This window comes from Paenibacillus lacisediminis (assembly GCF_046567315.2).
This window is the reverse complement of sequence record NZ_JBKIAX020000028.1, coordinates 1-57671: the sequence shown is the minus strand read 5'-3', so window position 1 is coordinate 57671 and position 57671 is coordinate 1. Positions and strand designations below refer to the sequence as shown.

The following is a 57671-nucleotide window of genomic DNA, read 5'->3' as shown; positions in this document are numbered from 1 at the left end:
TGGCCAGATCGTGCCGCCTCAATAGGTTAACTATTGATAATATTTTGGTTATGTTTTATATTAAATGTATTCAAATTCACAGGAGGAAAACAACATGCCGTTATTACGATTTGACGTTATTGAAGGCCGCAGCCCGGAGGAATTGAAAAAACTGCTGAACGCAGCTCACGGTGCGATGGTCGAGGCCTTTCAAGTCCCTGTTACCGACCGGTATCAGATTGTGCATCAGCACCCTGCTCATGAGATGATGATTGAAGATACAGGTTTAGGCTTTAAACGTACCGATCAGGTTGTCGTCATCAGCATCGTAAGCAAAGAGCGGACACAGGAACAGAAAAAACGATTGTACAAGCTGCTGGTTGAACGTCTCAAGCAGGAATGCGGTATTGAGCCAACCGACGTGATCATCTCGCTTGTACAGAATGGACCGGCGGATTGGAGCTTCGGCATGGGGGAAGCCCAGTTTCTAACGGGAAAACTGTAAGTATAAGTTAAAAAGTTATAGTTCCATGGGAGTATACGTAAATAAAAACGGCACGCGTTGTCTAAGGGCGACGCGTGCCGTTTTCGTTTGCTAATATTTTATTGAATATTTAGTCACAAGGAAGAAACCTGTTCCCAGGCGGGAATTTCCGCCGGAAACTGCTTTTTGGGAAGAAAGTGCACACTGCGTATATAGCGGATCGTGCGGCTCTGCGCGCGCATGATGACGGAATGCGTCTCCGCATGATCGGAACCGATAAAGCGGACACCGTTCAGAAATTCTCCGGTAGTCACGCCGGTGGCGGCGAACAAAACATCACCGGAGCCGACCATATCCTGCATGTAAAGCACCCGGGTGGGATCGGCAATGCCCATTTGCAGGCAGCGCTGAACCTCCTGCGGGCTGCTCGGAAGCAGAATGCCCTGCATCTCGCCGCCGAGGCATTTCAAGGCAGCCGCGGCCAGCACGCCTTCCGGGGCGCCGCCGGAGCCAAGGTAAAGGTCTACGTCGTTGTCCGGCAGCGCGGCCGCAATGGCGCCGGCGACATCGCCATGAAGAAGCAGTTTGATTCGCACCCCGGCTTTTCGCAACGCGGAGATCAGGCCCGCATGGCGTTCCCGGTCAAGAACCATAACGGTCAGTTCGGAAAGCGATTTGCCCGTAATTTGGGAGGCTTTGTTTAAGGTGATGTCGACCGGATCCGTAATGCTCAATTGGCCGGCCAGTTCCGGGCCGCAGGCCAGCTTCTCCATGTAAATGTCAGGGGCGTGCAGCAGGCTGCCCTTGTCGGCGACGGCGATGACGGCTTGTGCGTTGCTAAGACCCGCGGCCACCACTTCTGTGCCTTCGAGCGGATCAACGGCAACGTCTGCGGACGGTCCCAGGCCATTGCCTACTTTTTCCCCAATATACAGCATCGGCGCTTCATCCATTTCCCCTTCGCCAATGACCACGGTTCCGTCGATCGAAACGGAATCGAACATGGAACGAATCGCGGCAGTGGCCGCCTCGTCGGCGGCGTTTTTATCGCCTCTGCCGACCCAGCGGGCGGCGGCCAAGGCGCCCAGTTCTGTCACCCTTACAATTTCCAATGTCAGTTCTCGTTCCATATAAAATCCCCCCAGTAGCGTTATAATCGGAAATTTTTAAATATATCCCATGATGATGCCGGCTGTCTCTTCGATCGCTTTATCGGTAATGTCGATAACCGGACATTTCAGCCGGGAATACAGCGCCAAGGCATAATCCGTTTCTTCCTGAATGCGGGCCAGACTGGTGTATTGCGTGTCCAGCGGCAGGCCCAGCATTTTCAGCCGCTCCGAGCGGATTTTGAGCATATGCTCCGGCTCCATCGTCAGGCCGATGAGGCGGCTCGAAGGCAGGCTTAGCAGATGCGGCGGCGGCCCTACCTCGGGAACAAGCGGATAGTTCACGACTTTTTTGCCCCGGTGAGCAAGGAAGATGCTTAAGGGCGTCTTGGAGGTGCGCGATATGCCCATCACCACAATATCTGCTTCGAACATGGCTTCGAGATTCCGCCCGCCGTCGCTGGCCACCGTAAAATCGATGGCTTCTACACGCCGGAAATAATTTTCATTAAGCTGATGCAGCAGGCCGGGGCGTGCTTGCGGCGCATCGTCGAACGTGTCGATGAACGCCTGCATCATAGGGCCCATAATATCGACAATGCGCAAGTCGAGCCTGACGGCTTCCTCGCGGATCGCTTCGCGGAGCTCCGGCTGCACAAGCGTGTAGGCCACAAAGCCTTGGTGACGTGCGGCTTCTTCCAGCAGCTTCCGCAGTTCATCTTCATGGCGAATGTTGCCGTAACGCTTGATTTTGACTCGTTGATTCTCAAATTGGTGGATGACCGCCTGCACAACCGCCTCGGCCGTATCTCCCAATGAATCCGAGCAGATCGTGATCAAATGTGATGTTTCCATGCTCTCTCGATTCCTCCTGTTTTCCTATCAATGGGTCTCTTTGTCAAGAAGCAGCTTTAAGATCGAAGTTTTCGTCAAACGGCCAACCACCGTAAGCCTTGCGCCGCTCTCTTCTTCGTTAGCCGGAACGACAACCGGCAGGCTGTCTACCTCGTGCAAAATCATTTTTTGCGCTGCGTCGAGCACCGTATCTTCAGGAAATACCGTAACCACTTTGGGTTGGCGTGTCATGACCATACTGACCGGCATGGACGTTGCGCCAGGGTTGCCGAGCGTAACCTTAAGGAAATCTTTGCGCGAAGCAACCCCGGCAAGCTTGCCGTCATCATCGCAAACGAATAGCGTGCCCACATCCTGCAGGAAAAGCGTAACGACGGCATCTTGTATGGTGGTGATTTCCCTGATAATGATCGGCATGCCCTGAATATCTTTGACTTTGCTATTTTGCAGCAGGTAACCGTTGCGCAGATCGGAAGAAGCCTTGCCTCCCGGGAAATAACCGACCTTGGGCTTGGCGTTGATATAATCGAGCATAACAAGCAGCGACAGGTCCGAGCGGATCGTCGGTTTGCTTAAATGCAAGCTTTCAGCAATCTGTTCTCCGCTAATCGGTGCGTTTTTTTGGACGATATCGATAATTTGCAGTTGACGAGCTGTCAGTTCGATCACGGTTTACCTCCACTTCATAGGTGAACTTGCACACTTATTCAAGCGCAAATTGGATATATAATCCGCATTTATGTTTGAATAATACACAATATTTCAGATGAAATCAATATATAGAACGTCCTATATTTTATTTTTTTTAAATAAAAAGACCTCCCGGCCGACTTGGCCAACAGGTCCCCATGGGTACAATTTATTGTTTATTCAAAATTTGTATAGCGCTTTCATATGCGCGCGGTGTTGCAAATACTCCCTTAATTGATTCCAGCCACCCCGGTGAATCGCCTTCTATTGTAGAACAACGAATTCCCACGGTTTCGCATAAAATCCTCCCGGCTGCGTAATCCCAGGGCGCCAGCTTGGAAACGTAAACCGACTGTTTTCCCAATAGCAGGTGAATAAATTCCGTACCCGCACAGCTCTGTATCCGGACCCCGCAGCTTCCCCAGGCCAGGGCTTTGACATTGGAAACATTGTCGGCAAACATTTGCCAGTTGATCGCCACTAGGCTGTCCTTTAATTCGTGATCCTGCCATGACGGCAGCGGATGACCGTTATAATATACGCCGATTTCCGGCCCGCCCCAAATGAGCCGGCTACGCATGACATCATAAATGAAACCGCATTTGCCCACTCCATTTTCCACAACAGCGATCATGACGGCAAAGTTCTCTTTTTGTTTGATGAAGTTCATCGTTCCGTCAATGGGGTCCAGTATCCATACACGGCCGCCCAGATCCTCCACCCGGTCCCCCGTGCCTTCTTCACCTAAGATGCGGTCGCCGGGGTAGAACTCCCTGATATTTCGAACCAGAAACTGTTCAATCCGCCGGTCCATATCGGTCACCAAATCAAGGGCCCCGGTCTTCTGGGATATTTCTCTTTCTTCCTGAAGCGAGTCGCGCAGCATTTGCGCCGCCTCCTCGAGCCAGCCCAACACCCGTTCAACATCCAGGCTGTTCATCTTTTGCTCCTCCTTACCTTTACAAAATCGCGCCCAAGGCCAACACGCAGAGCAGTCCCGTCACCGAAAGCACAGTTGTCAGCGTAGTCCACGTACCAAATGTCTCCTTCAGCGTCAATCCAAAATACTCCTTGATCATCCAGAAGCCGGCATCGTTCACATGGCAGGCTATTACGCTGCCCGCTCCCGTAACCAGCACCATCAGCGCCGGATTTACATCTCCGCCTGCGATCATCGGTGCCACCAGACCGGCTGTCGTCAGCGCGGCCACTGTGGCGGAGCCAAGGCACAACCGCAAAATGGCGGCGATCATCCAGGCGACAAGCAGCGGCGACAGATTCGTTGCCGAGAACAATTGGGAAACGTAATCGCCGATCCCGCCGTCGACCAGCACCTGCTTAAAGGCTCCGCCGCCGCCGATCACGAGCAGCATCATGGAAATTTGCGAGATAGCGCTTACCAAAGTGTTGCTGATTTGCTTCATCGCGATTCCTCTGGCTATACCCATAGTATACATGGCCACCAGCAAAGAGATAAGCATCGCGGTGCCGGGCGTTCCGATAAAATTCAGCACTTTGAGCACGCCCGAATTTTCGGGCATCACCATTTTGGCGGCCGCGGCAACGCCCATAAAAATCACGGGAAGCATGGAAGTCAGCACGCTGATGCCGAAACCAGGGGTTTCGCTCAGCACAAAGCTTTTTTGATCGCCGACGACAACGGAAGCGTTCGTTTCCCGCTCGTACACCCGGGGATACACTTTCATCAGCACTTTGTTGAACAAGGGTCCGGCCACAATTGTCGTCGGTATGGCGATGATCATGCCGTACAATAGAACCTGTCCCAAATCCGCTCCATAAGCTGCCGAGATGGCGGTCGGCGCCGGATGCGGCGGCAGAAAGCCGTGGGTTACGTTCAGCGCGGCGGCCATCGGAATACCAAGATACAGGAAGGGGATCTTCAATTCCTTCGCGATGACGAAAACAATTGGGATCAAGAGCACCAAACCCACTTCGAAGAACAAGGCAATTCCGACGATAAAAGAAGCCACCACGACCGCCAACTGAATCCGTTTACGGCCAAACTTGTCGATTAGCGTGATGGCGATTCGGTAACCGCCCCCAGCGTCGGATACCAGACGGCCGAGCATGGCGCCGAAACCGAACACCAGCGCCAAATGCCCCAATTGGCCGCCGATACCACTTTCAATGGTGGTAACAATGGTCGCCGGATCCATGCCGAGCAGCAGGGCTACGACAAAAGCGGTAATCGTAAGCGATACAAACGTATTTAGCTTTGCTTTCATAATCAGAACAAGCAGCAGTGCAACCCCAAAGCAAACAATCAATATCGGCATAAACTAACTTCCCCCGCTTCAATTATAAAGTAATCACCAGATGTTAATAGTAATCAAATTTATTGGCTTTGCGCGGCAATGAGCTGCTCGATTTCGGCCACCGTCGGCATCGCTTCCGAAGAACTGTGCTTGCTGACGACGATCGCAGCTGAAGCGCTGGCATATTTCAGGGCTTCATCAAGCTCTTTTCCTCTCATTAAGGCGTACAGGAAAGCAGCCGCATAGGAATCGCCGGCACCGAACGTTTTAAGTACTTTGGATTTAAAGGCATGCCCCCTATGCACCTTGCCATCCCGGGTATAAGCGTAAGAACCTTGCACGCCATGCTTGATGACCACGAGCTCCGGACGATAACGGAACAATCGCCCAACGGTCGCCTCATTATTTCCGCCTTCTTTTCCTTCAAGCACGTCAAACTCGTCCCGGGTTCCGATCACGACATCCGCCTGTTCGGCAATGGCCGAATAATAAATCGACGTTTCCTCCGGAGACTTCCAGGTGTAACCCCGATAATCCAATTCAAAGATGACTTTGGTATCGTTGTCCCGGGCATATGAAATCGCTTTAAAAACGGCTTCCCGTGAAGGGCTGGCGGCCAGCGCCGTACCGGAGATCAGCAAGGCCGAAGCGGCGGCAATATATTCTTCCTCAATCTCATCCGGCCGTAAAAACAGGTCGGCGACATTATCACGGTACATCAGGATGCTGCACTCCTCCGGACTTTTAATCTCCGTAAAAGCCAGGCCCGCCTTGCGCCCTTCCGTGTCATCAATCATATATGAGACATCGACGCCGCTCTTCTTCATGGAATGCCGAATAAAGCGGCCGTGTTGGTCGGCGGGAACTTTTCCGATAAATCCGACCTTCAAGCCGAGTTTGGCGGCACCGATCGCAATGTTGGCGGGCGATCCGCCCACATATTTAGAGAATGTCAACGTTTCTTCCATGGGCCGGTTGTACTCCACCGCGTTTAAATCAATACAAGCTCTCCCCAACGTGATAAGGTCAAATTTTCGTTGCTTTTCGTTTTGCAGCATGCCAATCTCTCCTAACATGATCAGTTTGCCTGTGTGCCTGGCCCCACGGCGCAAAGGCCGTAGGCCAGGCGCACAGGAATAAATAATTTGTTAATCCGCTAGCCCGATGTTTACCGCTACGCTTTTCCTACAGAACCAAACTCCCGGATTTTGCTTTTGACAATTTCCTTGATCGCCTCGGTTCCCGGGGACAAAATCGCGCGCGGATCGTACACACCGGCGTCGGCGTCAAGCGTCCGGCGGAGTGCCGACGCCCAGGCCTGGATACATTCCGTGTTGACATTGATTTTGGCATGGCCCAAAGAGATCGCCCGCCGAATCTGATGTTCGGGAATGCCCGAAGCGCCGTGCAGCACCAGCGGAATCCCGACAAGTCCGGAGATTTGCTCCATTTCCGCAAAGCCCAGTACCGGCTCTCCCCGGTAAGGACCATGGACGGAACCAAGCGCCGCAGCGAGCGCATCGATCCCCGTTTCCTTGACCAGCGCGGCGCATTCTCCAGGGTCCGCATACCGAATGCCGCCGATCAAACCGTCCTCCATACCGCCGACCGTGCCGACCTCCGCTTCAACCGAAACTCCGCGGGGGTGTGCGTAGTTCACGACCTCGGCGGTCATCGCTATATTCTGCCCGATCGGATCATGGGAACCGTCGATCATCACGGAGCTAAAGCCGGCGTCTACGGCCTTTTTACAATTCTCCGGTGTTTTCCCGTGATCCAGATGGAGCGCCACCGGAACGGTGACCTTCATCTCTTTGACAAGCTCCTCCACCATCACCGCGATCACATTATAGCCGCCCAAAAAGGGCACCAGCCGGTCCGAAGCCGCCAGAATGACGGGAGAACGCTCTTCTTCAGCGGCCAGCAAGATGGCCTGCGCCCATTGCAAGCCGTTCAAATTGAACTGTCCGACCGCATATTGCTCCGCTTTGGCCTTTTGCAGCATTTCTTTGAATGATACCAGCGTCAATAGTCCCTTACCTCCCAACTGTCCTGAACATGATGATTAATCAAAGGCCGGCGTTGCATAGCGAGCAGTCACGACCTTCTTATGCGTATAGAAGTCCACACTGTCTTTGCCGTTGGCGTGCAACGTACCGAAGAAGGAGGATTTCCAGCCCGAGAATGGGAAGAAGGCCATCGGCGCAGGCACACCCAGGTTTACGCCCAGCATCCCGGCATCGATGTTTTCCCGGAAATACCGGATGGCGGATGCATTGGAGGTAAAAATGCAGGCCCCATTGGCGAATTCCGACCGGTTGGCGATCTCCACCGCCTCCTTGAGGTTTTTCACGCGGATCACGGACAGCACCGGCGCAAAAATTTCCTCCTTCCAAATCGTCATATCCGTCGTTACATGTTCAAAAATCGTTGGCCCGACAAAATAACCTTGATCCGGCACGTTATCCCGTCCGTCACAGATGAGCGCCGCTCCCTCTTCCAGGCCCTTTTCGATATATCGAAGAGTCCGCTGTTTATTCTCTTCCCGGATGACCGGGCCAAGAAACACCCCGTCGTCCAAACCGTTGCCGATTTTAGCGCTCTGTGCCTTTTCCTTGAGGAGGGCAATGAATTCATCCGCGATCCCCTCTTCCACGGTAACCACAGCGCAGGCCATGCATCGTTCTCCGGCCGATCCGAAAGCGGCGCTAATCACATTGGTCACCGTGTCCTCCAGATTAGCGTCATTCAACACAATGGTATGGTTTTTGGCTCCGGTCAGCGCCTGCACCCGTTTCAGGTTTTGGCTGCCGCGCTTGAACACATATTCGCCGACCGGCTTCGAACCGACGAAGGAGACCGCCTTGACTTCCGGATGATCAAGAATACCGTTTACGACATCGTGAGCCCCGTATACAACGTTAAACACGCCTTTAGGCAATCCGGCTTCCTCGAACAGCTCCGCCAGCCGTCTGGTCAGCAGCGGTGTACGCTCTGACGGCTTCAGTATAAACGTGTTGCCGAGCGCGATCGCCATCGGAAACATCCAGCAGGGTACCATCATCGGAAAGTTGAAAGGTGCGATTCCTCCCACTACGCCAAGCGGATAGCGGTAATTAACAGCTTCTACATCCGTGGCGATGCTGGCCAGCGAATCCCCCATCATCAACGTCGGGGCACCGGCGGCAAATTCTACGTTTTCGATACCGCGCCCCACTTCGCCCAAAGCCTCGGTGAGGTTTTTGCCGTTTTCAATCGTGATCAGCTTAGCCAATTCCTCTTTGTGCCGGGTCAACAGTTGCTGATAGTTAAACAAAATCCGGGCCCGGCGGGGGACGGCCACTTTTTGCCAACTTTTAAAAGCCTCGGCCGCGACTTCAACCGCATGATCAATTTCTTCTTTCGTTGATAAAGGAACGCGAGCGATAACCTCGTTTGTCGCCGGGTTGTACACGTCTTCATAACGGTCGGTGGCACTCTCCACCCATTCACCATTAATGTAATTTTTTAAGATCTCCACTTCTGTTACTTGCGTCATCATAGTATCCTCCTTGTTTCAAAAATCCCAACCTTCAATCAAGTTTTTGATAACAGTTGATCAACTTATGGTCATATATTATTATTTAAACCGTTTTCAGTCAATGGTAAATACAAAAATTTTGCTATTAATTAAAAATAATTAACACTATCCATGCCTTTATTACTTTATATTTCAAATTACTGGGTATGTGTTGGTTATGTTTAATTCGAATAGCCTAATCGTAAATAAGAGGTTTTATAGTATGCAGCTAGTTGCGGTATTCATAATAATCGGGTATACTTTAACCATAATTTTACTGGTGTGAAGCACATGCCGCTGTAATACGAGCCTTTATCTGGCTGCCGTATTGGAGCGGCTTTTTGTTTGCCTAAATTGTGATACAATAAAAGAAATGGAGTTGAATGTCAAATTGACGACTGAACCTTGACTGAAAAAATTCGTTACAATCAATATCTTGAATTTCACGGCCATTACCAACGACCGGTATCATAATGTCTATCATTTGCGGGAGGATCACACGGGTCTTGAGCTATGCGAAGACATTGAAGTACATGTTATGGAATTATCCAAACTGGATGATCAGTCGATTTCGATGGAGGGCGGTTTGGTGAACTGGCTGCTTTTCCTAAAGAGTGCCGACAAATCGAACTGGGAGGTGCTGAAGTTGAATGAGCCAAACTTGAAGAAAGCGATGGATACGCTGGAGTTTTTGAGACTGGATCGGGAAGCCCGCCGCAAATACGAGGAGCGCCAGAAATACTTACATGACGAAGCGTCCATGATTGAGTGGGCAACGGATAGAGGTATGGCGAAGGGGGAACAAAAGAAAGCCATGGAAATTGCCAAGAACATGCTGGCCATGGGCATTGAGGTTTCCATCATCGTGAAAGCGAGCGGATTAACGAAGGATGAAGTCGAATCTTTAAAGTCCACTCAATAATTCGCAAAATCAACGTCTTGCCTTTTTGAATAAAGGCAAGACGTTGATTTTTTAAATATCCAAAAGTATGAACCTCGGAGCGTCGGCTTCTTGATATTAAAACTCGCTGCTAAACTAAGCCCATTCATTACGCGTGGCGATGGACGCATAATCTTTCAATAAATTTTCAGGAACGGTTTTAATCAATTCCTCCACCGTCCAAGGACCATCGTTTTTCTTGATCTCGCCAGCCGGTTCAGGATCCGAGTAAAAGAACTCTGCGAGTATCTCTAACACCCTCGTATGTCTGCCTACTCTTAAAAACGGATGTTCCCGAGATTTTATTCTCCGCAGCTACACCAAGGTACTTTTTAAGCTCTAAATATGTTGAGAAACGTTCAATATCACCAATAGCGCCGATAAATGTACAGGCCATAGATTCACTCATGATAGGGAAGGACATAAGTGACTAATGCTGTTACCGATCAGGAAACATTCCAATACATCTTAGCAGCAAGATATCATTTGCGCACGCTATCGTATACCGAATCGAGATATGCTATCGCAGCTTGCTCAGCTTCTACCTTGCGTATCAGTCCTTCGGTATCTTGACGCAATCTTCTATAGATCGCTATAGAGACCTTCAGTGCATGGTAACAGCTTGAGGCGTTGTGGAGCGGAAGCGTCTCTTTAAGCTCTTCCATTTCGTGAGCGGCATATTGCTCAAGCCTACGTACTCCAGACGGAATATGCCCGATACTCATAAGAATTAGGGGCCCAAGCACGACACTTCGTATATAAGAGAGCAAATCAATGAACTCGAATAATTCGCCTCTGCCTAACTTCGTTGCTCCATAATGCACCCATACCCAGAATCGATCCTCCATCCATTGAGTAGTAGGAGTAGGGTACGAAGGTGATGTCTCGTTGATGATTGAACGTAGCGAATTGTCGCGATCCCAAAGCACGAGCGGATTCTCGACTCGTACTGCCAGCTCCGAGGAGGAGATGAACTTTAAGTCGACATGGAGCGGCTGAGGCCCATACAGACAGATTACCAATCGAGGTTCACCGACATGCTCGCCGGTGAAGGCTGAAAGCAGGCTGCCAAACGAATTGGCGATTCGAATGCGTTGCTCCATTATCTCTTCCTTGAATGTAGTATCATATACAACGATCAAATCTAGATCGCTGTAAGCATCCACGGTCCCGCGAATGACGGAACCACCGACAAGTAGCCCCGTGAGGCGACTATCCTGACGGATTCTTTCCATAGCTTGATTAATGAATTGCTGGTGAATAGGTAACATATGGCTTACCACCTCTCGAAAATAGACCCATGCTAATGGGCATTACGCCAATATAACACCTTTAAAAATACGGTGTCAAAAATTTCTTAATAAAATCACCCTTCAATGCAACTCCTCTCATGAGAAAGTAACATTTAAGACGCATTATTGAGACTAATAGTTGAGTTAAACTGCCCGTTAGTTCAATAAAAAGAACGCTCCCGCACCTTCGCTTGGGCTACGTCCTCCTCATTATATTCCATTTCCAATCACCTATTAAAGAACGTACGTGGGTAGCATGTAGTGCTTAAACCGGGGACTTATCTTAACTTAAGCACTAAGAAAATACTTTATTTTTCAGACCAACACTTTATTTTCTTTGGACAGTTGGTTTCTAGGGGTACAAACATTTTACCGAGTTGACGACTCTTTTGCTACCATTTAGTGGTTAATCAACAGGCCTGTATTCATAAATAAAATTTGTATTTTCAAATTTGCCCGTAGGTAGATTATATACAGTTACTTCTTCATCCAGACGGACAAATCCATTATGGTCATAAAATCCATAGTTACACATTGTGTCTGTATACACATAAATTTTATTTGCTTTTGTATCTCTTAAGTAAGAGATAAGCTCATTAAATAATTTTTTCCCTATCTTTTTTCCTCTAGCTTCTTCAGAAACAGCAAAGAATTCTAAGCAGCCCTGAAACTCATGTTCTTTTCCTCTAATTAACTTGCTGTATGCCTCATTAGTCATGGACGTGAGTTCAACAAATAGTTTTCGTTCCATGTCATTTAGATTTAAGAGTTGTAGTAATTCACTTGTATAATCCTCTTGCAATAATCTATAGGATGCTGTTTCACCTACTCTTGAACCAAAAATGACACCAATAACTTCCCCATCTAATGTAGCCACTCTTCCAAAAGTGCTTTTGTTCAATACGAGGCCAACGAACATCATTGTAACGGCTGCATTTATGACGTCTTCATCCTCGATAAACCTCTTCGCGTTCCACGTATTGGAAATGATCGATTTAATAGGTTCGATATCCTCGCTTCTAACGTCCCTGATATCCAAGTTCATTTTGACTTCCTCCTTTTAATTGATTAGCTTACAAAATTGAGTTTAATGTCTCCCCTTTAGGGGAGAGTCAAGTATTTGGGTCTAATCGCTTCCCATTCTCTAGAAGATCGTCGCCTTGTGCCCATAATCACCTTCACAATTGTTTAGTTCATGTTTACATATTATTTAATGTTATTCCGCTAGAAAATTCATTTTTTTAGCTAAAAAAGCTATAAACAACGCTTTTTTCTTGTTCTAGGACAGCATATAACAACATATTCATGGTTTCAGGAGGAGGAGAACAACACTATAAATTAGGTTTGTTAAGTTTATCTAACTAAACTATCTTCAAAATGAAAGGCGACGAGAGGTGAACATGGTTGCATATCAGAATGAAAGACATTCATAAATCATTCGGAGCGAGTCGCGTACTGGCTGGCGTGGATTTTGAGTTGCTCGAAGGTGAAGTTCATGCGTTGATGGGGGAAAACGGGGCGGGCAAATCCACGCTGATGAACATCTTAACCGGCATCCACACGCGGGACGATGGGATTATCCTCATTGACGGAAAAGAAGCCTCCTTCACCCATCCGCGTGAAGCGGAGGATAACGGAATCGTGTTTATTCACCAGGAACTGAATATCTGGCCGGAAATGACCGTGCTGGAAAACCTGTTTGTCGGCAAGGAGGAAACTAACGGTTGGGGGTTTTTAAATCAAAAGAAAATGAAAGCGCTAGCAGAAGAGCAAATGAGCAAACTCTCCCTCTCACTCCCTCTGGATCAGGCTGCCGGGAATTGTTCGGTTGGACAGCAGCAAATGATCGAAATTTGCAAAGCGCTGATGACGAAAGCCCAAGTGATGATTATGGACGAACCGACGGCCGCGCTCACGGAAAAAGAAACCCGGAAATTATTCGAGATCATCGGAGCGCTCAAAAGAGAAGGCGTGTCTATCGTATACATTTCGCACCGGATGGAGGAAATTTTTGAAATTGGCGACCGGGTTACGGTAATGCGTGACGGCATCACCGTCGACACGAAGCCGGTTTCCGAAACCGGCTTTGAAGAAGTCGTGCGAAAAATGGTTGGACGCGAATTGACCGATCGTTTCCCCAAACGCCGCGCTGCGCCTGGTCCGGTCGTCCTGGAAGTCAAAAACGCCTCCAGGAACGGGGTTTTTCATGGAGTCCATTTTGCAGTGCGATCCGGTGAAATCCTCGGCATCTCGGGTTTGTTGGGCGCCGGGCGAACGGAAATCATGCGGGCTCTATACGGTCTTGACAGGCTCGACACCGGCGAAATCCTTCTGAATCATCAGGCTGTACATATTAAAAATCCGCCTGACGCGGTCAAACTGGGCATCGGATTTATTACCGAAAACCGTAAAGATGAAGGCCTTGTTCTGGATTTTTCCGTAAGGGAAAACATGGTTCTTCCCAGCCTGTTCAGCCTTAACCGCAAAGGATTGATCGACAAGAGCAAAGAGAGGTCTTTTGTCGAGCTGCTAACAGCCCGGCTGCATATCAAAACGGAATCGCTCGAAACCCCGGTAAGAAATCTTTCCGGAGGAAACCAGCAGAAAGTAGTTATTGCCAAATGGATCGGCATCGGCCCTGGGGTGCTGATCCTCGACGAGCCGACAAGAGGCGTGGACGTCGGGGCCAAACGCGAGATTTACCAGCTTATGAACGAGCTGACGGAGAGAGGCGTAGCCATTATTATGGTCTCTTCGGAACTCCCGGAAATCCTCGGGATGAGCGACAGAATCCTCGTGATCCATGAAGGGCGAATCGCCGGAGAATTGGCAGGTTCGGAGGCCACGCAGGAGAAAATTATGACTTTCGCCGCAGGGGGGAATGGAATATGAAGAAGCTTGGTCCGATGCTGGGGCTGATCATTCTCGTTATCGTTGTTACCGTCTTGAACCCGGCTTTTTTAGAACCGCTTAACATTTTAAATTTGCTGCGCCAGGTGGCCATCAATGCCTTGATCGCTTTCGGTATGACCTTCGTCATCCTGACGGGCGGCATCGATCTTTCGGTCGGCTCGACGCTGGCGCTTTCCAGCGCGATCATGGCCGGTATGATCGTCGGCGGCGTAAATCCCCTAATCGCCATCGGAACCTCCTGTTTGCTCGGAGCCGGGCTCGGAGCTGTGAACGGCGTGTTCATTACGAAAGGCAAAATGGCGCCGTTTATCGTCACCTTGGCCACCATGACGATTTACCGCGGGCTTACCATGGTCTTTACGGAAGGAAATCCGATCACGGGCCTCGGCGACAGTTTGACGTTCCAAATGTTCGGGCGCGGCTATTTTCTGGGGATCCCCGTTCCGGCCATCACTATGGCGATCATGTTCGCTTTGCTCTGGGTGCTGCTGAACAAAACGTCGTTCGGACGCAAAACCTATGCCATCGGCGGAAACGAAAAAGCGTCCATTATCTCCGGCATTAAGGTCCAGCGCATCAAAATCATGGTCTACTCGTTAACGGGCTTTTTGGCGGCGTTATCCGGAGCCATCCTTGCCTCCAGGCTCGATTCGGCCCAGCCGACCGCCGGCAGCTCCTACGAGCTTGATGCCATCGCCGCGGTTGTTCTCGGAGGCACCAGTTTGTCCGGCGGACGCGGCCGCATTGTCGGAACCCTGGTTGGCGCCCTGATTATCGGCACCCTGAATAACGGGTTAAATTTGCTTGGCGTCTCCTCGTTTTATCAAGCGGTCGTCAAAGGCATCGTCATTCTGGTCGCGGTTCTGATGGACCGAAAGAAAGCAATATAGGGGGATGCGAAATTGAGAAAAATTCCTTATCTTCTGATAGCCGCCTTGATCATGCTGCTGCTCTCCGGCTGCTCGCTGGAGCCGCCCTCCTGGGCCAAAACGGGCGGCAAAAAGGACTTGAATCATGTCAAGCTTGGACTCTCCATGTCCACCTTGAACAACCCCTTCTTCGTCTACTTAAAGGATATGGTCGTGCAAGAGGCCGACAAACAAGGATTTGAGGTTATTGTAGTGGACGCCCAAAACGACTCGGCCAAACAGAATAATGACGTCGAGGATCTGCTCCAAAAAGGTGTCGATGCTTTGCTTATCAACCCCACCGATTCCTCCGCCATTTCGGCGGCGGTCCAAAACGCCAACGCCATCGGCATTCCGGTGATCACCATCGACCGCTCAGCGGACAAGGGCGATGTCGCCTCACTCATCGCTTCCGACAACGTAGGTGGAGGCAAAATGGCGGCACAGTACATCATCGATACACTGGGTGAGGGGGCGATCGTCGCCGAGCTGGAAGGCATACCGGGAACCTCCGCCGCCCGGGAACGCGGTGAAGGCTTTCATTCCCTCGCGGACAGCAAGCTTAATGTCGTTGTCAAACAGGCAGCCGATTTTGACCGCACCAAAGGCCTGAACGTCATGGAAAATCTGCTCCAGGGTAACCCCAATATCCAGGCGGTATTCGCGCAAAACGATGAAATGGCGCTGGGAGCGGTCGAAGCAGTTGCCAGCTCGGGCAAAAACATCGTAGTCATTGGCTTCGACGGAAGCGCGGACGCGCTTAAAGCGATCAAGGAGGGCAAACTTTCCGCTACGATCGCGCAGCAATTCGACCTGATCGGCCAGAAAGCGGTACAAACCGCAGCCGATATACTCAGCGGCAAGTCCGTGGAAAAATATGTACCGGTCGCGATCAAACTGATTCAGTAAGAAGGAACTCTGATAGAAATAGCCAACAGTAATTATTTTATAAAAAACGTAAAGGTCAACCATGCACCGGTTGACCTTTACTAATAAGAAGCGGCAATGACTAGAACGTAAAGCTATAACTTCCGGACCCAGCTAGTAGCGTATGGCCATGAGTGGTTTGCTCCACTGCAAGCAGACCTTCGGTTTGGTCTAACGACTTCCCGCTTTCCAAAACACGCCCGCGCTCACTCGTTGCAATGATGACTTCCGCCGTCGTATTCGCAGGAATAACTACATCCATCTTCACCGTACCCTGATTCTGTTTGCTCCAAGCTACCTTTATGGTTCCATATACGGAATCGAGAGAAGCTTCAGCCCATGAGAACTGTTCGCCGATCTGCGGCTGGATTCGTATTTTCTTGTACCCCGGCTCAAGCAAATCGATGCCGCCAACAACGCGATAGAGCCAATCCCCGATGGCGCCATAAGCGTAATGGTTGTAAGAGTTCATATCGTCGCTCCAGAACGAGCCGTCCTGTTTGATGCCGTCCCAGTGTTCCCAGATCGTGGTCGCCCCTTGGATCACGGAATACAGCCAGGACGGATATTCCTTTTGCAGCACCAGCCGGTACGCCAGATCCGTATAACCGAACCGCGAAAGTACCAAGCACAGATAAGGCGTGCCAACAAATCCGGTCGTCAGGTGTGTCCCGTTTTCTTCGATATGCTCAGCTAACATCTTGGCCGCGCGAGGACGATCCTGTTCCTCCAATAAATCGAACATGAGGGCCAATACGTAGGCGGTTTGCGTTGGAGAAGCTACCCGTCCTTTCGGCGTGACGAACTCCTTACGGAATGCCAGAACTATATTTTCGTACAGCCCTTCATACGCTTTCGCATCTTCATTTTTGCCTAGCACAGCCGCGGTTTTGGCCAGCAACTCTGTCGAGTAGGCATAGAACGCGGTAGCGATCAAATCCTTTGGCGTCGCCCCGATGTAGCTGTTCTCTTTGGCATCCAAGCCAAGCCAATCTCCGAAGTGAAATCCGGTATTCCACAGAAACTCGTCATCGCCTTGGGCCCGAATATACTCAACCCAAGCTTTCATGCTTGGATATTGCGTTTCCAGGACGCGAATATCCCCATAACATTGATATAACGTCCAAGGACAAATGACGGCAGCGTCCCCCCAAGCGGCAGATCCATACCCGGCAATCGGCACGTCGGGAATAACATGCGGAACCCTTCCGTCAGCCTCTTGATCTGCGGCCAGATCCTTTAGCCATTTCTCAAAAAACGGAACGACGTTCATATTAAAAGCGGCGGTGCGAATAAAGACTTGCGCGTCCCCCGTCCAGCCCAATCTTTCATCGCGCTGCGGGCAGTCTGTCGGGATATCCAGGAAATTGCCCTTCTGTCCCCATAAGATGTTGTGCTGAAGCTGATTCACCAGGTCGTCCGAGCAGCGGAAGCTGCCGGTTGGCTCCAAGTCGGTATGAATGACGCAGCCGATGAATTGCTCCAGCAATTGATCTTGCGGTACACCGGTCACTTTCACATAACGAAATCCTTGGAAGGATAAGTGCGGTTCAAATGTTTCCGCTTCGCCGCCCCGGCATGTATAAGTAATCGTCTGCTTGGCCGAGCGCAGATTTCCGGTATAAAAATTTCCATCGCGGTCCAAAACCTCCGCATGCTGCAAGGTAACGACCGTTCCGGAATCGGCGCGCACCGTGAACCTTATCCACCCAACCATGTTCTGTCCCATATCGAGCACGGTCTCTCCTTTAGGTGTGGTTAGGACCACGGCAGGCTTGATGGTTTCGATAATCCTGGCCGGTTCGTTTTCTTGGGCAACTAATGCGGATTCTGGAGGATTCGTAATCATCACCTTTGCCCAATCCTGATCCGCAAATCCGGGAGAAGACCACCCGTCCATCTCCAGTCTGGCGTCATAGGTTTCACCATGATACAATTCCGACATCCGAAGCGGTCCTGATGAAACACGCCAGTTCCCGTCCGAAACGATGATCCGTTCGGAGCCGTCGGACAATGTCACATGCAACTGGATCAGCGCGGCGCGAGTTTTGCCGAAGAACTCTTTTTTACCTCCCCAGGCCAAATCCCCTTTATACCACCCGTTTCCCAGAAGGCAGCCAAGCACGTTTTCGCCTGCGGAGAGGAGCGACGTCACGTCATAGGTTTGATACTGCAGCCGTTTGTTATAGCTGGTCCATCCGGGACTAAACAGCGTGTCATCCGCCGGAACGCCGTTGACATATAGCCGATACAAGCCGAGAGAAGTCGCGTATACCCGCGCTGAAACCACGTTGCCCGGCAGGGTAAAGCCTGTGCGCATATAATCGCAAGGTTCGTCACTCGACTCGGCGCGGCGCGGCGGCGCCGTGATCCAGCTTGCCTGCCATTCCCGGGCCGACAAAAATGCGGTTTCCCAGTAAGCGGGGGCGCTCCATGCCGATACGTTCCCTTGGCGGTCCCACACGCGCACTCTGAAATAATAGCGGGTACGAGACTTTAACGCAGGGCCCTGATATTCAATATGAACACTACGATTCGACTTCACTTTTGCGGAGTCCCAGACGATTTCCGTGCCAAAATCGGGATCGTAAGCCACTTGGACCTGATAGGCGTTTTGCACAAAACCTCTGGTTTCCGCACTGATCCGCCAACTGAGCCGGGGCCTCAAATCGTCGATTCCCACGGGATTATTTCGATAATTGACGCTAAGGTCGGAAACTGTAAAATGGGTCATTGGTATCGCTCCTCTTTATTTATTGATCCCTTACCTTGACAGGTGGCATCATTACGTCTATTGTACGGGGCGGAGCTATCTCAATCAGGGGATGTTTCCGACATTTTTATAGGCGGATCTGGACATTTTGCAACCGGTTTCGTATGATGGAGCCAGACCGAACAAACCATGCGAGAGGGGCAGCAAAAAGCATGAGTGTCAGACGCAGCTCTTATGTGATGTCGGGAGAAAGCTTTTTCGAACCGGGGGTCCCGATCTATGTGAATCGGGCTTCCGAAACGTTCGAATTGACCGAGCATTCCCATGAATTTGTTGAGGTTACTTACGTCAGCGAAGGAGCGGGCGTCCACTACATCGATGGGGAGGCCGTTCCTGTCGAGCATGGGACCCTGTTCTTCATTCCGGTTGGACGCAGCCATGTGTTTCGGCCGAAGACGCTGAAGAGAGACCGTCCTCTTATCGTATACAACTGTTTATTTCCGGTCTTGTACCTAACGGAGTTACGGGCTGGATTTCCCCAAGCCGCAGACATTTGTGAATTATTTACCGACGAACGCTTGCCCTGGTTATCCATGAAAGATGCCACCGGAGAATATCAGGCTATGTTCCGCGAGATGTATCGTGAATTCTCGGCAAAACCGCCGGGATATTTGGCTGTGCTCGCCTCCCTCGTGGTGCGGATATTGGCAGGCTTGTACCGGCACCGGCTGCAGCTCGGCACGCCTGCCGGGGACCGCCCGCAATGGCTGACCGTCGACGAAGCCATCACCTATATTAACCATAATTATGCCACCGATCTTAAGCTTGGCGAACTCGCCGCCAAAGTGAATCTTAGCGAGCGGCAATTCAGCCGCCTGTTCCAGCGTCAAACCGGCATGAACTTTACCAACTACGTGCAGAGCATCCGTATGGACGCCGCGTGCCGTTTGCTGACCGGAGGCCGCAGCAGCGTAGGGGAGGTTGCCGCCGCGGTCGGTTATGCCGACTTGAAATTTTTTCACCGGCTGTTTAAGAAAAAAATCGGCACCACCCCGAAACAATATCGTAAGGTTGTTTTCGCAGGTTCAAACCATCAGGCTGTAATCGATTAGAATCGAATGAACATGCTTTCATTTTTTCGAACACTTTGTGACTGTAAAAAAACCAAAGAGTTAGGCGAAAACAGGTCGCTTAGCTCCTTGGTTTTAACGGATACCATCCTATTTTGTTGTACTCCCCACGTTCATTAATTTGTCTTTTTCCATTTGGGCTTTGATGGCTGCGCCAAGCAGGTTGGATGAATTATTATACTTGCACCGAGTAATTCTCGTGGTCAAAAATTCTTCCTCACTATTAAAAAATGGCACCGAGATTTCCGTATATCGTTTCCTTAACAATTCATTGAGGAAATAGGGCGGGTATCTTGAAAAACTACAATTACTTTAGCTTTTCTTTAATATCGGCCAGAAAGCGGTACAAACCGCAGCCGATATACTCAGCGGCAAGTCCGTGGAAAAATATGTGCCAGTCGAGATTAAGCTGGTGACGAAAGATAGTCAGTAATCGAAAACCGCCAGAGAATATTAGCTCTGGCGGTCCTTTGAGATGAAGGGAGTGACCTCCTGGGGTTCCAGACTTCGACTGGCTGTAAATAACGGTAATTTATGGCGCTATATTGGCGGCTTTCCCCCTTGCCCGCCAAATAGCGGAACTTTTGGATCCTATTTTGTTAGCAAGGTGGGAAAACGCCCCTTTTCGCCCCAGCTCACCAATAATAGCGGTAAAAAATTCCTCTATTGGGGCTAAACTCACTTCTTTGACGACAATAGGGCCCTTTTTTACCACTATTTCGTAACCTCCACAGCATCCGCACGAAGAACTCATTCCAGCAGCGCTCAGCTCTGTTGTAAGAAAGAACGTTCAGCCGCGCACTCCCCTTTTTTCCGTGAAAAAGTACAGCAAAGCCAAGACCGGAAACAGAACGCCAACCCACATCGCCGCCTTCCAGCCGCCCACGGCGTAAGCCCATCCCCCGACCGCAGAACCGATGGCACCGCCGGCAAAAAAGATCGCCATATAGAGACCGTTCAGCCGGCTGCGGACCTCCGCTCCCAAAGCGAAGATGGCGCGCTGTCCGAGTACCATGTTGGCGGACACGCCCATGTCCAGCAAAATGGCGGCAGCCACCAGGATAACAATAGAGAGAATCGAACCGCCGGCGAACAGCATCGGCAACAGTCCGGAAAGAATCACCAGCACGATGGACAATCCGGTGGCCGCACGGATCAGGCCCTTATCCGCCAGACGCCCCGCGATAGGCGCCGCCGCCGCGCCGGATACCCCCGCCAAAGCGAACAGGGCAACCCCTGTTGAAGAAAAATGAAACACCGGACTCGTTAAAACGAGCGGAACCGTGGTCCAAAACAGGCTGAACATGCCGAACAAAAACGCGTGATAAAGCGCCCGGCGCCGCAGAATTGGCGTCGTCTTCAGCAGCTGCAGCATCGATGAGAGGATCGCCGGATAGTTGACGGTGGTTTGCGGGCGTCTTGCCGGAAGTACCTTGGCCAGAACAAGAGCCAGCACCAAAAGCATGCCGGAGGATAAAATAAAGATCGCGTGCCAGCCGAAGTAATTTTCCACCAAACTCGAAACCGGACGGGCCAGCATGATTCCCAATAACAGACCGCTCATAACGTTGCCTACATTGCGTCCCCGTGTCTCCTCTGGAGATAAGTGAGCCGCATAGGGAACCAGAACCTGGGCCGCCACGGACCCGACGCCGATCAACAGGGAAGCGGCCAGAAACAGCGCCGCGCTTCGGACTTCAGCGGCGATGATCAATACGATGGCCGTCAAAATCAGCAGCGTAACCACCAGCTTGCGGTTCTCCAGCAGATCCCCCAAGGGAACGATAAATAACAAACCGATCCCGTAGCCGATTTGGGTCAGCGTGACGATCAAACCCGCGGCTCCCGAAGATAACCCTACGGCCGAACTGATCGATTCTACCAAAGGCTGTGTATAATATAGATTGGCCGCGATCAAACCGCAGGCCACAGCAAGAATCAGCGTGATCCATGGCGAAGCGGTATTCTCCTCCAACCTGCTCTTTGCGATGACATTCATGAAAAGCACTCCTTTTTATAAGTTATAATGCAGAAATACTGGAATATTCGTTCCAATATGAGAACAGGTTGCCCATTCCCCTATGTACTCGTAAATGGGCTTCATTTTCAGGAACAATCGTTCCGATATACCGAAAAAAAATAGCTTTACAGCATCTCCAAAACCGCGTTCATCATATCGCGGACTTTAGCGCTGTCGCTTTGGACCTTGGCCATCACGTTGATGCTATGGTTGAGATTCAGCAGCAGGTACGCGAACATTTTAATATCTTTGTCGGGAGCGATTTCTCCCGCCTCTTGCCCTTTCTTTAACGTCTCATAAAACAGCCGCTCCAATTCCGTAAATCTGTGGCGAATCGTATTCTGCAATGGCTCATCCACGGCTTCAAGGCCAACCGATGCGTTCGTAAACAGACATCCGTTCGGATAAGCATCGCCGTGTTCGGCAAATGCGTTCGTGATATGCAGCTCAAAATACTGGCGGATTCCGTCAATCGCAGAAGGGGCATGGATCATCAGATCGCGTTTTTTTTGCGACATTTTTTTGTAACATTGGATGGCCTCGTAATAAAGCGTTTGTTTATCCTGAAACGTTTCGTACAAGCTGGATCGGCTTAGCCCCATGGATTCCAGCAAATCCGGGATGCTTGTTCCCTCATATCCCTTTTCCCAAAAAACGATCATTGCTTTGCGCAGCACTTGCTCCCGGTCAAATTCTTTAATCCGTCCCAAAGGTACCGCCTCCTTTCCAACACAAGTATAAATTAATCGGAACGAATAGTCCAGTATTTTTTTCAAAAAGCCAATTCCCTCCGCAGGAATCGGCTTTTTGCGTTTCTTACTTATTCAATATTTCATGCGCGCTTTTTCTCACAAAAGCTAACTCGGCCTCGCTCATTTCGCAGTATTCGCTGTTTTCATTCGTGGTGTTGGCGTCTTGAACATACGTCATTACCGTATCCTTTTGCATGATCGTGTAAAACCAGGTGTCCTGAGGAATATTGTAGACCTTCCCCGGTTCCATCTCGATCAGTTCGATATCGAACTTGTCATCCTTCCGGTCCGCTGCCAGCAGGATCGCTTTGCCTTTCACCAAAATGAATTGTTCATCGGTTTCGCGATGGACTTCCAGGCGATAAATGCCGGCGATATCGTTATCCGGTTTCCAGTTTTTGATGCATACCAGCCATTTCTCATTTTTGTACACGCATTGGATGCCTTCGCCTTCATGTGTATAAATATCCGCCTTCATCGGTTTACCATTCCTTTCGCATTTTCAAACCACGCGAGCGAATCCCGCATCGCTTTTTCCGGGTCCAAAATATACCTTCTATCCAGCAATTCCAGGCCCAGGTATCCCTTATAATCGATATCGTTCAGCGCTTTCAACGCCTCTACCATATCGAGCCGGCCTTCACCGGGAACCAGATGCCCTCCGGGATTTCCGTCTACAAAATGAACATGGTTCAAATTATCCCCGAGTTCCCTGATAAAGTCATGGATCGTATCCTTGCCTGTCGTTGCCATCACATCCGTGTCCGCCAACCCTTTCAAATACGGGCTCCCGACCTCTTTGATCATCCTGGAAATATGCTCGGCCCGGTTAAACACGTGCGTGGAAAAGCTGGTAAACGCCTCCACGGGAAGGTAAACTCCTTCTTTCTCCGCCGTTTTGCAAATTTCGCTCAAAGATTCCCGGCACCATTTCCACGTTTCCGTCTCATCGGCGTCCAAATAGGCAATCCCCGTGGTCACCAGCACTCGGTCGCATTCCAGAAGCGAAGCGGCTTCAATATGGCGGCGAAAAAACTCCACGCTGTGCTTGCGGTACTCCGGATCGGGATGGCTGATGCTGACCGGATAGACATACTGCTCGGGGGTCAAACAGATCACCTTTAACCCGCGTGCTTTTATTTTTTGCTGCAAATTTTTGACGTCTTGAAGTGAAAAATAGTCCAAATGGAAATGCGGACCCGATGCCCACAATTCAATATTGCGGAATCCCAACCGTGCGGCGGAACTCAAGAAATACTCCAGGGAATACCTTTTATAATGATAGTTTGCGGCAGCCACTTGCGAGAGTTGTATCATATAACCAGATTCCTCCTTTGTTTGTGACAGTTACTCTCCGATAACCTGAATGTAAACTTTCCTGCTCTTCGGACCGTCGAATTCGGCCAAATACACATCCTGGGCGTCGCCCGACACCAGCTTCCCATCCTGCACAACGAACATGCAGCTGTTGCCGGAAATCATCGACTTGAGATGCGAGGGAGAATTGCTGCCCGTTGCGCCGTACGACGGCAGGAAATGCGCATGAGCGTATGGCCAATCCTTGGGAGCCAAACGTTCCAGCAATTCCTCGATATCCGTCTCCACGCATTCCAGTCCTTCGTTGACCATAATGCCGGTAGTCGTATGTGCCGAGATAACAGCCGCCAGACCGTTGACTATGCCGCATTGTTCCACAAAACTTTGAATCTCCCTCGTAATTTTGATCATCTGAAATTCGGCTGTTGACCTGAGCACAAGCGTTTTTAATTTAACCACGGCCGCTCATTCCTCCTTTCTCCCAGGAAAACCTCAGCGTTGCCGCTCAGAATCTTCTGCAATGTCTTCGGCCGGAACGCCATCGCCTCAAGCGCCGGCAAAAGCCGCTTCGCCTTGAATCGGGGCGTGTTGGTGCCGAACATGACCTTGTCTCTCAGATTGCGTTCTATCCAGAGCGGACCCATGTTCACTTTGAAAATCTGCGTATAGAAGTCAAGCGCATTATCCATATGGAGCAATGACGTGTCCGTGAACACATTCGGATATTTCAGCAGCAGCATCACCGTCTCTTGAATCCATGGCCAGCCGAAATGCGCCAGGCATATGCGAAGCTCGGGATACGCGATCGCCACTTCCTCGAAACGCAGCGGGTGCGAATATACGGCCGGAGCGTCAGGCTCCCAGCTCATACCCGCGTGGAACATGATCGGTTTGTCGTATTTCACGCAAATCTCGTAGAGCGGCTTCAGCCTGTCATCATCGGGGTAAAATTTCTGCTTTGAAGGATGAAGCTTCAGGCCGCTCAGCTTCAGATGGACGAACGCGTACTCCAGCGCCTCTGCCGCATCCTCCCGATACGGATCCACGCTGGCAAAACCGATAAACCGGTCCGGCGCAAGATCGACCAGCGTACGCACCTCTTCATTCGCGACAATCCAGCCGCCGCTTCTGGTCGTCAAATCTAACGGGAGCAGCACGGAGCGCGTTACGCCATTGTAGTCCATCTCCTGAAGCACCGACTCGACCGGAGTTGGCGACTGTTTGAATATGCCGAACTCCCGTTTTCGATATTCCAACGTCTCTTTGTCCCCGCAAATTGCCTTGTGGAAAATTGGATGTGTGTGCACATCAATAATCAAAGAAAACACCTCTTCTCTGGTCTGTACTGTTTCAGTAGGGTTCGAATTTGGTGACAACCCCGGCTGCCGTTCGAGCGCCATGATTCAGCGATTCCGCAATGGACCAGCCTTGCAGTTCGCCATACATGAAGCCGGCACAGAAGGAATCTCCCGCCCCTACCGTGTTGACAACCTCCACAGGCACGATCTGACCGCGATACAACGTCTTGCCGTCATAAGCCAGACTGCCGCGCTCCCCTAACGTCGCGATGACGATACGCGGCCCCAACGCCTGCGCCCATGCGATGAACTCCGTAATATACGCGTCCTCCTCCGTATAGGAGAAGAATGCGTAATCCACATCCGGCAAAATCGGACCGGCAATATCCTTCTTCGTTCGCGTGGAGAAATCAAACACAATGGAGACGCCCCGCTCCCGGAAATAAGGCAGTTCCCGCTCGATCCTGCCGGACAGGTTGGTGTGGAGTGCATCATGCTCCGCAATAAACCGCCGGTCATCCTCATTCAAGGCGAAATGCGTCATAACGCCTTCGATTTTTTCCTTGTGCACGCGATCGTTCCCATTCAGCTCCATCTTGAAAACCGCCGTACTGCCCTGCTGCACGCTAAGATGGGATACATCGATCTTCTCTGTTTTCAGCATGTCGATCATCATGTCGCCGTATGCATCCGTCCCGACCACACTAACCAAGGAAGCCTGAACTCCCATTCTGCGCATATGAATAACAAAATCGACACTATTCCCGGTTGGATACATCCTGTTCAATTGGTCATAAACATCCACGCAGCTGAATCCAACTCCCGCTATTCGCACGCCCTCGATTCCCCTTCCTTTGTTCAAGGTTACAATAAAGCGCTTCCAATCAAGGTAGCTATGATGACGGAGATCACGGTATTAATTAATCCCGGTATCATGAAACTATGATTTAATACAAATTTACCGATTTTGGTCGTTCCCGCGGTATCAAACGAGATGGCGGCAAGACACTGCGACGCGACCGGCAAAAAGTAGTTGGCATTAACGGCCATCCACGCTCCGATGATGATATAAGGAGGCAGATGCAGGGCGATGGCGATCGGGATCATAATCAATGTCGTAGCCCCTTGGCTTGTCGTCAAAGCGGCGACGACAAACATGATCACGGCAAGCGTCCAGGGATGACTATTTACGATGGTGGCGACATGATCCTGAATGAAAGCGGTTTGTCCGTTGATGAAGGTGCTGCTCATCCAAGCCAGCCCAAAAGCGCAAACCATCGCCAGCGCACCCGCCCTAAATATCGGGCCGTTAAGAATCGTTTCAATCGCCGGACGGCCAAAGATAATGATGAGCGTAGCGCAAACCAGCATAATGATTTCAATCGTATTCGGCAAGGATAAAAGCGTAGTTTCGCCATTTAGCACCCAGGATGGACGCAGGTTGGTAAACAGGCCCATGATGACAATCGCCAGAACGCCCAGCAAAAAGAGCACAACCGAGGCTTTCGCGCCCTTTGTAACTGCTTGTTTCTCAGCATTTTGCTCCGGTTTGGCGATTAATCCTTCCGCCAGCCTCCGCAAATATTCCGGATCCTCCTCCAGCTCTTTGCCCTTACGCATCGTTATTACAGCGCTTGCAACAACCCCCAAAAGAGTAGCCGGTATGGCAATGGTCAAGATGGTTCCCAACCCGATTCCAAGCGGGGCCATAAATCCGATCATCGCGGCGGTGGCCGCCGATACCGGCGAGCAGGTGATCGCCTGCTGGGAGGCGATAATACTGTTTGAAATCGGCCTTTCCGGTCTGATTTTATTATCGATGGCCAGCTCATTGATAATCGGCAATAAACTATAGACGACATGTCCCGTTCCCGACAAGAAAGTAAACAACCAGGAAATAATCGGAGCTATGATGGTAATATTTTTGGGCGACTTACTTAGCATTTTTTCCGCAAGATGGACGAGAAAATTGAGCCCGCCCGAGGACTGCAGCGCGGAAGCCGCCAAAACAACCGCTAAAATAATCAGCATGACATCAATGGGAGGAGCCGCCGGTTGGACGTGGAAGATAAAAACAAAGATCGCCACGCCCACGCCGCCGAGCAAGCCCATAAATACATCGCCTTTTCTGGCGCCAAAGAAGATGAGCAAAATGATGATGAACAGCTGAAACCAGAACATGAAGGTTCGCCCTCCTTATGTTGTTGTGAATACGCTTACAAGTTGCCGATTTAAGGTGTCTCTTTATGAGTTGGAGGGCCCTTTATACGATTGCCGTGCCATGGCCAAATGCCCCGTTGATCCGGCAAATCTTCGCGGCAAATGCGGCTCCCTGCTCCATGCTTGCTTTGATTTTGCGCAGCATCTCCTCATCTGAACCGGAGAACATGTTGCCGTCTTCCGAGCTTCGGATCATCCCGACAAGAAAGGCAGTTAAATAAGAATCGCCCGCTCCCATCGTGTCCACCGTTTCCGTCAATACGGCCGGCTGGTACAACCACTGATCTTTATACAACGCGAATGAGCCGTTTTCTCCCACCGTTCCGATCACCATTTTGGAGCCGAATGCCTGAGCTTTCCGCATTTCTCTTTCTCGCTCGCTTTCCGTTAAATGGCTGCAGGAAAGAAAGGAAATATCCGCGTACTGGCATACTTGCTCCAAATACTCGTCATTCCAACGCACCGAAAAGTCAAAGGAGATCGGTACATGGCTAGTTTTTAAGATGGCCAGATCCTGCTCGATATAGCTGTTTAGACTGGTATGAATCACGGAGAATTGTTTAATATAATCCAGGTCGTCTTCCGTAAAATCCCAAGCCTTTTCCTTGGCGATCCCGCCTTTGTTCGAGCCGAGAAATACACGGTCGCCGTTTTCCAACGTAACCCGCGCATACCCGTTTTCCCCTGCAAAATTCCGGCAATGGCTATGCTCAATCTCCAATTCGTCCATCACCCGCTGGATATAATGGGCGACTTGATCGTTGCCGAATTTCCCCAAATAAGACGCTTCCATTTCACACATGGTGGCATAAGCGCAGAAGTTCAAGGCGTTTCCACCAGGGTACATCATACCCTGGTGGACATACTTGTCTACTACGTTGTCGCCGATGCCGATAACCTTGTATTTTTCCATTAATATTCAACCTTCCACATATATCTGCGAGTTGTAAGCGGATGCTCTCTTTCCACTGCCAAAGCTTGATTGTAAACCGGGTAAACGTTGTTAAACAGGGAATGGTTGAAGTAATCGACCACGGAGCTGTCGATGGTGGACAAGCCCAAATCCTTGGCGTCCAATACTTCCACTCTCTTGGCATAACGGTTCAGGAAATTCAGCGCTCTTTCATCCAGCGGCCGGGTGCTTCCTTCGGAAATCTGAATGACAAACGGAATTTCCGAATCCGTAATCTCAAACGGCCCGTGGAAAAATTCGCCCGAATGAATGCTGGAGGAGTTGATCCACTGCATTTCCATGAAGATACAGATGCTTTCCATGTAGGCGGCCCCGTAACCGGCTCCGCTGGCCATGGTGTAAATGACGTTATCGTCTTTGTGATTTTTGGCGAACGCCAGGGCGCGTTTGGCCACGTGTTTGCAAGCGTTTTTAACAATGTGATCGATTTTGGCTACGCCATCGAGGAATTGATTATAGTGCTCGTATCCCTCAGTCTGATTCAAGGCTTCTACCGCCGTCAACAGGGCTTTTATGGTTTTTTCTCCAGCGATATCTTTGCCTTCGCCAAAGGTATATTTCACCACATAATCCGCATGCTCCGTAATCGGCGAATCTGTGAGCCAGGTTAACGCAATGACCGGGACACCTGCCTTTTTGCCGATCTCCGCCGCTTTCACCGTCTCCGGCGTATTGCCTTTATGCGAGGCTACCACCAGCACCGAATTTTCGCCAAATGCTTTAGGCGTGTTGTGCACAAACTCATTGCTGTTATACAGCCCTACTTTAATATCCTTGGCCTCTTTCTCCAGAAAAGTTTTGGCTGGATAAAAAGCGCCATAAGAACCGCCGCAAGCTACATAATAAACCTGCTTAATACCTCCAACCTCTTGTTTCCCCGCCACAATTTCTCCAATAATTTGTTTTATATCCATTGTCTTCTCCTTGTATGATACATTTAGTTTGTTTTCATTCCTCACCGGTGTATTGTATTGGAATGTCTTGATGCGATAATAACACATAACAATACATTAGGCAAGAGCACTTTTCTGCTTTTTTTAGGTTCACAGCTTGTACATATTGTTATAATATAGAGGTAGAAAAATAAAACAATATAATACAAAGTATTTTGGAGGTAAAATCATGGTCGATCATACAGAATCCGCGCCTTTATATAAACAGCTGCAAGATAAAATTTTGAACTCCATCCATAATGGTACCCTGAAACCGGGGGACAAACTCCCTACGGAATTGGAGCTCAGCGAAACCAACAACGTGAGCCGGGTCACGGTCCGCGCCGCTCTCGATTCGCTTACCTCTGATGGGTATTTGGTGCGAATCCCGGGAAAAGGCACCTTTATTACGAAAGAGAAGATCAAGAAAAACGTCACGGAGACGATTGGATTCACCGATACTTGCAAGCTGCAAAACAAAGTCCCTGGGGCAAAAGTGATCAAGTGCGTGATTGAAGAGGCTACCGCTGCGGATCAGGAGCATTTGGGTTTAAAACCCGGGGATAAAATCATTAACATCGAAAGAATCAGATATGCCGACGATGTCCCTGTATCTGTGGAATATACCCGGCTTCCTTCTTCTTTTTCTTTTTTGCTGCAGGAGGATTTAAATCATAAATCATTGTACGAAATTTTAAGAAATAAACACAAAATTACATTTGGCATTTCCCGAAAATATATCGTGATGGAATACGCTTCCTTTGATGTGGCCACCTACTTAAATATCGAAGAAGGCCATCCCCTGCTGTGCATCAGAAGTACGGTCAGCAGTCCGGACGGCCAGAAGATCCATCGTTCCAAACAATTGATCTTGGGGGACAGGTTTGAGTTGATTGTTTGATGTTTCCAACAAATCATCGGGTGCATTATTTTTCCATGTATTTCTCCGAAAGCATAAAGGGATATTATGTTTTGGTTGCGTACAAAATTGTAATGGATGGAGGAATATAAAGTGGCGCAGGTTGATACGAATACTCTGAAAAAAGCGGAAGCTGCCACCTCGATTGCAAAAGATCTTATTGCTCAAGCGATTGAACAATCCGCCGCCAATCAAACGCTTTGCGAAGAAGCTCTGAAACAGGCTTCCACCGAGATCACGCAAGCTCAAACGATGATCGGCCAGGTCCAATCATCAATTCAGACGGCGCAAATGCAACAGCAATCCAAGTAATAGCACTATCCCAACATTAGATTTACTTCTATAACACCGATACAGTTTTTTTGTGACATGCGGATGTCTAAACGGAGGCCCCCCTTTAGGAACGATCGCCTAAAGGGGGCCTGTATCGTTATCAATTTTTTGGTTTGGCTAATGCTTCATCCAGCACGGCTTGCCCGGTCTTGGAGACATGATCCAGCGCCTCTTCCAAGGAAATTTCTTTCCGCGCCGCTTTCTTCATCTCCGTGCTGATCAAGGCATTGAACCTTTCCGTGAATGTATCGGGAATTTCGGCTTTCCTGCTATAATCGACCATCAATGGATCCAGTTTGTAAAAAGCCTGTAAGCGGCTTTCGCTATAGTGGTTCATCCGCGTTAATAAATTGCTGTTAAATACACGCGCTTTTATCGCTGCATATTCGTCGCTGTTGACATACTTCACGAAATCCCAAGCTGCCTCCAGATTGGGCGTGCCCGCGCGAATGGCGAAGATTTGCCCCACTTCCATATCCCTTGAAGATGACCTATCTAACGGATCAACCGGACCCGTTACGGTATCGAACTGAAAGGCTTTGTAGTCCGGAAGCGTTTTGGTCAGACCCGCCAAGACTTGCATGAAGCCCGCATCATCCAGCTTCATCGCTACGCGGCCTTGCACAAATAAATCATGATCCAGAAAATCCTGCTGCGAGCCGCCGTAAAACGGAGTTTCCGGCAAATATAAAGCGCCGGATTGAGCGCCGTTTATCGCCATGTTCCATACACTTTTCCAAGAGTCCGTATTTAAGGTCACTTGCATCGTTTTCGGATTGACCACGGATAATCCCTGGGTATTGGCGATCCTCGCCGCCAAGTCATCGGCCGTTTGCACGAACGGAACGCTTAACCCGTAAATGCGTTGCTGCTCATTCCCATCCGTCGGAAAGCGCGCAGCCAGATCCAAGATTTCCTGCCAAGTCATGTTATCGTGTGGAGGCGTAATTCCATATTGCTTAAAAAGATCCGCGTTATAGTACAAAGCCGTATTATAAAACGTCGGGCTAAGCCCGTAGAGTTGTCCGCCCCCCAACTCCTTCAAAAAATCAATAATGGAGCTTTGCATGCCGGACAGTTCATCATGATCCGCTTGAATGTAAGGCTCCAGGCTGGCAAGCATCCCTTCCTGGACGTAACGCGCATATTCATCCGCCGATAAATAAAGTACATCCGGCTTTTCAAGCCGAATAAATTCATCCAACGCCTCGCGATAACTTTTCTTCGGCGGAAGAGTGCTCTGGTCCAGGACCGCGACATCCAAATCAACGTCCCCGTATTCGCTCAAAAATAAATCGCCGTAGTCTTGAAAAAAACTGCTGTCTCCAAAATACATCACTTTTAAAGAGCGCCGCTGCTCTGTTTTTTCCGGTACTGCCAAACAGCCTGCAACGCATAGACAAAGGCCGAGAGTGAAAAGGATCGACCACACTTTTCGACGGAACATTTCACCGGTTACCTCCTAAAGCGGAATAGATTGCAAGACTACCGTATGGCCTTTGCCGCTAAAACTTCTACCGACAATAGTTCAGCAGGCAACTCCAAACGTTCGGCCAGCGTTCGGATGATATTATCCTGGACGGCGGCAGGGTCGTTGCCGTTTTTGCTCAAAGCCTGGAGCACGATTTCATCAATACGAGTCTGTTCATCCACCAATTGATTGTAAGACACATGGTCCAGTATTGAACTGGAGGCGTACACTTTGGCCGTGTACGGGCTCGTTTCGCTCCCGCAACGGCTGCTCAGCGGAATGCTCTCCGCGCCGGTGAAAGTAAACGCGCCGTCCGCCAATTCAAAATAAACCGTATCCGCGTACGGGATGCCTTGTTCATCAATCCCATAGGAGGTGGTGCCTTCCATGCTGCCGACGCCGGTGAAAAATACCACGGAGGACGCCGTACCGGTGGAAATTTCAAGATTTCGCTCGGGACCAATTGCGGAATAAGGGCCCATCTCGGCGTGTACGGCAGTGGCTATCACAACCCCGGACCCTATGACCGTAACCGCTGAAATTGCCGCGAGAACAGCCGATCGCCGGTTTTTCTGCGTTGCCTTCAAAATATGTATCAACCTGCTTTTCATCCATGCGGCATTATCGCTAAAGCCGGTAAAGATTCCCGCCCTTTGGCTGGCCGCCCGCTCGAGTACATTTAAGATGGTTTCCCCATAGAAACGCTTCTCGCTTTCGGGCATCCCGCCGACAACCCGTTCGTCGCAGGAGATTTCCATGTAACGGTCAAGGTCTTTCCGCAAAACATAAACTGCGGGATTAAACCAATGCATCGCATTTGCCAGCAGAGCCAGCGCTTTGATGAATAAATCATGCCGTTTGTAATGAATCAGCTCATGGCGGAAGATCAGCCGCAGTTCCCGTTCGTCCAGGTCAATTTCCGGTAAAATCAAGACCGCTCGCAGCATTCCGACCAGCATCGGCGTGTGCACCCCGTCATTTGACTGAAGCAAAACTCTTCCTTTGATCCCCATTTCCCGCTTGACGGTCACAAAGATCTCCAGCGCTCTTCCTTCCACAGGGAGATTGGTGCGGCAAAGTCTAGCGCGAAACCGCCAGTAAGCCGTGAACCATCGGCAGCCTGCCGCCGCAAATCCGAGCAGCCAAACGGTCGTCAACCATAAACCTGCTTTTTGAAACCAGGCCCTTAAATCCGAAAAATCGTCATAATCCGTCAACGCCGGAGCGGAACCGGGCGCCGTCGTCCAAATCCGGCTTTCCGTACTGGCATCCGCCGTGGATATGACAGGCGGTTGCAGAGGAACACCGGCTGCTGCCGGTTCATTGGGTTCAATGAAGCGTAAGTACGCCGATCCGCCAAGCACTCCGATGGGCAGGAGCAAAAACAGGAGTACGACCTTCCTGATGCGGTAGTGCCACTTTCCATCGAATATTTTTTCAGTCAGCGGCTCCATTAGCCTTAGGGCGCCAAACAGCACCGTTCCGGTAACCGAGAGGGCCGTTATCGTTAAAATCAACGCGTGTCCCATCTTTGCTTCCTACCTTTCGGAAAACCATTTTTTCAATTCTTCGATCTCCTGCGGCTTAATATCGTCGGCATCGTATAAAGCCGCGATAAAATTTTTGACGGAACCTTTGTGTACCGAATCAAGAAAAGCCCGGGTTTCCAGATGCTTGTATTCTTCCTCGGTAAGCGCCGGGGTGTAGAAGTTGACCTTTTTTCGCTTTTCTGTCCGCAACAATCCTTTTTCCGTCAACCGGCTCAAAAACGTCAAGACAGTGGTCGGCTTCCAATCCTTCCGCTTGTTGAGTTCGGCAAGGATCGTTTGGGACGTTACCGGTCCGTCTGCCGCCCATATTACGCGCATTACTTCCGCTTCCGCATCCGACATCTTTTGTATGGAATTCATGAAACCTCTCCTTTTATCTCGAATTTCACTTTCTACAAGTTGTAGTTTATTAAATTCTACATCCCGTAGAATTCAAAGTCAATCTAAAAATCATTAAATAAGCCGCTCCCGAAAAGGAGCGACTTATATCGCGACCATTTATTCCAGTTTGTATGTCCGCTAATTGGCCTTCTTGACGGCAACGATGCGCAGCCGGCTGGTGTCAATCATCCACTGGCCTTCCCGCTCTAGGCGCGGCTTAACCTTTTCCTCGATAGCCCGGTAGATCGCCGTTTTGTCTGCGGGGGTGACGTCAGGGAAGAAATATCCGGCGAAACTGTCCAGCCAGATGCGGACGCCCGCATCCCCCCTGAGCGGAGTGGGGTTGTCGAAGTGCTGCGCGAACATCACGCGGAATCCGGTTTGTTCCAGCAGGCCGGCGTATTCGCCAATGGTGGGATGGTACCACGGATTCCGTCCCGCCCATGCATAACCATACGCCTCCAGCGCCTCCTTCATGGCGCCGGTCAGCACGGCGACATTGCCGCTGCCGGCGAATTCGGCGACAAACCGCCCGTCCTCCCGCAGAGCCAGCCAGACAGTGCGGGCTACGGCGGGAGCATCCTTGATCCAATGCAATGCCGCATGGGAGAACACCGCGTCAAAGGTGGCATCCGTCCGGTAGTCACAAGCGTTTTCCACCTGGAAATTCAATTTGGGATACTTCTGCCTGGCCCGCTTTACCATCTCCTCCGACAGGTCGATGCCTGTGGGGATCGCTCCGGCGGCGGCGATTTCGGCCGCCAAGTCCCCGGCCCCGCAGCCTATGTCCAGAATTCGCTCCCCAGGCTGGGGCTGCAGCAAGGATAAAACTCCGGCTCCCGGCTTGGCGGCAAAATTATGTTTAGGATCGGATGATTCCGGCGGCCAGCGGTGGATAGAGGGTTCGTTACCCATAAACTCAGTCTCCTTTTTGACAAGAAGCCCATAACTCCTTGTGCTGTGCACAGCGTATTTGCAAGTCAATTATAGATATTATATATCCATAATAATTTTAATTCCATCATTCTGTCAATTCATATTGAAATGATTAATCCGGCGGCTGGAATAATAAATTGTATATTATGTCACTTTATTGGAATTTTGGGGAGGTTATAATACTTAACAAAGTTTACTCATTTCACATATTGGTGATAAAAAATGGCATATTTCTCTAAAGAAACCGCTAAAAAAATTCTGTCTAATGAGATTAGCGTAGAAACTTTGCTGCGTCAGTATCCGGAGTACAAAGAAGTTGTTTTAAAAGAACTAAGCATCATCAAAACCCAAAATCATTCGAATTTATTCGATGCCATGATTGCAAAATATACGACGAGCGCAAAGCTTGCCAGCAAAAAAATAATAAACAGCGGTATGAACGAAAAAACAGTAAATGCTTTTTTGCCTGACATCATCAAGGCGCGATTTGCGATTTACTTGTTGGAATATTTAAGTATTGCCGCTTCATCTGAAAGCGCAGCCAAGGCAATACGGTTCAACCTCTGGGATGGAATGATCTTACAGCGGCTTTTATTTAGGCGAGCTTTCGAAAGAAAACCCGTTTCCATGGGTTTGTTCCGGTTTTTTTGGAGATTTGTTATACATAAGAAAATATTAATGCCCCTAGTCAACAAAAAAGGCATTTATTGTTTCTATTCAAGAGAATTGATTTCACGGCTTTCAAAGATCATTGGAGATAAAAAATGCCTTGAAATTGCCGCCGGTGACGGTACATTAACGAAATTCTTGAACGAAACCGGCGTCAACTGTAAAGCAGCCGACGACTATAGTTGGGAACATTATATTACTTACCCCGACTTTGTAGAAAAAGCCGACGCCCGAACCGCCCTGCATCAATATAACCCTCAAGTTGTGCTTTGTTCCTGGCCTGTTCCCAAAAACACCTACGAAAAACATGTTTTCAAAACAAGTTCAGTGGAAATGTACATTGTGATCGGTACCAATAACCCGAAACACACAGGAGATTTCGAGTCGTATTATAGAGCCGATGACTTTATTATGGAATTAAGTGAGGAGTTAACCTCTCTTCTCTTACCTCCGTCTGATGAAAATGCGGTTTATATTTTTCGGAGGCGTAAAAATAAGGAAGGAAGGTGATTCTATCAAAAGCATTAAAGAAATAGATAATCGCAATTCTTGTGTTTTGGGGAACTTTCAAAATCTTATTTTCTTCCATAAGGTGTTTTCTTCAAATTAGTTAACATTACTGAGCCTTATCATAATATTGTCCAAATGGTTAGTTTAGTCTTTGTAACTCAACCTTCGCAGCAAAAAAACGGCAGGCAAGCCTTGATGTAGCTGGGTAAAGCAGCAACCCATTGACGGAGTCGACGCTGAATCAGAGGCGGAAGAGGGCGTCACGATCCGCCGAGGTCAGCGCATTTACCTTTTGCAGCGTAGCCGCCCTCGAGCAGTGTCACAAATCGACGCCGGGTGAGGGGGCTGTTAAGGGGGTCGTGTCTTCGTGTCTTGGTGTCCCTGCCTGCTGCTTGCCTTTGCACGATTATCCCTTTCGTTCAGGGAGCAGGAAGTGGGGGCTAGAGCAAGGGTTCCAAAAAAAGAGAGAAGAAAAAGAAAGGAGGAAAAAATGAGGTGGTTCAGGTGAGATTTTTGGCTTGATAAAAGAACATACGTTTGGTACAATGAAATAAAACGAACTCACGTTCGTAACTTCTTGGATTCGGGGGCGATCGGACATGGATGCCAATGCAGGAACGGAACTTCAACCATTCAGCAGCCGTTATAACAGCGAGCAGGCCTGCATGGAGGCGCTGATCGCGATGAAGTGGCCAAACGGCTTCGTCTGCCCGCGCTGCGCTCACACCCGGTGCAGTCGTCTGACCTCCCGGCATATCCCCTTGTTCGAGTGCGGAAAGTGCAAGCATCAAACGTCGGCTTTGGTCGGCACGATTTTTGAAGGAACGCATTTGCCCCTGCTCAAGTGGTTCGATGCCCTGGGTTTGTTCCTGCTTGAGGGCGGCATCTCGGCGATGCGGCTGAGCCAGGTGATCCGGGTCACCTACAAAACCGCTTGGTTGATGCTACACAAAATACGCCATGCCGTCGGGGAATTCGATGCCCAGGAGCTGCTCTGCGGAGACGTGAAGGTGAACAGCGATCTGTACGGGCGCGATCCGTCCCGGTGTCAGTTTTCGCATCCATATGCCACGGCGGTCGTATCGGGATGCACGGTCACGGAGTCGGGAGAGCCGGAGCAGGTCAAAGTCCGCCTGGTGCCGCATAAGAGAGGAGACGGACAAAGAGCAAACCGTCACGAACTCGCTGCGTTCATCAACAGGCATGTGGATGTCCGTGCATCGGCAGTACAGTCGTTCCCTTTAGCCTTTCGGCTGTATGCACCCTTGCGGAAAGTGGTGAGAGAGGCGTGGGAAACGCTGAAGAGTACATATGGAGCCTTGGGACTGAAGCATCTGCAGGCGTACCTAAACGAGTACACCGGACGCCGCCGGCTGCGCCTGCCCGGAGCGAAAGAAACGATGCGGCAGAAGTTGCTGCGCATGTGTGTGGCGATTCCGGCGATCCCTTACCGCCGGCTGATCGCACGCCAACCGAACCAGCCCCTTGCGGCTGCGGCCTGATCGACACGCTGGAACGGCGGGGGGAGTTTGGCGATGATCAACTTAATGGGTAGGGGTTAGCTTAATGCGGATCAACTTGATTGGTGCGAGCTAGCATGAACGGTGCGGGCGTTGCTACAAATGGAAGGGTTCAGGCTACAGCAAAATCACGGTCTTTTCGTTTCCCTCGCGTCTTGTCCTTGATCTCCTGTCTTGATCTCTTGTCTTGATCTCTTGTCCGGTCTGTTTCACCTTCCCTAAACCTGATTCCTTCTCCTAAGCCCGTCTAAATTATCTCGAACCTATCTGCTTCTCCCAAATATCTTCTTCTTCCGAGTTTGTCTGTTTCTCTGCTACCCTGATCAAACGGGATAATCGTGCAAAGTCTCCGGACAGTGTGTGTTGACCTGCCGCCCACCCCAAGAAAAGAATACTTTAATTCGTTTGGCAGTTGATTTAGGTCGGGCTGATGGTCTAAAACAATGAAAGACACCTCTTCTGTCTGATCGTAGAAGCTCGTGACTTCCGCTTTACCAAACGAAACGGTGTTTTTCTATTTTGCCAGCCGCCTTTCTTAATTCTTTGGCTGGACAATCGATAGGTTTTTCCTATGAATGTCTCCTGGCACCTTTTCAGTACTGTGCAGCCGATTTTGCCAATATAATGTAATGACATGATATTACGATGGCTTCTTCTATTTTTAGGAGAGGAAGATAAGCCTATGCCGATACGTCCGCCAATACTGCAGAGAGGCGATACCGTTGGAATCGTTACTTTGGGCAGTCCGCTCAACCCGAGCATTATTAATCAACGGATCGAAGTTTTGAGAGCAACAGGGCTCAATGTTTTATTGGGCCAATTCGTATATGCGCAAAACGGGTTTCTGGCCGGCTCAGACGCGCAGCGGGCCGCCGATTTGATGATGATGTTTCAAAATGAGCAAGTTAAAATGATACTGCCCACCAGAGGCGGTACCGGAGTAGCCGGAATTCTTCCGTACCTTGATTATAATGTGATCCGAAGTAATCCCAAAATCGTTACAGGTTACAGCGACATCACGGTTTTGTTAAACGCACTGCATCAAATTGTGGATTTAATCACATTTCATAGTCTGCTGCTCATTGACTTCAAATCCGAAACGCCCGCCTATAATTTCGACCATTTTTTTTCCGCGACATCCCTGTATTCATTAACCCGGCCGATCCAGAATCCGCCGGCGATTCCGCTGATCAGCCGGGTACCGGGCAACGTTACGGGGCCGCTTGTGGGCGGGAATCTAACCTCTTTTGTCGATACGTTGGGCACACCTTTCGAAATCGATACACTGGGTAAAATTCTCGTACTTGAAGAAACGCATGAACCTACCAATACCGTCTACAGATATTTGAATCATTTGAAGCTGGCCGGAAAATTGAATGACTGCATCGGCATTATTATGGGCGAATGCACGGGCTGTCAGGCGGCATACGGCATAACCTATGAGGATTTAATCAACGAATTCCTTATACCGCTCGGTAAGCCGCTGATCACGAACCTTGCCACAGGCCATGGTGTTTATAAAGCGGCTTTGCCGATTGGCGCCATGGTTAACCTCAATTCAGTCGATAATACAATAACTGTGGTTGAACCGACCATCAGCCTGTAACGTTTGGTTTTCAAGCCAAAAAAAGCCGCCAAACACGCGGAACCCCTTGTGTTTAGCGGCTTTCTTCGCTGCTTGATTACATCTTTACGTTTTCTTCCCGGGCCATGGAGCGGATATAAAAGGCGCCCAGTATGGAGCAAAGCAGGAAGGAGAAGAACGCCATCGCCGCGGCCTGTTCGCGCTCCTGGAAGACGCTGAACACCTGCTGCATCGAAACCCCCAGCATTTGCGGGGAATTTGCTCCGAGCAGAAACGGCGCGGTGAACGATCCGATGACCCCCATGAACACGAAGGTCAGGGCGACGAGAAACGTTTTGTACGTAAGCGGAAAAATAAAGCGCGTAAACAGCTGCAGCTTCCCCGCTCCCACGTCCTTCGCGCTTTCGATGACCGAAGCGGGGATGCCGGCCAGCGCAGAGCTGAGCAGCATCGTCGTAAACGGGATGTTGAACCATAAATTGGCGATGATGATCCCCTTCTCATCGAAAATGATGCGCGGGAGCACAAGGGCGGTTCCGTCAAGCCACCGGGCCAGCCAGCCGTGATTGCCGAGCAGATTGATCAGCCCGTAGGTGGCAATCACGCCCGGGATAAACAGCGGAATCATATACGTCTTGCGAATCAGTTCAACGATCGGCCCCTTGTTAAAGCGCATGTAGACGGCAAGCACGTAGCTGATGAGCAGCACGAATGCGCAGGTGATCAGCGTGACGCGCAGCGTAAACAGGATATTGGCACGCAGCCCCTTGTCGGTGAACAAAAGCTGATACCGGCTTAGGTCGTATCCGCCCGCTCCGTTGCTGAGGCTCATGAAGAGTGACTGGATGATCGGAATGATGACAACGACCAGCAAAATGGCGAAAGAGGGGATGACCATCGCCAACCCCGCAATCGCTTGTTTCCACTCTTTGCTCATTGGGCCGCAACTTCGCTCTGCCAGCGTTTGTTGATCTCCGTGCCCAGGTCGCCAATGTTAAACGTCCGGAACCCTTCGGCGACTCCTTTAAACTTGTCCTGCGTCTCCTGCGGCATATTCGCCAGCTCGATGCCCGGGAAACCGTTCATTTTCTCGACAACGACCGCCTGGGCTTCCGGAGACAGTACGAAATCCAGGAACTGATAGATCGCTTCCTTCTTCTCCGACGCGCTGTTCACCATCAAATAAGTCGGGCCGCCGTTGAACCCGGGCGTAATTTGCTGCATTTTGATCGTATCCGGGAGCAATCCTTCGTTAAGCTGCTGCAGCACCATATCGGACCAGGCAGGAATGATTGACACCTCACCGTTCATCAGCAGATCGAGCGTGCCCTGGTTTTTCTTCGGATAAATCCCTTTACCATACACGTATTGTCCCAATTCTTTCAGCGTGTTAAAGCCGCTGTCCCACTTTGCCATCACGGACGGATCGGCATTGTGAATGTCCTCCTCGGGCAGATCCTTATAGATCACCGTCTGCACAAAAGAACTGCCGGAGCCGCCGGTCGACGGGTCGTTGTAAGCGAACTGCCCCGGATTCGCCTTGATCCACACCAGCAGTTCGTCAAGGGTTTTCGGCGGATTCGCGACCTTCGTGCTGTCATAGGCCAACACGACGGCCGACGAACGGTACGGAATGGCGTAATTGTCCACGTCCTTCATCGTCTGGGCGTTGACGTTACCCAGATTGGGGATCGCGTCCGTGCTAAGTTGTTCCCATACGCCATCCTTCGTGCCTTGAGCCACAAAATTGATGCCGTCTTCGTAAAGATCGATGTCTCCCGAGCCTTTTCCAGCCTGCTTGGCCGCAAGGATACGATCGTACGTCGGTTCGGCGCCGGTTCCGGAAGGAATGTACACCATATTGACGTCAACCTGGTCGTTTTGCTTCTCAAACATGGGCACGAGCGTATCCCACAGGTCTTTGACGTTTTGCGAGCCGGTGAAGTAGAAGTTGAACGAAGTCGGCTCGCCGGTCGCAGCCGCCTCCGCGGAAGCATTGTTTTGGCCCGGTGTATTGGCCGCGCCGTTTCCGCCCCCGCTTCCACATCCGGCCAGTAGCAGCGCGGACAGCATAACTGAAGAGAACATCGTTAACCATGGCTTTTTCGTAAACATGTTATCAACCTCCGTTAATGGGTTACGTTTGCCGGATATCCGGTCATTCTCGCGATTGTGACGCCAATCTCTTTACCGATCCACAAATCCGCAGCAGCTTCCTTCGCTTGGAATGTACGCAGGGTGCCGAATTCGGCCAATTCGACGGTAACCTCGGCATAATGCCCCAGCACCATCACCTGCTTGATTTTGCCCGTCAGGACATTCTCCTGTTCCGGCTGGCCGTGGATGCCCACGTCTTCCGGGCGAACCGCCGCCGTAACTTTACCGTGTAAGCCTTTCACATTCGGAAAACTTAACGTTCCGATCCGAATCTTCCGCTCATCCGCCACCCCCTCCAAAAAGTTCATCTTGCCGATAAAACCGGCCACATATAAAGTCTCGGGCTCATCGTAAATCTGCTGCGGCTTGGCAATCTGCTCGATGCGCCCGCTGTTCATGACGACAATCCGGTCGGAGAGAGACAAAGCCTCCTCCTGATCGTGCGTGACAAATACCATCGTGAGGCCGGTTTGCATTTGGATGTCGCGCAGCTCCTCCCGCATTTCATGCCGCAGCTTGGCATCGAGCGCCGAAAACGGCTCGTCCAGCAGCAGCACCGCCGGTTTCAGCAGCAGCGACCTGGCGAGAGCGACGCGCTGCTGCTGGCCTCCCGATAATTCGGCCGGGTATTTCTTCTCGAAGCCCGGAAGGCGGACCAGCTTGAGCGCGTCCGCTACCGCACCGCGTATTTCCGCTTTGGGCATTTTGCGGATTTTGAGCCCAAACGCCAGATTGTCATAGACGGTCATATGCGACCACAAATTGTAGCTTTGAAATACCATCGAGGTCGGCCGCTTTTCTGGCGGCAGCTCAATCACGCTTTGGCCCTCGATCAGAATATCGCCGGAATCCGGCGCCAGAAACCCGCCGATGCTGCGCAGCACCGTCGTCTTGCCGCACCCCGACGGACCAAGCAGCGTGACAAGCTCGCCTTGCTCCACTTCGAGATTGATGCCGCTAACCCCGTCGCCGGTTTTATAGCGCTTGGTCAATTCCCGTACTGACAGTTGCATGCTCCTTCCCCCTCTCTTGTTCTCTGCTCTTTCGTCATTTCGTCTGGAACCCGCTTGCCAGCACGTCGGCGCTCACCAGCCGTTGCGCAGCCAACAGCAGGATGATGGTCGGCAGCGTCAGGATGATGGAAAACACCGCTCCGGCGCTGCTCGGAAAATCGGCAATAATCGAGTACATAACGACCGGCATCGTTTTGAAGTCGGGAATGCCGACCAGGAACGTCCCTTGCGCTTCATCAAGCGAATTCAAAAAGGTAAACACCGACGCCACCATGATCCCAGGCATCGCCATCGGCAGCGTAATGCTGCGGAACACCCTGAACGGGCTGGCCCCGACATCCCGCGCCGATTCCTCCTGCGCGGCGTGCACATTGCGGAATGCGGCCGTCGGAATCCAGGTCATGAACATCAGCACGTTGATCATATGGATCAGCACAACCCCAAGCAGCGTGTTCATCAACCCGATGCGGTAAAACAACACCGCGATGGAAACGTAAAGCCCCATCTTCGGAAAAGCGTGCGTCAGCAGAAACGAAAACAGGAACATCCGCTTAAGCGGGAACTGGATTCTCGCAAACGCATAGGCGGCCGGGATACACAGCACAATGGACAGCCCGGTCACGATCGCGGCGATCAAAAACGACAGCGAGATCGACGAGACGATGTCGTCTTTTGCCAGCACGAAATTCCACCATTTAAAACCCCATACCTGCGGAAGCACATCCGGATAAGTCCATTTCTCGCTAAAAGCGAGTACGAGCAGATTGACCAGCGGTCCGGCGAAAAAAATCGCAAACACGGTCAGCAGCACGAACTCGATGATGCGCCGGATCCCCACCGATTTCCAATACCACTGCATGGTTTCCCCTCCCTTTGGCTTAGGTTGATTGCCTGACGATAATTTCACTTTCATATTCGATCAGATTCGGCAAATCCGCGTCCCCGCCAATCAGCCGGTCCAGAATCTCGACCGCATCCCGGCCGATGCCAGAGGCGTTGACGCTTACCGTGGTCAGCGCCGGCGAGTACATGCCCGCGAGCTCAATATTGTCGTAGCCCATCACGGCCACCTCGTCCGGAATACGCACGCCTTGCTCCAGCAGCACCTTCATCGCCCCGAGCGCAAGCATGTCGTTTGTGGAAAACAAGGCCGTATAGCCGCCTTGCCTGAACGTTTCATAATGCTCGGCCATCAGCCTGCAGCCGTAATCAAATTGGGATTCCGGCGATTCGGCGATCGTCATGCCACTGCCTGCGGACACCCCCAGTTGCTCAAGCCGCTTGCAGAAGCCGGCGAGCCGGAGCGAATGGCTGCGGTGGGCGCTGGGACCGGCAAGAACGAAAAACCTGCGGTGCCCAAGTCCATACAGGTAATCGGCAGCCCGCTCGCCGCCCGCTTCGTCGTTACTGACAAGGTGGATCACGTCGGGATCATCGGTGGAACCGTTCACCATCAGGTAAGGAAGGTTGAATTTTTTGACATAATCGATCACGTTCTTGCGCAGCCTGCTCACCAGAACAAGCCCGTCCACCCGCTGCTCCAGCATGTAATCGGTCGAGCGCAGGGACATCTCCTTGTCGGTCTTGAGAAAAACGGAGTAGCCGCGGGCTTCCGATGCCATCAAAATTTCATCGATGATTTTGCCGTATAACGGATGCGATACGATCGGCAGCGTCTCGCGGAACACGATTACGCCGATGTTGTGCGTACGCTTGGTGACCATCGCTCTGGCCACGGCGCTTGGTTTATAGCGGAGCTGCTCCGCCACGCGGAGCACGCGCTCCCTCACTTCCGGGCTGGCATAACCTTTGCCGGAAATTACCCTTGAAGCGGTTGATTTGGATACTCCCGCCAGCCGCGCGAGCTCCTTCAAACTATGATTCAGCTTATTATTCAACAGTGACTCTCCTCTGCAAATTCCATTCCGCCTTGACCGTCATCAGTTTGGCCAGCTCACAGGTCGTGATCGACGCCACCCCCATATCTGCCATCCGCCGCATATCTGCCGCGTCCGAGACGGTCCAGACATACACGGCCAGGGATTCCCGTTCCGCGATCTCCAGCAGCTCGGGACGGACGAGCTGATAAGGAACGTTTAGCCCAAAGCAGCCGGTCTCCCGGCCTTCCGCGCACGCTTTTTGGGCGGCATCAGCGTATTTCATGCGCTGAAAGCTGTTTATGTCCACGTTCAGCAGCTTGTTTATATGCCGTCCATAGCGGTCGGCTTCGATAGCTGCGGGATATTCGCACCCGCTTAAAAACACCTGCCCCGCCATATCCAGCCTTGCGATCAGGGCGAACACCGGCTCCAGGCTGGCAGCCGTCTTGATGTCGAGGTTCATCGTCTTCCCGGCCGCTTTTACCATTCGCAGGACGGTTTCAAGATCGGTGAGCGGTTCCGCCAGGCTTTCGTTCAATTCGGCCAGCGTCATGTCCGCAATCCTCCCCTGGCGGCCGTCCGCCAGAAGCACTTCATCGTCATGGCTCAGCACTAGTCCTTCATCGCGGGTAACCCTGATGTCGTCCTCGTAAATGTCCGCGCCCAGCGCCAAAGCTGAATGCAGAGATTCCAAGGAATGCTCTTTATTGCCCATGCATCCCGTATGAGCGGTGACCAGCGGAAATCGCTTCATCGGCGTTCACTCCTTCATCAAAATAGATGGCATTGGTAAAAGCGATCAGGGTGTTGGCGCCGCGAACGTTCCCCCATAATTCGGCCCGGAGCCATTTCCGGGCGGCGCTATGGACGGGCAGAACATATTCGCCTAACCCGGCGTGGGCGGTGGAGACCGCATCGATCCCTTGATTGGAGCGCAGCATCAGCCGATAGGTTTGATCGGGCAGCGTCCACAGCCCTGACCTAACCGCGAAATCGAGCGATACCCGCGCCCGGATTTCGCCGCCTTTCATGTCCGGCGGAACCGCTGAACCGAGTTCATAACGTTCGCGGCCAATGTCGAGCGCTAGTCCGAGCAGCGGGCCAATCGTGACGGCGGCACGCCCTTGCCGCAGAGCCTGAACCAAATGTTCCTCCGCCGGCTTCACGTCATCCGGAACTCCCAGATAAGTGACCGAAATTGGCTCCTCCGTGTCTTCTTGCATATGCCAGTCCCTGCCGGAGGTGGCGGCGATGCGATAACCTTCGTTCAGCTTGTCCGTCCATAAGGCGTAGGCCCGCTGATTGCCGGTTTGAATCGGAGCAAAGGTGCCCGACCATACTTCGATATAATCAACGGTGGACCAGTCCGAAAGCTCGTATTCCCAAAAACAGCCGGTGCAGGCCGGACTGCCGATCCGAAACGGGTGGGCCAGCCCGGCGAGTCCGCCGTGCCGGTGAACGGCCTCGATCCCTTCGCCGACGCCGTACCTGTCCGCCTCCCGCCAATCGGCAAAGGCCTCCAGGCCAAGCGTCACCATATGCCCGTAAAACGTCGTCCATTCCATGCCGGGAAGGATCAGCAGACCGCTTTCGCGGGCAGCGTCTTCTTTATGGAAGAGGCCTGACATCGTGTTGTGATCCGTCAGCGCGATCGCGTCAAACCCCAGCTTGACGGCTCCCGCCGCCAGCTCGGACAGCGTCTGGCGGCCGTCGCTGTGCAGCGTGTGCGTATGCAGCTCGCAGGCAAGCCATTTCAATTTCATGACGGCGCCCCCTCTTCGGAAGTCCAGATTTGCAGGCGGTAATCGCATATATCCGTTACGATGCAATGCATGCTGAGCGTCACGCGCCACGGGCCGGCTTCCAATCTCCCCGCCATCAACCCGGGGGAAGCCGCAGCCTCGGACACAAACAACTCTTGCACCGGATCGTGGCGGTGGCACGCTCCCCGATAACCTTGCCCATCATCGAGCGAGAGGGTGATCAGATTTTTCAACGGCAAAAATTTATCCGCCTGCAAGGCCGCTTGCTCCTTCCGATCCGGCAAAATGTACAGCTCAAAGCTTAGCGCAAGCAGCTCCAACGCTCGCTCGCGATCTTCCAGCACCTTCGGCGCGTACTCGAACCGGAGGTTCAACCGCTCGCAAGCCTCGCCCAGCTCAAACGGGATCCGCACATGCGTCTTGGAATCCTCAGGAGTGGCGCAGCCTCGTATATCCAGCAAGTTCATCATGTTTTCACCTTTTGTCAGATTATGGGATCGGTCCCACACTGGGAACGGTACCACATGCTTTTATGTTACAAACGAAGGATTAGCCCGATATCATCACTGTGTTAATCTTCTGTAAATGCGGACGTCCTGCTGTCATTGATTTTCACAACACAAAAAGACGACTCCAGCAAAAACATAAGGCCAAAAAATGGCGCTATTCCGGCGGCATCCGTCCATTTTGGGGAAATAGAGGAAAATTATGTCGTTATTCTCTCGAATCGTTAGCAAATGCCGGCATTCCGCCCCATTCATAAGAAAATAAGGACATAAAATTCCGCTATTTTGTTATTATCAAAACACCTTCTTATGCTCCCGATCCTCCTTCCAAATCTCCACCGCCTCGCGGAACCGCAGTAAGTGAATGCGAGTGAATTTTTGAGTAACACCATGTTATCAATGATTTGGTTTGGTGCAATTTTCTAAAACTGTTCCATTTTCATTCCTTTATGTATTAAAATTTGTATACAATTGCTTTATTAATGCCAAAAATAGGGAGTTTCCCTGCCGACACGACGGGTTTATTTGAATCAGTTAAGGGGAGTTACAGATGAGTTTTTTCAAAAAATGGTTTGGCGGTAAAAACAACGGAGAAACGGCAAAGGACGGCACAACGATTTACAGCTATGACGTAACAGAAGATAACGGCTATACGGCGCCGGCTCCAATGATGTATACGGAGGAAATCGTCGAGCATTTCGAACGCGTATTTCCGGGCAGAAACAGCAGCGTGTTTCACGAAATTATCTCCGATATCGTACATATCGATGTGAATATTATGGAGCCGACTGAGCAGGAGCCGTTTTGGATTTTGTATACGACGGGGATGAGCGACTTGCCGATGACACTGCCTGAGTCAATGCTGGAGCAGCTTGAAGACAACTTCGACCGGGCGGAGCTGATCATATTCCTCCCGGCCACATGGGAACTGAACGAACAGGCGTTTAAAGATGACAATAACTACTGGCCGATTCGCCTCATGAAGCAGTTGGCGCGTTTTCCGCATCAATACAACACGTGGCTGGGCTACGGGCATACGATTCCGAACTACCAGGATTACGAGCCGTATGCCGACGGAACCGGACTAAACGGTGTGGTCCTTTATGAGCTTAACGAGGATTTGAGCGTCATTCCGACCAAGGATGGAAACAAGGTTCACACGTATTTCCTGATTCCGCTCTATAGAGAAGAGATGGAGTACAAACTGGAGCATGGCATGGACGCGTTGATGGAGAAGCTGTTTGATTTGGGTAATGATGTGCTTGTTTTAAACCCGAAACGGAGAAATACTTGTGCATAAAGACTGCAAGAAAAACGCCTGATGGCGTCCTTTAATGGCTCTGACTTCTACTTTGGAGCGATTGGAGGGATGGGTTTCCCATTCCCTCTTCTGTTCTTTGAGTAACCTTCCCCTTCTTTCATAAACGCAGCGTCGAGTACCTCGGCCCTTTCCAATCGGTAGTCTACATCCAGTGGACGCTGCTCTAACGGACACCAGCGACCTTATCCGCCCATTTCCCGGGTATTTCCCAGGCTAACGGACACAGGCGGCCCTATTTCGCTCTAAATCGGTTCACCCAGCCGATTTGAGGTAAATAAGGGCTTCCGTGTTCGTTACATTTTGCAATCCTCCGTTTTTCCTCAAATAACGGCTCTGGTGTCCCTTAGCCCTCAGATTCCTCTTCTCCTCCACCCTCTACCTGCGCATCGCCCTCTACCATGCCCGATATTTTATAAATTCTATAATGTGCATATTACGCTCCCGGTCCTCATTACAAAGCGGGAATTCTCACCTTCGTGCCGCTTTTCCCCCTTACTTCAACGTGATCTCTTTTTCCCAGGTCAACTCGTTGTTCTCATCATTCGCGAATGTAAAGATGACCCGGCCTTTCTCGTCCTTCAGCGAATCCGGATAAAAGAAGCCGGAAAACTGGCCGTTGCCGCTAATGTAGAACCCGTCCTCCCCGGTCTGGCCATGTTCGATCGCTTCTTCGTACGTATTGGTGATCTCGTTTTGATCCGAAACCCACTTCATGTCCTTCAACATGTATCCTTCCGGCAATTGCTTCACGATGAAATCAAAGCTGTTCCCTTCGATCGGTTTGGGCATCTGGTCGATGACGATTAATATTTTCTCTTCCGGGCCGGCTGCATTCTCGGCCTGCGGGGCAGTGTTTTCGGCCTGTGGGGCAGCGTTACCGGCTTGTGTGCCGGACTCGGATACCGCGGGCTTCTCGTTGGCGGCGTTAGGGTTCGACCCGGCGCCCGGTTGATTGCCGCATGCGGACGCAAGTATCAGCAGCAGAACGAACAGCGCTGGTACAAGATAGATTCGTTTGTTATTATTCTTCATCATAATATCCTCCGTTTTCCTTCAGGGTAAAATAAAACGCGACGCCCTGATGCGTATTTCTTGCCCCATACTCGCTATTATGGAGCTCCAATATATGCTTGACGATGGCAAGCCCCAGCCCCGTTCCGCCATGAAGGCGATCCCTGGAACGCTCCGCCCGGTAGAAGTGATCCCAGATCCGGCCCAAGTCCTCCTCAGCCAGCGGCGCTCCGATATTTTCGAGGACCACGGTTATTGTCCCTACAGCCGTCCGCTGGATATCGATTGTAATGACGGTGCGCTCCACGGCATGCCGAATCGCGTTGCTCAGCAAATTCAATACGACCTGCTCCAGCCGCCGGGGGTCTGCCGCTACGAAAAATTCTTCCCCTGTCAAGCCTTCCAGCTTAATTTGGAGATGCTTGTTCTCCAACTGCCGGGTAAACGAATCGGCCGCCTTTTGAATCAGGCGAGGAAGGGTTACGCTCCTTGGATGCAAGCGTATGGCCTTGGCTTCGTATTTGGACAGTTCCAGCATATCCATGATGAGATCGTTCATCCGGTCCGTTTCCTTGACGATGAGGGCAAGGTAACGTTCCCGCTTGTCGCTGGCCACGCCGTCCTGCAGCCCTTCCGCAAAGCCTTTCACGATACCTAGCGGCGTTTTCAATTCATGGGAGAGATTCGCGATCAGCTCTTTCCGAAGCTGTTCGGAACGCTCCTTCTCGTTCATATCCTTCCGCAGCTGCTCGTTCGCCGTGGTCAGCTGCTTTAACGTAGCGTCCAGATTACGGGATAATGCGGTCAGACTGCGGGACAGCTCCCCGAATTCATCCTTTGCCCGGATTTCCGGCTGCGCGGTAAAATCCAGATCGGCAAGACGAGCTGCCGAGCGGCTTAGCGCAACTAACGGTCGGGAGATGATTCGCGAATAAAAAAACGACAGCAGCAGCACAAGAACAAGGATGACCGGCGCAGCATAAACGAAATATTGCCGGAGAATGCCCACGGCTTCTCCAACCGGCTGCAAGGAAGCCATGACGAATAAATACCGGATCCCGCTTCCGTCAACCGGTAGCGGCTGAATGATCACCGCGTAGCCGAGACCGCTCCATTGATCTCTCCATTCCTTGCGGACGCTGCGTCCTTCCTGCAGGAGTGCGCTGTTTTGCTCCGCATCCGGCGCCCATTCCTTCAGCGCTTCGTCCGCCAGGGTGTCCTGGTATAGCGGATTGTACGACCGGTTCTCGGGAAGCAGCACATCCGTTACTTTCCCTTGTACGCGAACCAAGCCATCCTCCAAAACGGCATCTTTCCGCCGAATGTATACAGGCTGCATAATGGTGTCTTCTTCATCCATGAAAATCCCGTCAACGACGATTCGGTCCCCGACTTGAATGCCGTACGGAATGTCTTCTAACGTCATGCCTTCCGGCGTAATGGGCACCGTGACGGTTGCACCGGAAGTCAGCAGCTCCAGGAAATAAGGATTTACGGCCTTTCTTTCAAAATTCCCGTTCAGGAAGAAGGCGCTGGCATCGTTATCGTTCATAAAAGCGCCGAGCAGCCGTGCTGCACGCTGTTCTTTGAATGGCGTCTCATTGATTTGCTGCGCGAGTTGTTTCATGTTCCGTTCCAGCGCGCCAATTTTGGACGTCCGGTAAAACCGTTCGAAATACAAACTCTCCGCGAGCATAACCAGGGAAAAAATAATGAGAATCAACAGCGACGTGACAACAAAAAGCTTATATACTACGCTATTCCTTCTCAAGGTACCATCTCGAACTTATAGCCGGAACGGATGACGGTGCCAATATAGCGGCCCTCGTCTCCGAGCTTGGCTCGCAGTTTTTTGATATGGGTATCTACCGTTCGTACATCTCCCAAGTAATCGTACCCCCATACCGCATCCAAAATATACTCCCGCGACAGCACCTTGCCATAGTGCTTTATAAGAAAAAGCAGCAAGTCATATTCTTTCGGAGACAGGTTGACCGGAGTTCCCGTCACCGTTACCGTATGCGCAATTCTGTTAACCGTTAAATCGCCATAAACAAGCAATTCCCCTTCGCGCCCTACGGTTCCTTCCGTTCTTTTCATTAACGCGACCGCTCGGGCGACCAATACCCTGGGGCTGAAGGGCTTTACGACATACTCATCGGCGCCGAGCTCGTAGCCCATAATTTGATCATCGTCTTCGGACTTGGCCGTAATCATAATGATCGGTACGTCCGACTTCTTGCGGATGCTCCTGCATACCGCCCATCCGTCCAGCTCCGGCATCATAATGTCCAGGACTACCAAGTCAACGGATGTCTGCTCAAACGTATTAAGGGCGATCTTTCCATTGCTTGCCTCGTATACTTCCCACTGCTCTCTTATAAAATAGTCCGTTATAAATTCACGCATCAGCGCATCGTCTTCGACTAGCAGAATCCTTCGTTTCATCGCCGTACACACCCCGTATGCTTAATTACCGCCATCCTCCCAAAGCCCTTTCCTAATCGTCTTGAAATGCATGCTCGTTCATGTACGCTTTCACCTCCGACTGCCCTCAAACAGCAGTCTAGAGCAATCCTGTGTCCTTCGTGTGTCCTATTAATAATGTACACTAGAAAACTGTCGGGTCAACAAGGGCCTGTGCTTGCATAGGAATAAAAACGCACTTATCATGGGATGTAAAGGGGCCTGATATATGAATTTCTTTGAACAGCGAATTTTACCTGCGTCGCGGCAGATGAAAGATTTGGAGAAGGCCGTGGCATCATCGTATGAGTATCTGGTGCTGCTGGATGTCCATATCGCCCAGCTCAAGCACGCCTGCGGCATGGTGCATCAAGCGAACAAGAAGTTGTTTTTGCACATGGACCTGATTCAAGGCCTGCAGAGCGACGGGCACGCGACCGAGTATCTTTGCCAGGAGTACCGGCCGTACGGGATATTGTCCACCAAGTCCAGCGTCATTCAAAAGGCGAAGCAAAAAGGCGTCGTCGCCGTACAGCGCATCTTCTTGATCGACAACAGCGCCTTGGAGAAGAGCTGCAAGCTGCTGGAGAACACGCAGCCGGATGTCATCGAAGTTTTGCCCGGCGGCATGCCGAGCGTGATCCGCAAGGTGAAAGACAGAACGAACCTGCCGATCCTGGCGGGCGGATTCATCACTTCAAGAGAGGATGTAGAACTGGCTCTGCAAGCGGGCGCCGAAGCGGTGACCACCTCAAACAAAAATTTGTGGCGGGAATTTGAAAAAAAGTGATTGACAACGTTTACAATTTTAAATAAAATTTGAATCAAGTTAATAATGTTACGGAGACTTGGAGATCTACATTGAACGTGCCCTCATTCCAGCATGGGTGGTTTGGGGCACACTTGATGTAGGTCTTTTTGTGTTCTCTGAACATTCACAATCATTGGGAGGGGTTTTCATGTCAGCGTTTTGGGGAGAGTTGATTGGGACCATGATACTGATTACACTGGGCGGAGGCGTATGTGCGGGCGTATCGCTGAAAAAATCTTTTGCGGCAAATTCGGGTTGGATCGTCATTGCGATGGGATGGGGGCTGGCGGTCGCGATGGCGGCGTATGCGGTAGGTTCGATCAGCGGCGCCCACCTCAATCCGGCGCTCACTTTGGGCCTGGCGCTGATCGGGAATTTCCCCTGGACCGACGTCCCCTTGTATATCGCGGCGCAAATGCTCGGGGCTATCCTCGGGGCCGTCATCGTGTACCTGCATTATTTGCCGCATTGGAAGGCGACGGAAGACCCGGGCACCAAGTTGGGCGTATTCGCAACAGGTCCGGCCGTGTACCATCCTTTCTCCAACTTGATGAGCGAAATGATCGGGACGTTCATCCTGGTGCTCGGGATTTTGGCCATCGGCGCCAACAAGTTTACGGATGGATTGAACCCGCTGATCGTCGGTTTTCTCATCGTCAGCATCGGCTTGTCGCTGGGCGGAACGACCGGGTATGCAATCAATCCGGCGCGCGACTTGGGGCCGAGAATTGCGCATGCGCTGCTGCCGATCGCGGGCAAAGGTGGATCTAACTGGAAGTACGCCTGGATTCCTGTCGTAGGGCCGCTGCTGGGCGGGGCGCTGGGGGCGTTGTTTTACAAAAACGTGTTTTTGGGCCAACCGGACCCGGCCATTTGGGTCGTCGTGGGCATCGCGGTCGTCATCATCGGTATCGCATACATTTTCTCCGGCAAAAGCACCAAATACAGCGTATCAATGTAGGCGTCATCATCTGCTCGATCATACTCAAATTTTTAAAGAGGTTGTTCAAAAAGTCATCTTTTGATCACGAAGCAGGTCAAGAAGCGAAATCGACATCGAATCTTGAATTCAGCCGGGCCTTCCGGTGCTCACGTACCCAAATCGTACGCTACGCTCCTCAGTCCCTTGCTTCATCCAACCTTCTCGGTGCTGAAAACCTGACTTTTTGAACACGCAATTAAAGGGGGAACTTCACATGGAAAAATATATTTTGTCGCTTGATCAAGGTACAACGAGCTCCAGAGCCATTTTATTCAACAAAGCGGGCCAAATCGTCCACGTCGCTCAGAAGGAGTTCACGCAAATTTTCCCCGAGCCGGGTTGGGTAGAGCATAATGCCCTGGAAATCTGGGGAACGGTGCTCGCCGTCATCGCGACTTGCCTGATCGAATCCGGCGTAAAGCCGGGCCAAATCGCCGGCATCGGCATTACGAACCAACGCGAGACGGTGGTCGTATGGGATAAGGAATCCGGCCGCCCGGTCTACAATGCGATCGTGTGGCAATCCAGACAGACGAAATCCATTTGCGACGAGCTGCAAGCCGCAGGTCATGGCGAATTGTTCCGCTCCAAAACAGGGCTGCTGATCGATTCTTATTTTTCCGGTACAAAGGTTAAATGGATTCTGGATCATGTTCCGGGAGCCCGGGAGAGAGCGGAGAACGGCGAGCTGCTGTTCGGCACGATCGATACGTGGCTGATCTGGAAGCTGACCGGAGGCGAGGTGCACGTTACCGACTACAGCAACGCTTCGCGCACGCTCATGTACAATATTTACGAATTAAAATGGGATGATGAGCTGTTGGAGCTGCTGACGATTCCGAAGCAGATGCTGCCCGAAGTGCGTTCCTCTTCCGAAATTTATGGCAAGACGGTCAATTACCATTTCTTCGGCGAGGAAGTTCCGATTGCCGGCGCCGCCGGCGACCAGCAGGCCGCCTTGTTCGGGCAAGCTTGCTTCAAAGAAGGCATGGCCAAGAACACCTATGGCACCGGATGCTTCATGCTGATGAATACCGGCGAACAGCCCGTTCAATCTTCGCATGGTCTGCTGACAACGATCGCCTGGGGCATCGACGGCAAAGTCGAATACGCGCTCGAGGGCAGCGTTTTCGTGGCGGGCTCCGCGATCCAATGGCTCCGTGACGGCCTGCGCATGATTAAGGAGTCGAAGGACAGCGAGCTGTACGCAAGCAAAGTGGATACGACCGACGGCGTGTATGTCGTTCCGGCGTTTGTCGGACTGGGGACACCCTATTGGGACAGCGAAGTGAAAGGAGCCATCTTCGGCCTGACGCGCGGCACTTCCAAAGAACATTTTATCCGCGCCACTCTGGAATCGCTCGCTTACCAGTCCAAAGACGTGCTCAGCGCCATGGAGGCCGACTCTTCGATTGAGCTTACCAAACTGCGCGTGGACGGCGGAGCGGTGCAGAACAATTTCCTGATGCAGTTCCAGAGCGATATGCTCGGCGTGCCGGTGGAATGCCCGCAAGTCTATGAGACGACAGCGCTCGGCGCCGCTTATCTGGCCGGTCTGGCTGTCGGATACTGGGAGAGCCGGGATGAGATTGCGGCGCAGTGGAGCATCGACCGCATCTTTACGCCGACGATGCCGGAAGCACGGCGCAATGAACTGTACGCCGGCTGGGGCAAAGCGATTGAGGCCACAAAGGTATTCAAATAAGGCCGAAAATATGCTACAATTTTTAATAAGTTAATATTTATATTCGGTTGGAGAAGCTTGAAACCGCAATTGCACTTTTGCCCAGGGCTGAGGTGTTATTGCGGTTTTTTTACTTCTATTATGTCGTTTTATGACGAGGGAGGTTATTGGGATGACAGTGACATTTTCCGCTGCAAACCGCAAAGCGATGGTGGAAGCCATGAGGCAACAGCCGCTTGATATTATTGTGATCGGCGGAGGAATTACCGGGGCCGGCATCGCCCTGGATGCGACGACGCGGGGGTTGCATACGGCGCTGTTCGAAATGCAGGACTTTGCCGCAGGCACCTCCAGCCGCTCAACCAAGCTGGTGCATGGCGGGCTTCGCTACCTGAAGCAATTTGATATCAAAACGGTGTCCGAGGTCGGCAAAGAACGCGCCATCGTTTACGAGAACGGCCCGCATGTGACAACGCCGGAATGGATGCTGCTCCCCCTGCATCGCGGCGGCACGTTCGGCAAATTCAGCACGGGCATCGGCCTGCGCGTTTACGACTTCCTGGCCGGAGTCAAGCGCAGTGAACGGCGCCGGATGCTGCCGCGGCAGGAGACGCTGGCTCGCGAGCCGCTGCTGAAACAGGAGGGGCTGCTGGGCGGTGGTTATTATGTGGAATACCGGACGGATGACGCCCGCTTGACGATTGAAGTCATGAAAGAAGCCGTTCGCTACGGTGCAAAGGCCATGAATTACATGAAAGTCGAATCTTTTTTATATGAAAACAACAAGGTCGCCGGCGTGCGCGCGGTCGATCAATTGGACGGCTCGGCGTATGAGTTCCGGGCAAAGAAAATCATCAACGCCGCGGGCCCATGGGTCGACGAGCTTCGCGACAAAGACGGGTCCAAGACCGGGAAACACCTCCAATTGTCCAAAGGGGTCCATCTGGTCATCGATCAGTCGAAGTTTCCCTTGAAGCAAGCGATTTACTTCGATACACCGGACAGCCGGATGGTCTTCGCCATCCCGCGCGACGGCAAGACGTATGTGGGCACGACGGATACGTTCTACAAGGCCGACCCTGTTCAGCCGGTCATGACAAAGGAAGACCGTGATTATATTATGGCGGCGATTCGCTACATGTTTCCGACGATTCGGGTTGCCGAGGCGGACATCGAATCCAGTTGGGCTGGCGTGCGGCCGCTCATTTATGAGGAGGGGAAAAACGCCTCCGAAATTTCCCGCCGGGATGAAATCTGGCAATCTCCGTCGGGATTGATTACGATTGCGGGCGGCAAGCTTACCGGATACCGCAAAATGGCCGAAACGATCGTCGATCTGGTCATGCGGCTATTAAGCCAGGAGGAAGGAGTGGCGTTCGTAGCGGCGAAAACGAAAAACATGCCGATCTCCGGCGGTCATGTAGGCGGCTCCAACGCATTTCCACAGTTTGTTTGGCAAAAAAGCGAGGAAGGCGTTCGCCGCGGTTTGGATGCCGCGCTCGCCGATCGCTGGGCGCGTCTGTACGGCTCCAACGTCGACCGGATCTTCGAACTCGCGGAGCGCCGGCCGGAAGCAGCGGAACAAAGCGGACTGCCGCCGGAAGTGCTCGTCCCGCTCCTGTATGCCATAGACGAAGAAATGACCGTCAAGCCGGTGGACTTCTTCATTCGCCGCACGGGCGCGCTGTTCTTCAACATCCGGTGGGTGCGCGAATGGAAGCAGCCTGTGATTGAATTTATGTCCTCCGCCCTCGGCTGGACCCCGGAACAACGCGATGCATATACGCAAGAGCTGGACACCGCCCTGCATCAAGCGGTCAAACCGCAGCCGGAGTATGGCAGGGAATAAAGCGGCGTAGTAGTGAAGAGTTCGTGCTGGGGAACTTTTTTGCAATCATCACTAATTCGGAGAGCTTATCGTATGTGTCGTCAACTACTAGTAGACGAATCTGGAAATAACGTTAACATGATGGCAAGTGAAGACTTGAGAAAACGGCAAATTAGTCTATTGAAGATCTCGGGTGACAACATAAAGGAAAAAAGGGCGCTATTTTAATGATTTAGTGGCGCGCCGTAGCCGTTTCTAGCAGTGCCACAAATCGACGCCATTTTAGGGGGGCTGTCTAAAAGGGCCGTGTCAGGTTCGTGTCTTGGTGTTCCTGCCTTCTGCGCCTTTGCACGATTATCCCTCTCTTTCAGGGAACAGGAGGTGGGGGCTAGGCAAGGGTTCCAAAAAAGAGAGAGGAAACAGAGATGAGGAAAAAATGGGGAGATTCAGGTGGGATTTCCAGCTTGAAAAGAGAACGTACGTTTGATATAATAAAGTAAATCGAACGCACGTTCGTAAATGTATTGATTCGGGGGCGAGCGAACATGAAGGTCAATGCGGGAACGGAACTTCAATCATTCAGCAACCGTTTTAACAGCGAGCAGGCCTGCATGGAGGCGCTGGTCGCGATGAAGTGGCCAAACGGCTTCGTCTGTCCGCGCTGCGCTCACACCCGGTGCAGTCGTTTGACCTCCCGGCATATCCCCTTGTTCGAGTGCGGAAAGTGCAAGCATCAAACGTCGGCCTTAGTCGGTACGATTTTTGAACGAACGCATCTGCCCCTGCTCAAGTGGTTCGAGGCCCTGGATTTGTTCCTGCTTGAGGGCGGCATCTCGGCGATGCGGCTGAGCCAGGTGATCCGAGTCACCTACAAAACCGCCTGGTTGATGCTGCACAAAATACGCCATGCCGTCGGAGAGTTCGATGCCCAGGAGCTGCTCAGCGGAGACGTGAAGGTGAACAGCGATCTGTATGGGCGTAACCCGTCCCGGTGTCAGCTTTCGCATCCGTATGCCTCGGCGGTCGTAGCGGGCTGCACGGTCACGGAGTCGGGAGAGCCGGAGCAGGTCAAAGTCCGCCTGGTGCCG

53 protein-coding genes and 2 pseudogenes are annotated in these 57671 nt (G+C 51.3%); 17 read left to right on the top strand and 38 right to left on the bottom strand.

Annotated features, from left to right (window positions below; genetic code table 11):
- The first annotated feature begins 94 nt into the window (after positions 1-94).
- Entirely contained in the window at positions 95-484 is a 390-nt protein-coding gene (locus ACLD72_RS30945; protein ID WP_411003395.1) for a tautomerase family protein, read from the top strand.
- Between the two features lie 113 nt (positions 485-597).
- On the opposite strand, the gene glpX is transcribed toward ACLD72_RS30945, so the two are convergent.
- From glpX to iolA, 8 genes are all read right to left on the bottom strand, one after another.
- Positions 598-1593: a class II fructose-bisphosphatase gene (glpX, locus tag ACLD72_RS30940; RefSeq protein ID WP_411003394.1), complete on the bottom strand. Its 996-nt coding sequence runs from the start codon at positions 1591-1593 to the stop codon at positions 598-600.
- 36 nt (positions 1594-1629) lie between these two features.
- Positions 1630-2427: a pyruvate, water dikinase regulatory protein gene (locus tag ACLD72_RS30935; RefSeq protein WP_251595650.1), complete on the bottom strand. Its 798-nt coding sequence runs from the start codon at positions 2425-2427 to the stop codon at positions 1630-1632.
- Positions 2428-2454: 27 nt separating this feature from the next.
- Entirely contained in the window at positions 2455-3096 is a 642-nt protein-coding gene (locus tag ACLD72_RS30930; protein WP_251595651.1) for a helix-turn-helix transcriptional regulator, read from the bottom strand.
- A 190-nt stretch (positions 3097-3286) separates the two neighbouring features.
- Positions 3287-4057, bottom strand: a complete 771-nt coding sequence (locus ACLD72_RS30925) for an inositol monophosphatase family protein (protein ID WP_411003393.1) — start codon at positions 4055-4057, stop codon at positions 3287-3289.
- 19 nt (positions 4058-4076) lie between these two features.
- A complete protein-coding gene (locus tag ACLD72_RS30920; RefSeq protein WP_411003392.1) occupies positions 4077-5414 on the bottom strand; it encodes a gluconate:H+ symporter in 1338 nt (445 codons plus the stop codon).
- A 59-nt stretch (positions 5415-5473) separates the two neighbouring features.
- Complete coding sequence (gene iolC, locus ACLD72_RS30915) at positions 5474-6451, bottom strand: 5-dehydro-2-deoxygluconokinase (RefSeq protein ID WP_411003391.1); 978 nt, start codon at positions 6449-6451, stop codon at positions 5474-5476.
- Positions 6452-6567: 116 nt separating this feature from the next.
- On the bottom strand, positions 6568-7422 hold the full coding sequence (gene fba / locus ACLD72_RS30910) for a class II fructose-1,6-bisphosphate aldolase (protein ID WP_411003390.1): 855 nt from the start codon (positions 7420-7422) through the stop codon (positions 6568-6570).
- A 36-nt stretch (positions 7423-7458) separates the two neighbouring features.
- Entirely contained in the window at positions 7459-8931 is a 1473-nt protein-coding gene (iolA, locus tag ACLD72_RS30905; RefSeq protein ID WP_411003403.1) for a methylmalonate-semialdehyde dehydrogenase, read from the bottom strand.
- A gap of 430 nt (positions 8932-9361) precedes the next feature.
- On the opposite strand from iolA, the pseudogene ACLD72_RS30900 reads away from it, so the two are divergent.
- A pseudogene (locus tag ACLD72_RS30900) lies at positions 9362-9874 on the top strand (Rpn family recombination-promoting nuclease/putative transposase); the annotation flags it as partial.
- A gap of 114 nt (positions 9875-9988) precedes the next feature.
- Here ACLD72_RS30900 and ACLD72_RS30895 read toward each other — a convergent pair.
- The 4 genes and pseudogenes from ACLD72_RS30895 to ACLD72_RS30880 form a co-directional block, all read right to left on the bottom strand.
- Positions 9989-10150, bottom strand: coding sequence for a hypothetical protein (locus ACLD72_RS30895; protein WP_411003404.1), 162 nt, complete (start codon positions 10148-10150; stop codon positions 9989-9991).
- A pseudogene (locus tag ACLD72_RS30890) lies at positions 10125-10319 on the bottom strand (transposase); the annotation flags it as partial. The pseudogene ACLD72_RS30890 and the gene ACLD72_RS30895, both read right to left, overlap by 26 nt.
- A 55-nt stretch (positions 10320-10374) precedes the next feature.
- Entirely contained in the window at positions 10375-11163 is a 789-nt protein-coding gene (locus tag ACLD72_RS30885) for a nucleotidyltransferase domain-containing protein (protein ID WP_411003388.1), read from the bottom strand.
- Between the two features lie 427 nt (positions 11164-11590).
- Complete coding sequence (locus ACLD72_RS30880; RefSeq protein WP_411003387.1) at positions 11591-12229, bottom strand: GNAT family N-acetyltransferase; 639 nt, start codon at positions 12227-12229, stop codon at positions 11591-11593.
- A 359-nt stretch (positions 12230-12588) separates the two neighbouring features.
- On the opposite strand from ACLD72_RS30880, the gene ACLD72_RS30875 reads away from it, so the two are divergent.
- The 3 genes from ACLD72_RS30875 to rbsB are packed head-to-tail and all read left to right on the top strand — an operon-like array spanning position 12589 to position 15914.
- Complete coding sequence (locus ACLD72_RS30875) at positions 12589-14076, top strand: sugar ABC transporter ATP-binding protein (protein ID WP_411003386.1); 1488 nt, start codon at positions 12589-12591, stop codon at positions 14074-14076.
- Positions 14073-14987 carry an ABC transporter permease subunit gene (locus ACLD72_RS30870; RefSeq protein WP_411003385.1) on the top strand — a complete coding sequence of 305 codons (915 nt, stop codon included), beginning with the start codon at positions 14073-14075 and terminating at the stop codon, positions 14985-14987. Before ACLD72_RS30875 ends, ACLD72_RS30870 begins: the two co-directional genes overlap by 4 nt.
- A gap of 51 nt (positions 14988-15038) precedes the next feature.
- Positions 15039-15914: a ribose ABC transporter substrate-binding protein RbsB gene (gene rbsB, locus ACLD72_RS30865; protein WP_411003401.1), complete on the top strand. Its 876-nt coding sequence runs from the start codon at positions 15039-15041 to the stop codon at positions 15912-15914.
- Between the two features lie 100 nt (positions 15915-16014).
- Here the strand turns inward: rbsB and ACLD72_RS30860 are convergent, their stop codons facing one another.
- Positions 16015-18666, bottom strand: coding sequence for a family 78 glycoside hydrolase catalytic domain (locus tag ACLD72_RS30860; protein ID WP_411003384.1), 2652 nt, complete (start codon positions 18664-18666; stop codon positions 16015-16017).
- Between the two features lie 191 nt (positions 18667-18857).
- Between ACLD72_RS30860 and ACLD72_RS30855 the strand changes: the two genes are divergently transcribed.
- A complete protein-coding gene (locus tag ACLD72_RS30855; protein ID WP_411003383.1) occupies positions 18858-19757 on the top strand; it encodes a helix-turn-helix domain-containing protein in 900 nt (299 codons plus the stop codon).
- An 808-nt stretch (positions 19758-20565) separates the two neighbouring features.
- Here ACLD72_RS30855 and ACLD72_RS30850 read toward each other — a convergent pair.
- From ACLD72_RS30850 to ACLD72_RS30805, 10 genes are all read right to left on the bottom strand, one after another.
- Complete coding sequence (locus ACLD72_RS30850; protein WP_411003381.1) at positions 20566-21774, bottom strand: MFS transporter; 1209 nt, start codon at positions 21772-21774, stop codon at positions 20566-20568.
- 146 nt (positions 21775-21920) lie between these two features.
- Positions 21921-22505: a TetR/AcrR family transcriptional regulator gene (locus ACLD72_RS30845; RefSeq protein ID WP_411003380.1), complete on the bottom strand. Its 585-nt coding sequence runs from the start codon at positions 22503-22505 to the stop codon at positions 21921-21923.
- Positions 22506-22611: 106 nt separating this feature from the next.
- Positions 22612-23025, bottom strand: a complete 414-nt coding sequence (locus ACLD72_RS30840; protein ID WP_411003379.1) for a cupin — start codon at positions 23023-23025, stop codon at positions 22612-22614.
- A complete protein-coding gene (locus ACLD72_RS30835; RefSeq protein ID WP_411003378.1) occupies positions 23022-23864 on the bottom strand; it encodes a sugar phosphate isomerase/epimerase family protein in 843 nt (280 codons plus the stop codon). The genes ACLD72_RS30840 and ACLD72_RS30835 overlap by 4 nt, the downstream gene beginning before the upstream one ends.
- Positions 23865-23894: 30 nt before the next feature.
- Complete coding sequence (locus ACLD72_RS30830; protein ID WP_128632378.1) at positions 23895-24323, bottom strand: secondary thiamine-phosphate synthase enzyme YjbQ; 429 nt, start codon at positions 24321-24323, stop codon at positions 23895-23897.
- The gene (locus ACLD72_RS30825; RefSeq protein ID WP_458476498.1) at positions 24311-25120 is read right to left on the bottom strand and encodes an amidohydrolase family protein; all 810 of its coding nucleotides are present in this window, start codon (positions 25118-25120) and stop codon (positions 24311-24313) included. Before ACLD72_RS30825 ends, ACLD72_RS30830 begins: the two co-directional genes overlap by 13 nt.
- 94 nt (positions 25121-25214) lie before the next feature.
- Complete coding sequence (gene frlD / locus ACLD72_RS30820; RefSeq protein ID WP_411003376.1) at positions 25215-25997, bottom strand: fructoselysine 6-kinase; 783 nt, start codon at positions 25995-25997, stop codon at positions 25215-25217.
- Between the two features lie 29 nt (positions 25998-26026).
- On the bottom strand, positions 26027-27343 hold the full coding sequence (locus ACLD72_RS30815; protein ID WP_411003375.1) for an anaerobic C4-dicarboxylate transporter family protein: 1317 nt from the start codon (positions 27341-27343) through the stop codon (positions 26027-26029).
- A gap of 82 nt (positions 27344-27425) precedes the next feature.
- Positions 27426-28295: a fructoselysine 6-kinase gene (locus tag ACLD72_RS30810; protein WP_411003374.1), complete on the bottom strand. Its 870-nt coding sequence runs from the start codon at positions 28293-28295 to the stop codon at positions 27426-27428.
- A complete protein-coding gene (locus ACLD72_RS30805) occupies positions 28295-29269 on the bottom strand; it encodes an SIS domain-containing protein (protein ID WP_411003373.1) in 975 nt (324 codons plus the stop codon). The genes ACLD72_RS30810 and ACLD72_RS30805 overlap by 1 nt, the downstream gene beginning before the upstream one ends.
- 208 nt (positions 29270-29477) lie before the next feature.
- On the opposite strand from ACLD72_RS30805, the gene ACLD72_RS30800 reads away from it, so the two are divergent.
- Positions 29478-30188: a GntR family transcriptional regulator gene (locus tag ACLD72_RS30800; protein ID WP_411003372.1), complete on the top strand. Its 711-nt coding sequence runs from the start codon at positions 29478-29480 to the stop codon at positions 30186-30188.
- Between the two features lie 96 nt (positions 30189-30284).
- The gene (locus ACLD72_RS30795; RefSeq protein WP_458476497.1) at positions 30285-30518 is read left to right on the top strand and encodes a hypothetical protein; all 234 of its coding nucleotides are present in this window, start codon (positions 30285-30287) and stop codon (positions 30516-30518) included.
- 121 nt (positions 30519-30639) lie between these two features.
- Here the strand turns inward: ACLD72_RS30795 and ACLD72_RS30790 are convergent, their stop codons facing one another.
- The 4 genes from ACLD72_RS30790 to ACLD72_RS30775 all read right to left on the bottom strand — a co-directional run bounded on the left by ACLD72_RS30790 (position 30640) and on the right by ACLD72_RS30775 (position 34856).
- Complete coding sequence (locus ACLD72_RS30790; protein ID WP_411003370.1) at positions 30640-31986, bottom strand: extracellular solute-binding protein; 1347 nt, start codon at positions 31984-31986, stop codon at positions 30640-30642.
- Positions 31987-32024: 38 nt separating this feature from the next.
- Positions 32025-33539 (bottom strand): M56 family metallopeptidase, encoded by a 1515-nt coding sequence (locus tag ACLD72_RS30785; protein ID WP_411003369.1) that lies wholly within the window; start codon positions 33537-33539, stop codon positions 32025-32027.
- Between the two features lie 9 nt (positions 33540-33548).
- The gene (locus tag ACLD72_RS30780) at positions 33549-33920 is read right to left on the bottom strand and encodes a BlaI/MecI/CopY family transcriptional regulator (protein WP_411003368.1); all 372 of its coding nucleotides are present in this window, start codon (positions 33918-33920) and stop codon (positions 33549-33551) included.
- Positions 33921-34079: 159 nt separating this feature from the next.
- Entirely contained in the window at positions 34080-34856 is a 777-nt protein-coding gene (locus ACLD72_RS30775; RefSeq protein ID WP_411003367.1) for a class I SAM-dependent methyltransferase, read from the bottom strand.
- 243 nt (positions 34857-35099) lie between these two features.
- Here ACLD72_RS30775 and ACLD72_RS30770 point away from each other — a divergent pair, with 243 nt between their 5' ends.
- The 3 genes from ACLD72_RS30770 (at position 35100) to ACLD72_RS30760 (ending at position 39182) form a co-directional block, all read left to right on the top strand.
- On the top strand, positions 35100-36056 hold the full coding sequence (locus ACLD72_RS30770) for a hypothetical protein (protein WP_411003366.1): 957 nt from the start codon (positions 35100-35102) through the stop codon (positions 36054-36056).
- 599 nt (positions 36057-36655) lie between these two features.
- Positions 36656-37558, top strand: coding sequence for a transposase (locus ACLD72_RS30765; RefSeq protein WP_458476496.1), 903 nt, complete (start codon positions 36656-36658; stop codon positions 37556-37558).
- Between the two features lie 700 nt (positions 37559-38258).
- On the top strand, positions 38259-39182 hold the full coding sequence (locus ACLD72_RS30760) for an LD-carboxypeptidase (protein ID WP_411003824.1): 924 nt from the start codon (positions 38259-38261) through the stop codon (positions 39180-39182).
- A 76-nt stretch (positions 39183-39258) separates the two neighbouring features.
- Here the strand turns inward: ACLD72_RS30760 and ACLD72_RS30755 are convergent, their stop codons facing one another.
- From ACLD72_RS30755 to ACLD72_RS30720, 8 genes are read right to left on the bottom strand one after another with little or no spacing between them, the layout of a single operon-like run.
- Complete coding sequence (locus ACLD72_RS30755; RefSeq protein ID WP_411003825.1) at positions 39259-40098, bottom strand: ABC transporter permease; 840 nt, start codon at positions 40096-40098, stop codon at positions 39259-39261.
- A complete protein-coding gene (locus ACLD72_RS30750; RefSeq protein WP_411003826.1) occupies positions 40095-41276 on the bottom strand; it encodes an extracellular solute-binding protein in 1182 nt (393 codons plus the stop codon). The genes ACLD72_RS30755 and ACLD72_RS30750 overlap by 4 nt, the downstream gene beginning before the upstream one ends.
- 14 nt (positions 41277-41290) lie before the next feature.
- On the bottom strand, positions 41291-42331 hold the full coding sequence (locus ACLD72_RS30745; RefSeq protein ID WP_411003827.1) for an ABC transporter ATP-binding protein: 1041 nt from the start codon (positions 42329-42331) through the stop codon (positions 41291-41293).
- Between the two features lie 34 nt (positions 42332-42365).
- Entirely contained in the window at positions 42366-43190 is an 825-nt protein-coding gene (locus ACLD72_RS30740) for an ABC transporter permease (RefSeq protein WP_411003828.1), read from the bottom strand.
- Between the two features lie 19 nt (positions 43191-43209).
- Positions 43210-44229, bottom strand: a complete 1020-nt coding sequence (locus ACLD72_RS30735) for a LacI family DNA-binding transcriptional regulator (RefSeq protein ID WP_411003829.1) — start codon at positions 44227-44229, stop codon at positions 43210-43212.
- Positions 44222-44965 carry a glycerophosphodiester phosphodiesterase gene (locus ACLD72_RS30730; protein ID WP_411003830.1) on the bottom strand — a complete coding sequence of 248 codons (744 nt, stop codon included), beginning with the start codon at positions 44963-44965 and terminating at the stop codon, positions 44222-44224. Before ACLD72_RS30730 ends, ACLD72_RS30735 begins: the two co-directional genes overlap by 8 nt.
- Positions 44916-45968 carry a CehA/McbA family metallohydrolase gene (locus ACLD72_RS30725; RefSeq protein WP_411003840.1) on the bottom strand — a complete coding sequence of 351 codons (1053 nt, stop codon included), beginning with the start codon at positions 45966-45968 and terminating at the stop codon, positions 44916-44918. Before ACLD72_RS30725 ends, ACLD72_RS30730 begins: the two co-directional genes overlap by 50 nt.
- Before the next feature lie 2 nt (positions 45969-45970).
- Positions 45971-46441 (bottom strand): hypothetical protein, encoded by a 471-nt coding sequence (locus tag ACLD72_RS30720; RefSeq protein ID WP_458476495.1) that lies wholly within the window; start codon positions 46439-46441, stop codon positions 45971-45973.
- Positions 46442-47030: 589 nt separating this feature from the next.
- Here ACLD72_RS30720 and ACLD72_RS30715 point away from each other — a divergent pair.
- Complete coding sequence (locus ACLD72_RS30715; protein WP_411003832.1) at positions 47031-47780, top strand: suppressor of fused domain protein; 750 nt, start codon at positions 47031-47033, stop codon at positions 47778-47780.
- Positions 47781-48293: 513 nt separating this feature from the next.
- On the opposite strand, the gene ACLD72_RS30710 is transcribed toward ACLD72_RS30715, so the two are convergent.
- The 3 genes from ACLD72_RS30710 to ACLD72_RS30700 form a co-directional block, all read right to left on the bottom strand.
- Positions 48294-48833, bottom strand: coding sequence for a hypothetical protein (locus ACLD72_RS30710; protein WP_458476494.1), 540 nt, complete (start codon positions 48831-48833; stop codon positions 48294-48296).
- Positions 48823-50508, bottom strand: a complete 1686-nt coding sequence (locus tag ACLD72_RS30705) for a sensor histidine kinase (RefSeq protein ID WP_458476493.1) — start codon at positions 50506-50508, stop codon at positions 48823-48825. Before ACLD72_RS30705 ends, ACLD72_RS30710 begins: the two co-directional genes overlap by 11 nt.
- A 71-nt stretch (positions 50509-50579) precedes the next feature.
- On the bottom strand, positions 50580-51260 hold the full coding sequence (locus tag ACLD72_RS30700; protein ID WP_411003835.1) for a response regulator transcription factor: 681 nt from the start codon (positions 51258-51260) through the stop codon (positions 50580-50582).
- 247 nt (positions 51261-51507) lie between these two features.
- On the opposite strand from ACLD72_RS30700, the gene ACLD72_RS30695 reads away from it, so the two are divergent.
- The 5 genes from ACLD72_RS30695 to ACLD72_RS30675 all read left to right on the top strand — a co-directional run.
- The gene (locus tag ACLD72_RS30695; protein ID WP_411003836.1) at positions 51508-52068 is read left to right on the top strand and encodes a glycerol-3-phosphate responsive antiterminator; all 561 of its coding nucleotides are present in this window, start codon (positions 51508-51510) and stop codon (positions 52066-52068) included.
- A gap of 169 nt (positions 52069-52237) precedes the next feature.
- Positions 52238-53050 carry an MIP/aquaporin family protein gene (locus ACLD72_RS30690; protein WP_411003837.1) on the top strand — a complete coding sequence of 271 codons (813 nt, stop codon included), beginning with the start codon at positions 52238-52240 and terminating at the stop codon, positions 53048-53050.
- A gap of 235 nt (positions 53051-53285) precedes the next feature.
- Positions 53286-54776 carry a glycerol kinase GlpK gene (gene glpK, locus ACLD72_RS30685; protein WP_411003838.1) on the top strand — a complete coding sequence of 497 codons (1491 nt, stop codon included), beginning with the start codon at positions 53286-53288 and terminating at the stop codon, positions 54774-54776.
- Positions 54777-54933: 157 nt separating this feature from the next.
- Complete coding sequence (locus ACLD72_RS30680) at positions 54934-56604, top strand: glycerol-3-phosphate dehydrogenase/oxidase (RefSeq protein WP_411003841.1); 1671 nt, start codon at positions 54934-54936, stop codon at positions 56602-56604.
- 524 nt (positions 56605-57128) lie between these two features.
- Positions 57129-57671, top strand: a 543-nt coding sequence (locus ACLD72_RS30675) for a transposase (protein ID WP_458476492.1), incomplete at its 3' end; no start/stop codon positions are given.

Excerpts from the sequence above, each read along its gene's own strand:
- ACLD72_RS30945 (WP_411003395.1), top strand. The coding sequence starts at position 95 with ATGCCGTTATTACGATTTGACGTTATTGAAGGCCGCAGCCCGGAGGAA.
- glpX (WP_411003394.1), bottom strand. The coding sequence starts at position 1,593 with ATGGAACGAGAACTGACATTGGAAATTGTAAGGGTGACAGAACTGGGC.
- ACLD72_RS30935 (WP_251595650.1), bottom strand. The coding sequence starts at position 2,427 with ATGGAAACATCACATTTGATCACGATCTGCTCGGATTCATTGGGAGAT.
- ACLD72_RS30925 (WP_411003393.1), bottom strand. The coding sequence starts at position 4,057 with ATGAACAGCCTGGATGTTGAACGGGTGTTGGGCTGGCTCGAGGAGGCG.
- ACLD72_RS30920 (WP_411003392.1), bottom strand. The coding sequence starts at position 5,414 with ATGCCGATATTGATTGTTTGCTTTGGGGTTGCACTGCTGCTTGTTCTG.
- iolC (WP_411003391.1), bottom strand. The coding sequence starts at position 6,451 with ATGCTGCAAAACGAAAAGCAACGAAAATTTGACCTTATCACGTTGGGG.
- iolA (WP_411003403.1), bottom strand. The coding sequence starts at position 8,931 with ATGACGCAAGTAACAGAAGTGGAGATCTTAAAAAATTACATTAATGGT.
- ACLD72_RS30885 (WP_411003388.1), bottom strand. The coding sequence starts at position 11,163 with ATGTTACCTATTCACCAGCAATTCATTAATCAAGCTATGGAAAGAATC.
- ACLD72_RS30880 (WP_411003387.1), bottom strand. The coding sequence starts at position 12,229 with ATGAACTTGGATATCAGGGACGTTAGAAGCGAGGATATCGAACCTATT.
- ACLD72_RS30870 (WP_411003385.1), top strand. The coding sequence starts at position 14,073 with ATGAAGAAGCTTGGTCCGATGCTGGGGCTGATCATTCTCGTTATCGTT.
- rbsB (WP_411003401.1), top strand. The coding sequence starts at position 15,039 with ATGCTGCTGCTCTCCGGCTGCTCGCTGGAGCCGCCCTCCTGGGCCAAA.
- ACLD72_RS30860 (WP_411003384.1), bottom strand. The coding sequence starts at position 18,666 with ATGACCCATTTTACAGTTTCCGACCTTAGCGTCAATTATCGAAATAAT.
- ACLD72_RS30855 (WP_411003383.1), top strand. The coding sequence starts at position 18,858 with ATGAGTGTCAGACGCAGCTCTTATGTGATGTCGGGAGAAAGCTTTTTC.
- ACLD72_RS30850 (WP_411003381.1), bottom strand. The coding sequence starts at position 21,774 with ATGAATGTCATCGCAAAGAGCAGGTTGGAGGAGAATACCGCTTCGCCA.
- ACLD72_RS30840 (WP_411003379.1), bottom strand. The coding sequence starts at position 23,025 with ATGAAGGCGGATATTTATACACATGAAGGCGAAGGCATCCAATGCGTG.
- ACLD72_RS30835 (WP_411003378.1), bottom strand. The coding sequence starts at position 23,864 with ATGATACAACTCTCGCAAGTGGCTGCCGCAAACTATCATTATAAAAGG.
- ACLD72_RS30815 (WP_411003375.1), bottom strand. The coding sequence starts at position 27,343 with ATGTTCTGGTTTCAGCTGTTCATCATCATTTTGCTCATCTTCTTTGGC.
- ACLD72_RS30810 (WP_411003374.1), bottom strand. The coding sequence starts at position 28,295 with ATGGAAAAATACAAGGTTATCGGCATCGGCGACAACGTAGTAGACAAG.
- ACLD72_RS30805 (WP_411003373.1), bottom strand. The coding sequence starts at position 29,269 with ATGGATATAAAACAAATTATTGGAGAAATTGTGGCGGGGAAACAAGAG.
- ACLD72_RS30800 (WP_411003372.1), top strand. The coding sequence starts at position 29,478 with ATGGTCGATCATACAGAATCCGCGCCTTTATATAAACAGCTGCAAGAT.
- ACLD72_RS30795 (WP_458476497.1), top strand. The coding sequence starts at position 30,285 with ATGGAGGAATATAAAGTGGCGCAGGTTGATACGAATACTCTGAAAAAA.
- ACLD72_RS30790 (WP_411003370.1), bottom strand. The coding sequence starts at position 31,986 with ATGTTCCGTCGAAAAGTGTGGTCGATCCTTTTCACTCTCGGCCTTTGT.
- ACLD72_RS30785 (WP_411003369.1), bottom strand. The coding sequence starts at position 33,539 with ATGGGACACGCGTTGATTTTAACGATAACGGCCCTCTCGGTTACCGGA.
- ACLD72_RS30780 (WP_411003368.1), bottom strand. The coding sequence starts at position 33,920 with ATGAATTCCATACAAAAGATGTCGGATGCGGAAGCGGAAGTAATGCGC.
- ACLD72_RS30775 (WP_411003367.1), bottom strand. The coding sequence starts at position 34,856 with ATGGGTAACGAACCCTCTATCCACCGCTGGCCGCCGGAATCATCCGAT.
- ACLD72_RS30770 (WP_411003366.1), top strand. The coding sequence starts at position 35,100 with ATGGCATATTTCTCTAAAGAAACCGCTAAAAAAATTCTGTCTAATGAG.
- ACLD72_RS30765 (WP_458476496.1), top strand. The coding sequence starts at position 36,656 with ATGGATGCCAATGCAGGAACGGAACTTCAACCATTCAGCAGCCGTTAT.
- ACLD72_RS30760 (WP_411003824.1), top strand. The coding sequence starts at position 38,259 with ATGCCGATACGTCCGCCAATACTGCAGAGAGGCGATACCGTTGGAATC.
- ACLD72_RS30755 (WP_411003825.1), bottom strand. The coding sequence starts at position 40,098 with ATGAGCAAAGAGTGGAAACAAGCGATTGCGGGGTTGGCGATGGTCATC.
- ACLD72_RS30750 (WP_411003826.1), bottom strand. The coding sequence starts at position 41,276 with ATGTTTACGAAAAAGCCATGGTTAACGATGTTCTCTTCAGTTATGCTG.
- ACLD72_RS30745 (WP_411003827.1), bottom strand. The coding sequence starts at position 42,331 with ATGCAACTGTCAGTACGGGAATTGACCAAGCGCTATAAAACCGGCGAC.
- ACLD72_RS30740 (WP_411003828.1), bottom strand. The coding sequence starts at position 43,190 with ATGCAGTGGTATTGGAAATCGGTGGGGATCCGGCGCATCATCGAGTTC.
- ACLD72_RS30730 (WP_411003830.1), bottom strand. The coding sequence starts at position 44,965 with ATGAAGCGATTTCCGCTGGTCACCGCTCATACGGGATGCATGGGCAAT.
- ACLD72_RS30720 (WP_458476495.1), bottom strand. The coding sequence starts at position 46,441 with ATGAACTTGCTGGATATACGAGGCTGCGCCACTCCTGAGGATTCCAAG.
- ACLD72_RS30715 (WP_411003832.1), top strand. The coding sequence starts at position 47,031 with ATGAGTTTTTTCAAAAAATGGTTTGGCGGTAAAAACAACGGAGAAACG.
- ACLD72_RS30710 (WP_458476494.1), bottom strand. The coding sequence starts at position 48,833 with ATGAAGAATAATAACAAACGAATCTATCTTGTACCAGCGCTGTTCGTT.
- ACLD72_RS30705 (WP_458476493.1), bottom strand. The coding sequence starts at position 50,508 with ATGCTCGCGGAGAGTTTGTATTTCGAACGGTTTTACCGGACGTCCAAA.
- ACLD72_RS30700 (WP_411003835.1), bottom strand. The coding sequence starts at position 51,260 with ATGAAACGAAGGATTCTGCTAGTCGAAGACGATGCGCTGATGCGTGAA.
- ACLD72_RS30695 (WP_411003836.1), top strand. The coding sequence starts at position 51,508 with ATGAATTTCTTTGAACAGCGAATTTTACCTGCGTCGCGGCAGATGAAA.
- ACLD72_RS30690 (WP_411003837.1), top strand. The coding sequence starts at position 52,238 with ATGTCAGCGTTTTGGGGAGAGTTGATTGGGACCATGATACTGATTACA.
- glpK (WP_411003838.1), top strand. The coding sequence starts at position 53,286 with ATGGAAAAATATATTTTGTCGCTTGATCAAGGTACAACGAGCTCCAGA.